Below are 51,969 nucleotides of genomic sequence, written 5' to 3'. Positions count from 1 at the left end.
GTTCTCAGCTCGGTCACCCGTGCGGCGCAGGCGGCGGCGCGGAGTATGTGGCCGACCTGCGATGCTTTCGCGATTGGGTGGAGGTAAGCTGCTGCCGCGGCGTCGCCGCAAGCGAGTGCCGCGAGCTGGGCCGACTCATCGGAGACACCTTTAGCGGCGCGGTGCGACGCGAAGGCGGCCGTGCGTTGCAGGTTCGAGCGTGGAGCTCCGTCGGCAAATGTGCGTGCCGCGTCGATCGCCTCGCGGGGCCGTGAGTCTTCAGGGGCGACGGCTTCAAAGTAGGGAAGTAGCTCCTGAGCGCAGTCGGAGGCGAACCTGACGACAACTCGCAGCTCGTCCGTTGTCAGATCAAAGTCTCCCGCTCCCATGTCTCCATTGTCGCGCGCATTTGCGGGTTACTCGTCGTTGGCCCAGTTACCTACGAACGCATTCATCGTGTAGCCCGTATAGCTCACCTGGGTGCGCTGGAACGTGCGTGTGTAGAGCTCGGCAGCCTCGTCCGCCGCTTTCCTGTTGTCGAACACTCCGATGACGGGGTGGTCGAGCTCTCCTTCGAGCGTCAGTATCCATACTTCGTTCTCAGACGATTGGGACGAGGTCATCGTTCTTCCTTTCAGTGTCAGTCGATGCGCTGCCAGCCAGGGATCATCGCGCCTGCAGGGATCGGGCACGCGACCTTTGCGGCCTCCCTCGTGGGTGCTTCAGCTGTGGTCTCACCAGGCTCTCTCACAGCAGTTGGTACAGACATTCGTAAGGCGTACCGTCGTCGTAGACGTCCCATGCTTTCACCCATGCTTCGACGGGTCGACCGTGAGCGTTGTCGCTGATCCATCTCAACAGCTCATGAATATTTGCAACGTCAACGAGCTCGTGCTCGGCTTCAAGGTTCGTCCACGGTGCGGGATGTTCGGGACCGGCGGTGAAGGTGACTCGATAAATCGGGTTCGGATCAGAAGTCTCAATGAACTCGTGTCGTTCCACGTATCGAACTTTCATGTGGTCCTCCCTTTCCAGGTTGTCCATAAACACCTTGCGATTTGACGGTCGAAGTCTCTCGGGAAGTAGCCCACCTTGCTCGATCGCCTGCTTGGACGACGAGCCGTCGTTCTGTGACCGCCTTGAAGAGGCCGCGATCTCAGATTGCGTGCACTAACCGATGCGCTGCCAGCCCAGGATCATCGCGCCTGCAGGGATCAGGCACGCGATCTTCGCAGCCTCCCACGTGGATGCTTCAGCTCCCTCAATGAGCTCGCTCGCGAAGTTGTCAGACTTTCGGAGGTGACGTTGGTCCTGAGCGATGGTGGCGGCGTTGGGGTAGATGAGAGCTGCAGCACGCATACGCTCAGGATAGATGCCTGCCTATAGATCAGCGCACCCTGGCACGGTGTGAAGCGGGCCAGGGTGCTCTGAAGCATGATGATCGCTGTTCTCAGTACGTCGGCCCCGCCGACTGCGCCTGCTGCTGGTGCTGCGATGCCTGCGCGGGGGCGCGGAGCGCATCGTGAGTGGACTGTTCGCGGGCGCGGTGATTCACCCAGTCGGCCATGAATTCGATGAGCGCTTCAACTTCGTCCACATCGTATGTGCGCGTCCCTCGCAGCTCCCACCGGGCATCACGATGAGCTCGGGTATAGCGATCGATCTTCCACGAATTCGGTACCCGGTCCGGGTCTGAGGAATCAGTGCCGACGTACTGCTCAGTGAGGGCAAGACACTGATCCCCCGCGGTGTTCTCGATCACATAGTGGCCGGCGCCGAATGTGTCGGGATCATCTTCGTGCATTGAGACGGCGCTCTCGTGTCGCGCGGTGATGACGCGGAGCGATTGATCGAGCAGCATCATCGCGGCCTCCCGCGTTTGCCGCTGACTGCTGGTCTCGAAGCCGAGTTCGACGTCCTGGTGCTCGTCGACGCGGAGGATGTAGCCGGACTCGGTCTTCTGCACCCATCCGGTGAATACCGTGTCACCGAATTCATCGGTGAAATCGACCTTGCCGTAGTCGTCCGAGGCGGCGCCGGCGCCAGTCGACCAGGGCTTGGGTTCGAGCCGGTATCCGGAGTCAAAGGCGTTCACGTTTTCGGGCATCTGCATCTCCTTGCTGGAGGTACTCCCCCGGTGTCGATCCGCTACACGGGATCTCGGGGCTCACCACCTAGACGCAGTACTCAGCGCACTTCCCCATCACGATCCGCCTCGAGCTATTCAGCACAGCTCGCGACGTCCAACAGGCCAGTCGAGCAGCCACTCAGCCTGCTCACTTCGTGGGGGTGCAGCGCGCGGGTCGACAACCGGACCAGACGCTGGCCAGAAACGAAGTACCCCTACCCCTCGTCACCATCCAGATCGCGCCCAGGCTCTCACCACCCGGCCAGGACTTCCCACGGAAGAAAGCTGGAGTGACCGCGCAGGCGCTGAGCACCGACCGGATTCTCTACGACGTCGAACAGGCCCGTGGCGACGTCAGGCATTTGCGACCTCTTCGGCATCGACACTGAAACCATGCTGCGCTACTCAGCCATGACCCTCGAACCATCCCGTCCGGTCGAACCGCCGATCGCGGCGAGTCGCCGCTGACCGCGCACCCCGAGCGCACACCGCGATTGAACAGCGGATGAACACTCGCTCCAACACCTGCCCCGGCCTTGCGCGCCTGTTTCAATGAATGTCAATATAGAGACATGTCGATGCAAGTGGTGGAGTTGGTGATCGTCGGGTCTGGCCCTGCGGGGTACACGGCGGCGATCTACGCGGCACGGGCGGGGCTGGCCCCGGTCGTGGTGGCGGGGTCGGTGACCGCCGGTGGGGCGTTGATGACGACGACGGAGGTGGAGAACTTCCCCGGCTTCATCGATGGTGTGCAGGGGCCGGAGTTGATGGCGTCGATGCGGGCGCAGGCAGAACGGTTCGGCGCGCGCATCCTGATGGATGACGCGACCGGTCTGGACCTGACCGGCCCGGTGAAGACGATCACGACCGGCAGCGGTGATACCTACCGGGCGAAAGCGGTGGTCCTGACGATGGGGTCCGCCTACCGCAAGCTCGACCTTCCCGAGGAGGAGCGCTTGTCAGGGCACGGGGTCTCGTGGTGCGCGACGTGCGACGGGTTCTTCTTCCGCGACCAGGAGATCGCTGTGGTCGGCGGTGGGGATTCCGCGATGGAGGAGGCCCTGTTCCTGACGCGGTTCGCGTCGAAGGTCACACTCGTGCACCGTCGCGATGTGTTCCGAGCGTCGAAGATCATGGCCGAGCGGGTTCTGGCCGATCCGAAGATCGAGATCGCCTGGAACAGCGAGGTCGCCCGGATCCTCGGCGGCGAACGGGTGACCGGGCTGCGGCTACGCGATACGGTCACCGGTGCCGAACGGGCACTGGAGGCGACCGGGGTGTTCGTCGCGATCGGGCATGACCCGCGCTCCGAGCTCATCACCGGGCAGGTCGACACTGATCCGGACGGGTATGTGCGGGTCGCGCACCCGTCGACGGCCACGAACCTGCCGGGCGTGTTCGCAGCCGGTGATCTGGTCGATCACACGTACCGGCAGGCGATCACGGCCGCGGGCACCGGGTGCGCCGCAGCGCAGGACGCCCAGCACTATCTCTCTCATCTCGCCCCCGCCGCCCAGCCGGCGCCCGTTCTGGAGGTCTCCGCATGAACACTGTCACCCCTGTCACCGACGCGACGTTCCAGAGCGAGATGGTCGGGGCCGAGCTGCCGGTCGTGGTGGACATCTGGGCGGCCTGGTGCGGACCGTGCAAGGCGATCGCCCCGATCCTCGATCAACTCGCCGAGGAGTACGCGGGTCGGGTGAAAATCGTGAAGATCAACGCCGACCAGAATCCGGAGGCCGTGACCGCGGCCGGGGTCACCTCGATCCCAACGCTCGGGTTCTACCGGGCCGGGGAACGGTTGGACATGCTCATCGGCGCGCACCCGAAGCCCGTCTACGCCGCGAAGATCGAGGAGCTGCTCGCATGACACAAACGCACATTGCCCCTGTCACGGCGACCCCGAAGCGGCTGTCCACGCTGGACAAGTGGCTGCCTGCGTGGATCGGGCTCGCGATGATCGCGGGTCTGCTGCTGGGCCGCTTCGTTCCCGCGCTCTCCGACGCGCTGTCCGCGATGGAGGTCGGCGGGATCTCCGTGCCGATCGGACTGGGCCTGTTGGTGATGATGTACCCGGTGCTCGCGAAGGTCCGCTACGACAAAGTCGCGGCCGTCACTGGCGACAAGCGCCTGCTCGTCTCCTCGTTGCTGCTGAACTGGATCGCGGGCCCCGCGGTCATGTTCGCCCTCGCCTGGATCTTCCTGCCCGACCTCCCCGAGTACCGCACCGGCCTGATCATCGTCGGCTTGGCCCGGTGCATCGCGATGGTCGTGATCTGGAACGACCTCGCCTGCGGCGACCGCGAAGCGACCGCGGTGCTCGTCGCGGTCAACTCCGTGTTCCAGGTCGTGATGTTCTCCGTGCTGGGCTGGTTCTACCTCACCGTGCTGCCCGGCTGGCTGGGCCTCGACACGCAGGGGCTGGAGATCTCGGTGTGGCAGATCGCGCTCAACGTGCTCGTGTTCCTCGGCGTCCCGCTCATCGCCGGGTTCGCCTCCCGCTGGATCGGTGAGAAGCGCCGAGGCCGGGAATGGTACGAGGAGACGTTCCTGCCCCGGGTCGGGCCGTGGGCGCTGTACGGGCTGCTGTTCACGATCGTGCTGCTGTTCGCCCTCCAGGGCGACGCGATCACCCAGAACCCCCTCGACGTCGCCCGGATCGCGCTGCCGCTGCTGGCATACTTCGCCCTCATGTGGTTCGCCGGGCTCTTGCTCGGCAAGGCGCTCGGGCTCGGGTATGCGCGGTCGACGACGCTGGCGTTCACGGCGGCGGGCAACAACTTCGAGCTCGCTATCGCGGTCGCGATCGGCACCTTCGGCGCCGCGAGCGGGCAGGCGCTCGCAGGTGTCGTCGGCCCACTGATCGAGGTGCCCGTGCTCGTCGGTCTCGTCTACGTCTCCCTGTGGGCTGCGAAAGCCTGGTTCCACACCGACCCCTACACGTCGACCGCTGTGCCGACTGGATCGAGGACCTCATGACCGACACCCTGCTGCTGAATGATGCGGAGGCGTGCGCGCCGTCGGTGAAGCACGCGATCGGGACCGAAGCAGCCGCCGCGGTGGCGGGCGCGATGAAGGCGCTGGCCGACCCGCTGCGGCTGCGGATGCTCTCCGCGATCGCGTCCGACCCGCGCGGCGAGTCGTGCGTGTGCGACCTCGCCGAACTCGCCGACGTATCACAACCCACCGTCTCCCACCATCTCAAAGTCCTCAAAGACACCGGGCTGCTCACCGCCGCCAGGCGCGGCACCTGGGTCTGGTACCGCATCGTCCCCGCCCGCCGTGCCGCCGTCACCGCGTTGCTCGACGTCTTCGCCCCCGCCACCGTCCTCGGCACCCCCGATCACGAGGACGCCGGGCGGGCAGAGGCGCTGCGCGACATGGACGCCCGCGTCACCCGCCTCGCCGAGGAACTCGCGGACGAGCTCACTGGCCTGAACCGGGACCTGGTGATCGCGATCGTCCGCGAGTCCTACGCTGGCCTCGTCCGCTCCGCGAAAGTGACCCGGCACATGATCCCGCTCACCGAGCGGTTCGCGAGGCAGCGGCTGGCCGATCTCACCCGGGACCACGCGGCGGGAACACCGCAGGTGTTGTTCGTATGCGTGCAGAACGCCGGCCGCTCCCAGCTCGCCGCCGCCCTGGTCAACCAGTTCGCTGCCGGCACCGTGATCGCACGCTCGGCGGGGTCGTCCCCCGCGGCCGACGTGCACCCGCATGTGCGGTCTCTTCTGACCGAGATCGAGGGCGAGCCGGAGGCTGGGGCGGCGTTCCCGAAGCCGCTCACCGACGACGCTGTGCGTGCCGCCGACGTGGTGATCACGATGGGGTGCGGGGACGTGTGCCCGATCATCCCGGGCGTCCGCTACGAGGACTGGGCCGTGGGCGACCCTGCCCTCGCCTCCCCGGAGGGGGTCGCGGCGATCCGCGACGACATCGAAGCCCGCGTCCGCGCACTACTCACGACCCTCACCATCGGAACGAAAGAAGCGAACTGAACATGCCTGATCAGAAGCCCTCCGTGCTATTCGTCTGCGTCCACAACGCCGGCCGTTCCCAGATCGCCGCGGGCTACCTCCGCCATCTCGCAGGAGGTCGGGTCGAGGTGCGCTCGGCCGGGTCGATGCCCGCAGAGCAGATCAACCCGGTCGCCGTCGAGGCCATGGCAGAGGCGGGCATCGACATCACCGCTGAGCAGCCCAAGGTCCTCACCACGGAGGCCGTGCAGGACTCCGACGTGGTGATCACGATGGGCTGCGGCGACGCCTGCCCGTTCTTCCCCGGCAAACGGTACGAGGACTGGAAGCTCGACGACCCCGCCGGGCAAGGCATCGACGCTGTCCGCCCGATCCGCGACGACATCAAGCACCGCATTGAGACGCTGCTCGCTGAACTCCTCGACTGAACGGGGTGCCGAACGATTGAGGGGCAGGAACCAGTCGGTTCCTGCCCCTCGTGCTACCTACTGCTCAGTGAACTTGAGGGGGCCGCACCGAACTGGATGAGCTGCGGTATTTCGCGGGATATGCAATCGGGACGAACACCAGCTCAGAAGGCGAGAAAATTCCCTCGAGTTCTTCGACGAACTTCTGCCCTTCATCCTCCGAGGAGAAAACACCCAAAAGGTGGTCATCCCATTCCTCTGTCGACTACAGGATCCACACCCCTGGCTTCGATGTCTGATCGCCCATACTGCTGCCCTTTGCTTTTCAGGTTGGCTACTCCACTGCGCAGCACACGTGATGATTCAATCAGCCCACAAGGCCGGCGATTTTGTCGGGCCGAAACCCACTCCAGTTATCGTCATCGGTAACCACGACCGGGGCTTGCATGTAACCCAACTCCTTGACCTTCTGGAGTGCGGCCTCGTCAGTCGAGAGATCCACGACGTCGTAGACGATCCCACTACTGCCGAGAGCGCGATAGGTCGCGGTGCACTGCACGCAGCTGGGCTTCGTGTACACAGTGATGGTGTTCATGGTGTGCCTCCTGTGACCTAGATGCGGTACCCCGCGCTGTTCGTGATTTCCTCCCTCACGTTTTTTGCCGTGAAGGCACGTATGTGCCTGCGAAGGCGCGCAGCGTGGAGCGTGACCGGAGGGGCACCCCTGCGTGGCGCAGACACGCGAGGGTGTACCGTCAAGCAACGCCGCGAAGCGGGGGTGCGGCCGGTTGGGTGGAACGCGAAGTGGCCGTATGCTGCCGAAGGCTTCACTGCAAAAACGGGGCGTAGCCCGAGAAGAAAAGAGCTGGCCTCCGTGCCGGCTCCTCCAGGCGCACGACGTGCGCTCTAATCGATGAAGGGTGAACGTGAAGAGGTTGTTCAGCGTGCTGATCGCGATCGGCATGGTCGTGGCGGCCACCTACGTTGCTCTCGTGATTCACGCGGACACGACGTGCCACCTCCCTGAGAAGTTCTGCGTCGAGGAAGTTGCCTGGCTCGATTAGCTCATCGGTTTCGCACCGTCTTTTTTGCTCGGTTCTGCTTCGAGGTGACGGTAGAGCGTTGCGCGGCTGACGCCGAAGGTGTCTGCGACTTCTTGGACGGTGCGATCGCCGGCGTCCTACACCGCACGCGTGGGTTGATCCGAGTGTCCGTTGGCCTTGCCTTGACAGGGCATCAGGCCGGCCCATACGGTCGTATTGTACATTCGTATCGAGAAGAGGAAAACTATGAGCAAGCACGCGTGGGCACTCGTTGTCGGTATAGTCATGATCGTCGGGGGGCTGGTGATGTTCTTCGCTTTCCTTGAGGTCGAAACCCCGGTTATCGGCTTGCGACAAGTCGGCCTGGTACTCGCAGTGCTCGGCTTGATCGAGATCGTGGCGACCACGTGGTCGATGGTCGGGTCGCGACGAACACGAGACTGATGACAGTCCCCCACTTACTCGACGGCGTGCTGACTGTGCTCGCCGAACGAGGCGTCGGAGCCCTCAGCGTCCGTACGGTTGCCGCGGCGGCGCGTGTATCCCCAGCCCAAGTGCAGTATTACTACCGAACGAAAAGCGAATTGGTGCGGGCCGGTTTCGATTACGCGGGAGAGCAGTTTCTCGCGGACGTGGTCGCCGCGCAGCCCGTCACACTCATGGACTTCGTGCAGCAGTGGCTCCCCCTGGACGATCGACGCGAGCGCCGCGCTCGAGTCTGGCTCGCCTACGCCGCGATCTCAGCTGCCGACCCGGAGCTCGCCGCCGCCTCGGCTGAACTCGATGAAGAACTTCGGCGATGGTTCATCAGCCGTAACCTCTCAGACCATGCTGCATCGCAACTCTTCGCAATGATCGACGGAGTCACGGTGCAGTGCCTCATGCTGCCCCAATCAGAACGCCGTCCGCTCATTGAGCGCACACTTATACCCTTCATATCGGGTATCGAGTCGAACCCCTAACGCGCATCCCCGCTCTATTGGATTGCTACCAACGATGTGACCGCCCATTTTCATCGTTCGGGAATAAGGCACGATAACCCGAGTAGATCGGTTCGCGCGCAAGCAAGATGCCAAAGAGAGTACTTTCACTTTACGTATGATAAAGTGCTTTCATGTCCACGAATTATATCTCTACAGATGACGCGCGCACGCTGGTGGTCGCCAGCGAGAAGGCTGCACGAGATGCGCGGCGAGCAACGCTCTGGTTCCGAGTTTTCGTTTCCCTTCAGGCGGCATATACGCTGGCTTTCACGCTGTCGATCGATGTTGCTGGAGTGCCCTACTGGCAAGCGTTCGCTCCCCTCGTTGTGGCGACAATCTCGATATGGATGATCGCGTTCCGTTATCGCCAGTCAGTGCCCCGCAATGGGCTGCGCAACATGGGGATCGCGTTGGCCACCTGGTTCGCGCTGTACACCTTGATGCTCGACCCGGCGCTGCAACTCTTCGGGTTGTCTTCACCGTGGTGGTGGGTAGCGGCCGGCATGATTGCGATCACTCCAATGCTCGCGTGCCTTCTCCCGAGCTCACGACGATGAGCCACCCACGAAAAGACATCGACGCGCTCATTCACTCCCCCGTAAGGTTCTCGTTGCTCGCAGCACTGGCAAAGCTGGAAGACGCGGACTTTCGGTATCTCGCGAATCTTCTCGAGGTGAGCGATTCCACGCTCTCCCAGACCCTCACCACACTTGAGGCCGCGCACCTCGTGACGGTGCGCAAAGAACCATCCGGTAGGCGTACGAAAACCTGGGTTGCCATCACGGATGCTGGACGAGCAGCATTCGCCCAGCACTTAGCCACCCTGCAAGCCATCATCGAGGCCGGCGGTCAGCAACACGACGGTGGATCGCAAAGGAGTAAGCCATGACGATTCCGATCCTGCATGCGGACACGGGGGACCTTGAGGCCGCGTCAGAAACCCTCGCTGCCGCGTTCGAGGACTACGCCTGGACGAGATACGTGATCCCAACCACCGACTATGCTGCGCGTTTGCTCACGCTCCAGCGGTTGTACCTCGACTACGCCCATCAGCACGGCATTGTTGGAGTGACCGCTACTGGTGACGGGGTCATCGCGCTCATCCCTCCCACCGCCCCAGCACCCGAAGAGCACACGGTCGAGCAGATCATTGCCTTACACGGTGACCGCCTCGACCGACTCAGTCAGTCGGAGCCACCTGCGGGCGCCTGGCGACTCGAGACACTGGGCGTGAGGCCAGAGCAGCAAGGACAGGGACGAGCATCAGCACTACTCGCGTTCGGAGTCGACGCGGTCCGCGCCCGTGGCGGATCCACCATCGCCCTTGAAACCTCCGACCGGCGAAACGTCCGCCTTTACGAGAGGTACGGCTTCAGCATCACCGAGAGTGCAGAAAGTACCTCTCGTCCACCGGTCTGGAAGATGACCGCCTCACTTCAATAGGGACCCCACTGGGGGTCGCATTGAGTTCCCGCTCTGTGCACATTATCGCGCCAGCAATTCTCGATTGCCGTTCCCGTCAGACGCCCTTCTAAGCGTCGCATCAGACACCCCACACCTCACCAGATATAGCCCCCCCCCCCCGGACGCGGACCGGTAACCCTGACAGACTCCGCAAATGGGGAACTTTATACACGGCGGTCGGCTCTACGAGTTCGAGGATCGACTGCTCACACACCTGCAGTTCGTAATCGGGCAGAAGCTCAAGAAGAAGGAGAGCTTCTTTCTCAGTTGGCAGAAACCGCATGATCGCGGCGACGGCCGTATGTACGTCTGGCTGTCGCCACACGCGACCATGGCGTTTCATTTCTCCGAAAGCCGAGAGCCAGAAATGAGTAAGGCTTGGGTGCGCGCATTGAACGCGCTCGCGTACACGCCGCGCGGGCTCATCGCAATCGACGAGGACGAAGCCGAAAGGTACGTCAAGAACAATCCCGACATAGCCTGAGTACAAGAGAACCGCCCCTCCGGAAGTCTCGGAAGGGGCGGTTCTGTCGTTCTCAGTCAAAGGTATGGGGTACACGGAGATCCGGAACGACGCCGCCATTATGAAACGGCGGACATGATCCACAAAAGGGGTTGACCCCGACGAGAGCGTGCTTTAGCCAGCCCGCGAAGGTTCGGTAGACGGACACGAATCCCGCTACTCACACTGATCGTTCAAGAGGTAGACCAAGAACGAGGAACAAGACGACCGATTTAGAAAGCCAAGATTACTCCTGGAGATCATTTAATCATCGAGATCTGTGGTTTTGATGAGCAGTCTTCCCTCCGAGTGGCAATATTGAGATGAACTCAGGAGGAAGCCATTAATACCGTAGTGTCTGACGAATCTGTTGCTTCTCAAGGATCAGAGATGCTCACCGCCGCACATCTGCTCCTAAATTCGGAACGAATTGCGAATGAACGAGAAATCTTGGTTTCCACTTGTCTTGAGTTCCTGTCGGCCGGGCCCGCGACGGTGCAGAGTATCCACGAAGGGGTGAATGATGTCTGGCCCGGATCGAGCGTCTCACTCGAACGGGTCGTCGCAGCTCTGGGACAAGCGTATATAAGCGGACTTGCCGGCGAACAGACCAATGGGTCAAATGTGGAGTGGGGCCTTACCCGATTAGGGCTCGAGGAGATTAGCGCCACCAAGGATTGGCACACTGACGCAATGAGTCGCTTTACAGATGAAGTGCACTCCCGTGCAATGTCTGACGTCACCACCCCTTCGAGAGAACAGTCCGACCTCTGGGCGAAAACTCTTATCGATGTCCTCCTAAAGGGCATCACTGGGAGTGAAGAGACCTATGACGGCTCAGTTAAGCGTGCACCGAGTGGCACCATCAAGCCAACGCAGTTAAGAGTCACTCAGATGGTTGAAGCACTTGACTCTCTGGGCGCACCACCTGGAACTCGAGATTTCCTTAGCGGCTGCCTCCTCGCAGCCTTAGATGGGACCGATCCGTTTGGGAACGAGATTGTGAACTATGTAGCCACGAGCTGCGTTTTGCATTCCATCATTGCGGGACGGTCGAGAGCTGCCGCACGTTCTGCATTAGGGACTCTCGAGGGACAACGAATTGTGCTCGACACGCCCAATCTGGTCGCGTACTTAGGTCCTGAAGGTGACCATTCCCGCTGCTGTCGTGGGCATCGTGCTCTCCAGCATCGTGGTGAATCGACTCGGCAAGGACATCGCCGACGATCCCGAGATCCAGGCGAAGATCGCAGCGGGCGACATCGCGGCTCCCCATGCCAACGCTCAGGCGGTGCGCGCCGAGGTGACGGTGACCACCGCCGGCCGCAACGCGGCGACCATCTTCCTGCTGGGAGTCGCAGCGATCGTCGTCTTCGGCCTCTTCAAAGGACTTCGCCCGCTCGACGCGGCGGGTGATCCGATCGCGATGACACCGATCATCGAGATCGTCATGTTCGTCGCTGGCACGTTGATCCTGCTGATCTCACGCCCGAAGGTGTCGGAGATTCCGACGATGACGGTCTTCAAGGCGGGCATGGTGTCGGCGATCGCCCTGTTCGGTCTCGCGTGGCTGACGGACACATTCCTCGGAGCGCACACCGAGCTCATCGCCGGTGGGGTCGGCGGTCTCGTGACGGCCGTCCCCTGGATCTTCGCGCTCGGCGTCTTCCTCGTATGCGTCCTCACGACGAGCCAGTCGACGGCGACACGGACCATCGTGCCGATCGGCCTCGCAGCCGGCATTCCACTGGGGCTGCTCTCAGGCATGTGGGCAGGAGCATTCGCCGGCATCTATCTGCTCCCGACGAACGGCTCGCAGATCGCGGCTGCGAACTTCGATGCTTCCGGCAGCACGAAGCTCGGCTCAAAGCTGGTCGACCACTCGTTCTTCGTCCCGACACTCGTGCTCGCGGCCACGACGATCGCCGCGGGAGCCGCCTTCGGGGCGCTGTGGGGTGGGTAGCGGCGATTCAATGACCAGAGCGCGCTATTGCACGTCTCGGAACGCGTCCCAGGAGCGCTTGCACGCGTAGGCGAGGGCGTCGATGTGCTCCCGGTTCTCGGTGACCCACTCGGTTCCCGGCTCATGCAAGATCTCCGTCGCCACGGCGCCGAGTAAGAACTCCCGCAGAAACTCCGCCTGCACCGCTCCCAACTGCAAGCTCGCCTCCCCCGCATCCTGCGCGAGCAGACGGAACTTCGCACCGTCGGCACGGATCTCCTGGCTGCCGAGGTACGGCTGATTCAAGAGCACGGCAGCCGGGTCAGCACTCTCGAAGCCTTCGCGATGGGCAGCAGCGAGATCTCGCAGCGCCTCGGGCCGCATCGTAGGCGGATCTTCAGGATCGCGCTCCTCTCCGTCATGGTCGCCCCGATTCGAGAGGGCGACGATGGCCGGAAGGCGGTCCTGCTCGGCGCGCGGCACCGACACGGCGCCCTCCCGCGTCGTCGTCGTGTTCATCGTGTCGTGAAACGACAATCGGGTGAAGGATCCGCCGTGCGCGAGCCCGTGGGCCAGGAACAGGTCGGTGAGCTCGTCGCGGGTACGCTCGTAGACGCCGAGTCCCTGCTCAGCAGCCGAGTCGAACGCCTCGACCAGCCGCTGCACCTCGGCATCGGTCTCGGGAATCTGAAGAATCGGAAAGAACGAGAAGGTGACGGGTCGTATCGCGTCGACACCCGTGAGGTCGACCCGCTGCCACGGTCCCGCCTTGCGCACGCGCTCGATCGCCGTTGTGAGGTCCGCGCGGATGTCTGAGGGCTTCGGGCGATTCGGATCCCGCACGAGTCTCGGATGCGGGTTCACCACAGCGACGATTCGCGGATCGATCTCGGCCCATCGCCGCACCACCGCCGCCGTCGACACGTCGCTGAAGTCGTACTGGAGGCGACGCGTGAGCTCCGGTGAGAGGAACTCGGCGACCTCCTCGGGGATCGCCGCACCCGCATGCGGAGCGCTCACCAGCACATCGGCTTCGACGACCGCCTGTTCCAGGGTTCGGGTGTCGGGGTCGGCGTAGTGGGTGATCTGCTCCGACGTGTACACGGTGCCGGCCGGGATGAGATCGAGATCACTGGCGGTCATGTGCCCAGGGTATCCCCGCGGTTGTCAGCTGACTAGATGGGGCGTGCGAGATCGCGGTTAAGCTGGAGGCAGCGATCCACGCGGGCGAACACAGTCTCGCGATCCGACGCGCAGGCGGTCCGTGGATCGGGACGTAGAGGAGCAACACATGGCATTTGCAGACAAGGTTGCGATCGTTACGGGTGGCGGATCCGGCATTGGAGAGGCCACCGCGAAGGAGCTTGCCGCGCACGGCGTGAAGGTCGTCATCACGGACATCAAGCTCGACGCGGCTCAGCGCGTCGCCGACGAGATCACGGCCGCTGACGGGACCGCGGTGGCGATCCAGGGCGACACCGCGAACGCTGAAGACAGCCGCAAGGCGGTGGAGTTCACCGTCGAGACATACGGCAAGCTCAACTACGCATTCAACAACGCGGGCACCGGCGGACCCTCGGCACCGACCGGCGAACTCGACATCGAGGGGTGGGACACCGTGGTGGGGATCAACCTCAGCGGAGTCGCGTACGGTCTGCGCTACCAGATCCCGGCCATTCTGGAGGCAGGAGCGAGCGAGGGTGCGATCGTCAACATGGCGTCCATCCACGGCGCCGTCGCGGCACCCGGCAACTCCGCGTACACCGCTACGAAGCATGCGGTTGTCGGACTGACGAAGAACGCTGCAGCCGAGTACGGCCCGGCCGGCCTCCGCATCAACGCCGTCGGCCCCGGCTACATCGACACGCCGCTCCTCGCCGGAGCCCCGTCCGAGGTGAAGGACGGCCTCATCGCCAAGCACCCCCTCGGACGCCTTGGTCGCTCCGAGGAGATCGCGAAGGTCGTGCGGTTCCTGCTCTCAGACGACGCCTCGTTCGTCACCGGGGCCTACTACCTCATCGACGGCGGATACACGGCCGTCTAAGTTCGATGCGCGGTGCCCTCCGAGTCTTCGGAGGGCACCGCGATCATGAGCACCCGCCGACCGTAGCGGTCGAGGTCGAGCGACTCTTCGACGGCGACAAGTGCCCGCTGGAACGGTGTCGCGGGATCCCGCTCGGCGAATCCCATCGTTTGGTAGAACGGCGCGTTCCAAGGTACGTCGGCGTACGTGCGCAGCGACATCGTGGGGCAGCCCCGTTCGGCCGCCTCGCGCATCGCGGCGGTGACGAGCGCACGCCCGATGCCCTGCCTCGTGTGCGCAGGAGCGACTGAGAGCTGCTCCAGATGGCAGCCGTCCTCGGTCTCCAGCACGTGCACGAACCCGGCGACCGCTGCGTGCCCGGTTTCGGCCACCAGTATGTACCCCGGCTCGCGAATCCGGCTCTCCCCCGTTGGCGCCGGTTCCCAGCGCTCGGGTCGCAGCAGATCGATGAGGAGCTGATCCGCCGCGTTCTCGACCTTCTCGATCTCAGACAAATCCGGAGCATGCGCGAAGCGGATACTGAAGACCATGGGCCCAGCGTACGGCTTCTTCAGTCTGCGACGGTGATGCCGAGGTGCTGAGCGAATGCGCTCGTCAGGTCGACCGCCTGGGTGAAGGAGATGATGGTGCCGCGCATCGATTCGACACCGCTGACACTGCTGAGATCGAGTTCGCGGAGGTCGACATCGCGCAGTTGCGCGTGGTCGAGGCGGAGGGAGCGCACCGAGCATCCCGTGAACGCAATGCGCTCGGCCCGCGCTTCCGCCAGGTCGAGTTCCTCGATGACGCACTGCTCGAACTGCACGTCCCGCAACCTCGAGGCCCGCAGATTGACGAACGAGAGCTTGCTCTCCGAGATGTGCACGCTCTCGAGATCAGAGTCGTACATCTCGACCGCGCCGAACCGTGAGTTCGAAATGCGAACCTCACGCCACGCCGTGCGTCCGGCCCTCAGCACCGGCGCATTCGCGCGCTGGATTCGGGACTCGATGACGCGCGCTCCCAGCAACTGGGTCTCGTGAGCTTCGAGCCCGTCGAACTCGCACTCGGTGAACGCGACACCGGTGAGGTCGCGACCCGAGAGATCAGCGCGCTCGTAGCGGCTGGCCTCGTATGCACCCCGAGCGACGATGTGCTCCGCATCGGCGTCGACGAGATGACCCAGTACGAAGTCGGCGATTCGAGGTGAGGCGGTCTGGGAACGACGTGCGGGCCGCTCACCCGGCCCTCGACGCGCGCTCACTTGTTGCGCTCGGATTGGCGCACGTCGCGCGAACCGCCGACTTCTTCGGGGAGCTCGTCGATGGGAACGAGCACGATGTCTTGCACCTTCCAGTCGATGTCGATGCACCCGTCCCGCGCCTCCATCAGCTGGCGCAGCGAGGGCGACTCGTCCGGCTGGGGCACGATGAACGCTTCGACGTGGAACACATGCCCCTGATCGCGCACTCGGGATCCCACCTCGCTCGTCCACGGAAGACCACGCAGGTAGGCGTCGACTTTCTGGGCGACCGGATGCGGCTCGTCGTCGTCGAAGGTGGTCGCCCGCGTGTCCATCAAGTCGGTGATCGCGGCCCGCAGGTTCTTCATGCCGTCCCAGAGAATGCTGCCGGCGATGAAGAGCGCGGCCGCCGCGTCCGCCCACCATAGGCCGATCCCGATGCCGGCGACCCCCACGATGGACCCCGCAGCGGTCATCCAATCCGCCTTGTTCATGTCGGCGTCGGCGTAGAGCACTTTGTCGTGCAGCTCTCGGGCGAGCTTCATTTTCACGCGGCCGAAGTAGATCGGGAGCGGAATGGTGAGCGCCATCACGGCCATCATGAGCCATCCGAGCCAGATCGGCTGACCGAACAGCACGATCGTACCGATGGGAGGATGCTCCCCGCTGACCAGGCCGGTCAGCGAGTCGACGATGAGAAAGGCTCCCATCGCGAACAACGCGACGCCGGCAACCAGGTGCGCGACGCCGACGCTGCGGTGGAAACCGTAGGGATACTTCTCCGTCGGGCGCTTGTTCACGATGCGCACTGCGAGCAGAAACGCGATCGGTGGTGCCAGTGATAGAAGATCCTCGATCCAGGCCGCTTTCATCGCCTGCGAGCTCCCCATGACGAGGAACACGAGGGTGATCGCGACCGCGAGGAATGCGAGCGTGTACCACTCGAGGCGGATCGCACGACGAAGTGCGGCCTCCTGCGCCGGAGGAAGTTCGGTGCGCCCGAAGTGCGTCGTCACGGTGTCGCCCCCTCGGCCAGCAGGAACTCTTCGAGGGCCACGAGCAGCGCGTTCTCCCCCATGCGGACGGCCATCACGTGCTTCTCAGCGGTTCCGTCGCGCTCTTGCTCAGCATAGGGAACCGTGAGAGCCCCGAAATCGATCCACGGAGTCTCGTCGGTCAGTCCACCGATGACGATATCGAGTTCGCAGCGTTCGAGGGCCTTGAACAACTGCTCTTCGCCGTTCTCCGTCCATTCGATTTCGGCATCGATGCGCTCGGCGAACTTCTGCACGAGTTTCGGTTCGGTGCCGGCCGGGCTCGCATCGTCGAACGTCTCGACCCAGGGCGGACTGTCGGAGACGCCGACGCGGAGCGTTCCGTTGGTGGCGCGCTCGAGCGTCCCCTCCGGATCGGCGGGGAACGTGGATGAACAGCCCGTGAGGAGTGCCAGGCAGGCGACCGCTGCCAGGCTCAGAAATCTGCGCATACCCGACCATATTCAGATTCCTCCCGCGGTCTCAACTCGTTGCGCCGCGCGCCGGTTCGGTCTAGTCGATGTGTCCGATACGCCGAGGTCGACTGATCCGGGACACTGATGGACCCAGGTCGCACCTTTGCCCGACTAGGGCACTAAGATGCACTGTATGGATGTGACTGCAGAGTCCTTGGCGCGGGTGATCGGTGCGCGCGTCAAGCAGGAGCGAAACGGTCGGAGTTGGACGCTCGATCAACTCGCCGAGTTCGCCGGAGTGAGCCGTCGTATGCTCGTGAACGTCGAACAGGGTGCGGTGAACCCCAGTATCGGCACACTGCTGCGCTTGTCGGACGCGCTCGGCGTTGGCCTGCCAGACCTCGTCGAACCCCCGTCTCCGCGCACGGCGAGACACACGCGCAACGGCCAGGGCGCGGTGCTGTGGAACGGCGAATCCGGCGGCCGGGCGGTGCTCGTCGCCGGCACGGAGCCGCCGGACGTCATCGAACTCTGGGATTGGACGCTGGCGCCGCATGAGCGCCACGACAGCGAAGCCCACACGACGGGAACCCGCGAGTTGCTGCACGTGCAAGAAGGTGCACTCGCCGTCGAAGCGGATGGGATCACGTACGACCTGGCGACCGGGGATGCTCTGACCTTCCGAGGTGACGTGGTCCACGCCTACGTGAATTCGACGAGCGCTACCACCCGGTTCTCGCTCACGGTCTTCGAACCGGGTGTCGGATCCGCACACCGAGAGGAGTCCGCTCATGACTGAGACGATGAACGCCGCCGCATTCCTGGACGCGTGCGCCGTCGATCCCGACGTGCTTCTCCTGCGGCCGGACTACCGTGCGCTGCTGCTCGTGGTCGATGGCAGTGCCGCAGACGCGTTCGACCACAACGCTGATGCCGTCGACGCACTCGTGTCTGCGGCCGAGACGCGTGCGCGGGGTCTGCTCGCAGAACGCTCGGCAGATGAGCTGCCGCACGTCGCGTCCTGGAGAGACGCGTACCGCGCCTTCGGTGCGAAACCGCAGCGCACCAGAAACAGCCTCGAGGCACTCACACGCCGCGCCGAGCTCGCCCTGCCTCGCGTGAATGCACTCACCGACATCTCCAACGCGATCTCGGTCTTGCATCAGATTCCGCTCGGCGGAGAGGATCTCGACCGCTACCAGGGTCCGGCGAGGCTGATGCGCGCCGCGGGCACGGAAACCTTCGACACCGTCGTGAATGGCGAGACGATCCTCGAACACCCGGAGCCGGGCGAAGTCGTGTGGTGCGACACCGCTGGTGTGACCTGCCGTCGCTGGAACTGGCGACAGGGCCGACGCACGAGCCTCTCCAACGACACCCGCACGGCACTCTTCATCCTCGACGCCCTCGCGCCCGTCTCCGACGAGGCGCTGCATGCCGCCGGCGACGCCCTCGTCGAGGCCCTGTCGAGCGGTACGGGGAACGTACAGGTCTCGAAACGGCTGGTGGCTGCATGAATGCGCCCCGCACACCCAAGGGCATTCCGGCGTGGTCGATGGCCGTCGCAGCCATGCTGGCCGTGCAGCTGTCGAATGCTCTGTCCGTGCCGGTGATCGATCAGGTCGGCCCGGCCGGCACCGCGTGGCTCCGCATGTGTTTCGGTGCGGCATTCCTCTGGATGATCGCCCGCCCGGCGATCCGTTCGCTCCGCGCCCGCGATCTTCCCGCCCTCGTCGCCCTCGGTGTGGTGACCGGGTTCATGACTGCGTTCTTCCTCGCCGCCGTCGACCGCATTCCCCTCGGCACCGCCGTCGCCATCGAGTTCCTCGGACCGCTCACTGTCGCCGGCGTCATGAGCACGCAGCGCAAGGCCCTCGCCTGGCCACTCCTGGCGCTCATCGGCGTGGTGCTGCTGACTGAGCCCTGGCACGGAAGCATCGACCTCGCCGGTGTCGGTTTCGCCGCGGCAGCCGGAGCATGCTGGGCACTGTACAACGTGCTCACTCAGCACGTCGGGGACCGTTTCTCCGGAATCTCCGGGCTGTCGCTCACCATTCCGATCGCGGCACTCGCGATACTGCCGATCGGTCTCCCGCAGGTGGTCGGTGGCGAGTTCTCCTGGTGGGTGCTGGCAGCAGCGGCCGGGATCGCGCTCATCACACCGGTCATCGCATTCGGTCTCGAAATGCTCGCCCTCAAACGCATGACCCACACCGCATTCGGCACGCTGCTCTCCATCGAGCCCGCGTTCGGCATTCTCATCGGCCTCCTCGTGCTGGCGCAATCGCCGACGCCCATGCAGCTGGTCGGCATCGCGATCGTCATCATCGCGGGCGCCGCATCACAGCGGAACGGCCGACGAGACAACGCACCGGTTGCGACCCATCATTCCCCGACGACTGCTCAGGAGACACCATGACCGTCACGCCGAAATACAGTTCCACCTTCATCTTCGAGACGACCAACCTGACCGATGAATTCCACCGCATCGACAGCGAGATCGCCTCCCGGGCCCGCGAGATCCCCGGATTTCTCGGAGAGGAGACCTGGCACAACGAGGACACCGGACTGCACGCCGAGGTCTATTACTGGACGGACATGGATGCGCTCAAGCAGCTCATGGGCATGGACACGCACCGCCTCGCGAAGCAGCGCTACGGCGAGTGGCTCGGCGAGTACCGCGTCGTGATCTCCGAGGTGCAGTCGATCTACGGAAACCCCGCGCTCACCCTCGAGCATCAGCCCGAGTCGCAGCGCCACTGAGTCGCGGCCGTCGTCCCCCGCTGCACGCCGGTTCCGCACTCGCGCGCTGGCGCCAATGCGATCGACCTGCATACACTGGCTGTCCACCGTACTCGAGCGAAGGAGCTGGATCACATGACTACGAAGCCTCGGAAGACTCTGGCCGGTGTTGCGGCCACAATCGCACTCGCGGCCGGAGGCCTGTTCGCCGCCGCCACACCCGCACAGGCAGCGGGGTACTCGTACCTGTACCCGACGAACTTCACCTCGAAGGCGGCGTGCGACACGAAGCGCGTCACGATGAACTCCTCGTGGACCCGCGCGAGTCAGTGCTTCATCATGACGGATCGCGGAGTCATCGATTGGAAGTTCTCTGTCTCTGTGCGGGGCTACTGACCCCAGCCGCTACAGCGTTCAGAGCGTGTCAGTTCGACGGCGCCCGCGTAGGCACTCCACTTGTGTCAAGTGAGCTTTACCTGTAAAACTTACTTTACATCAGGTCACGCGCCCCGAAGGAGCCCCATGAGCGAGAGCACGTCCTCGACCACCCGCCGCACCGCATGGGGCAGAACGAGGTTCGGCTCACGTCGGCTGCCGGCGCTCGCAGTCGCCACCCCGATCGGGCTCGTCATGGCGGTCGCCGAAGCGCTTCTCTTCGCACGCTTCGTGGGCGGCCCTCTGCCCGCGCCGCTTCTCGCGACCATCTTCTCGGCGTGCGTGCTCGTACCGAACGTTCTGCTCGTGTGGGCGCTCATCATCGATCGCACCACCCTCTCGGGGGCGCTGGCGCGGCCAGAGGAGTCCGTGGAGTCGCAGTGGTACGACGAGGCGGCGCGCGGCGCATTCCACGACACCATTGCCATCACTGGACTCGCACTGACGTTCCTTGCGATCACCGGAACGCACATCGACGGTGTACTGGCACTCACCGGCGTGCTGATCCTCGCCTTCCTCAGCACGAGTATCCGCTACACCGTCGCCCGGAGTCGCGGACGCGCATGAAGAACCGGCTGTCAGCACTCCGCTCTGATCGCGGCTGGTCGCAGCACACCCTCGCCGAAGCCTTGGGGGTGTCGCGGCAGACCGTGATCTCGATCGAGAAGGGGCGCTTCGATCCGTCCCTTCCTCTCGCCTTTCGAATCGCAGAGACATTCGAGTGCGCGATTGAGGATGTCTTCTCCCCCGGCCCCGACACCTCGCACGACTGACGAACGCGTCGAGGCAGGCGAGGCACGTCTCAGTTCAGGGGTCCGCCCGGTTCGCAGAGCGGACCGCCTGAAAGAGCCTCTACTCGTTACTCGTTGCCGATCGCTTTGTCCGCCGACTCGCGAGCGCTCTCGATCTGGTCTTCGAACTTGCCTCCCGTGACCTTGTTCGCTGCATCAGCAACGCTTTCGAGCAACTTATCGCTCGCGTTCTCGGCCTGCTCGCTCTGCAGCGCCTCCGAAACGCGGCTGTCACCGAGGAATTCCTTTGCCTTCGCGGTGAGATCTTCGATGCCCATGAGTCCTCCTTCGTGAGCCCGCGGCAAGCGCCATGGGTGTTTTCCCATCATGCCCGCTCGGTTCGCTCACGTACAGACGCACAGCGGCTTCAATTCGGAGGACATGCTTTCCGCTCGCGATCCTTCTCCGTAGACTGCGGTTCATGGCGATCACACTGGCGAACATCGGGATCGCGGTGCGTGACATCGAGGAGGCGATCTCGTTCTTCACGGACCTCGGCCTGGTGCTCGCCGGTCGCGACACGATCAGCGGAGACTGGGCCGACACTGCGGTCGGCCTCGACGGGAACCGCGCACGCATCGCGGTCCTCGACGTGCCCGACGGCCACGGGCAACTCGAACTCTTCGAGTATCTGCACCCGCAGGCGATCGAGACAGAGCCGACGCTGCCGAATGAGGTCGGGATGCATCGCGTCGCCTTCGCCGTCGATGACATCGATGAAGCCTTGGACATCGCGGCGACGCATGACTGCTATCCGCTCAGAGGTGTCGCGAACTACGCCGATATCTACAAGTTGGCATACGTGCGGGGCCCGAGCGGCATCATCGTCATGCTCGCCCAGGAGCTCCATCGCGGCTCCGACACCCCCGCTGCATGAGCGCGCTACGACGAGCCGCGCCAGCACTTGGCTGGTGATGGCGGCCGGAAGCAAGAGCATCGCACCCGCGAAGTAGTCGCGCGGCCGCAACGGGTGTCCACTGCGACTGAGTTCGCGCCGCGCGAGCCTCGCGCCGGGCCACATCACCGTTAGGGCTGTGATGACGCCCGCCGCGCATATCGGCGCCACGAGGAGCCCCATGAATCCGACCGCAGCCCAGGATTGGCGTCGGCCCATGCGCAGGAACTCGATGCCGGCACGATCCGCGAGCCTGTCGCATTCGGCAGGAAAAGCGACGGCTTCTTCAATGTCGTGCACCACCCAAGCCACCAGGAGCGCCAATGGACCCGTGAAGTTCATGGATGTTCTCCAGCTGTCAGAGTGCGAACGCGACTCGGTCGACTGCGCAGGTGCGAACGGCGAATCGGTGCTGCAGCGATCGCAGAGTCCATTCTGCCCCCAGTGCTCGCGTCGCGAGGGCGCTGATCCAGCGCGGCGAGAGGTGGCCTCCGTCCGTGCCGGGAAACACCCATCCCGGCCCCGAGTCGAAGAGCTCGGACGACAGCTCCTCCGGCAACGGACGGTATCGAGCACCGTTTCCGACGCCACCGACGGCGAGCGCGCACCCGTCGGCATGCAGCAGCAGGTCGCGTTCGCGGTGGATGCGCGCGATCTCGTTGCGGCCCAGCCCCACTTCAGCAGCAAGACGGAGGATCATGCGGCTTCGCGCATCCGAATGACGCAGCGCGTGCAGGTACACGAGATCGCGTGTCGGCTCAGGAGGGGAGCTGCGGCCGCGCTCCTGAGGCATCCCCATGGCGACGTCGTCGAGCAGTTCCTCGTTTGCCGCCCAGCGCCAGAACAGCCGAAAGCTCGTCAGTCGCGCTCGACGGGATTCGGGACGCCAGATCTGCGCTGCGCACCACTGCGCGAGTCGCGTCTCGGTCACCACGAGCGGATCGGCCTCGATGCCGCGGGCCAGGCACTCGAGGTGTTGGCGCCGGGTCTCGATCGTCGATGTCCGGGACCCCTGCGTGCCAAGATGCGTCAGATACGGTTGCAGGAGGCGGTTCCATGTGTCGGGAACTGGCGAGGGTTTCGAAGACGCGGTGCTCACGCCGATCCATTTTCGACGCCTCCGCGGGTCGAGTCTCACGCACGGAACACGGCGAGTAGTCCCCCGCCGAGAATTCGGTACCGGAGGGATGCGGTTGCGCAGGCAAACGAACTTGCAACGCGTCCAGCTCCCCTCACCCGAGGAGCGTCTCGCCGATATATCCTCCTTCGCTGCACCCTGGAGGAATCGCGAACACGGCTGAACCTACTGGGGTGGTCCATTCGTTCAACAGGTCGAGTTCGTCGAGACGACGCTGAATGGGCACGAACTGCTTGGTCACGTCGGCTTGGAACGAGACGAAGAGCAACCCGCTGTCCGATATCTCGCCGCCGGATGGAGCATGATCGTAGTTGTAGGCGCGACGAAAGATCCGTTCATCCGCGTTCTCCGAGCGCGCTCGTCGGATGTGCGAGAACTCCGGGATCACGGGGAACCCGACGTTCGTCTTCGCGTCGAAATCGGGCTCATCGTGTTCGTGCACGCCCGTCAGTGGGGCTCCGTTCGCGAGCGTGCGACCCATCGATTGCTCTCGCCCGCTCCGATCGAGACGATCCCACTTGTCGAGATCCATGTGCGTGCGCCGTAGCACGAATCCGGTACCGCCCGCCAACCATCCGTCGGTCGCCCATACGAGACGGTCGAAGTCTTGATCTTCGGGCGAGGGGTTGGCGGTGCCGTCGACCTGGCCGAAGAGGTTCCGCATCGTGGTACCCGGCTTCTCGGCACCGAACGCTCGACGGAAGCCGACTTGCGTCCACCGCACTGACGCGAAGCTCCGCGCGTCTTTCAGGAGCATGCGCGTTGCGTGGGCGACGGTGAACGCATCGTCGGAAGCGATCTGCAGGAGGAGGTCCCCGTCACTCCAACCCGGTTCGAGACGGTCGATGGTGAATGCTGGCAGGGGGCGGAGCCACTCGGGAATCGCGGACGGTCCCGCTGCGCGTGCGACGAGCGCCGGCCCGAATCCGAAGGTGACCGTGAGCCGTGCCGGCACTGCACCGAGCTCCGGTTCGGAGTCAGCGAGAGCAGGCTCACCCTGGGTGAGCCTGGCCGCGTCCTCGGTGAGAATCTGCATCATCCGTCGCAGTGCATCCCGGTCGGTCCCGTCGTGCAGGTCGAGCGCCACGAAGGTGGCGTGCGCTTGAGGCGTCGTCGTGATCCCTGCTTGGTGAGCGCCATGGAAATCGACTGTGTGGCCTCCGTGGATCGACGCCGCAGTATCGCTCGCGACCCCGGGCGCGTGGCCGGGCTTCGCCCGGCTGAGCAGTGCGTCGGCGCCGACGGCGGCGGCCGCGCCGAGGCCGGCGACGGCTCCTCCGAAGAGAAGCCCCCGCCGGCTGACGCCCGTCCGCCCGGTGTCGGGGGTACGGTCCGAGGTCATTCCGAGTGTCCGCCCATCTCCATGTCCCCGCTCATCTCCATGTCGTGCTCGCCCGCATCGTCGCCCTCGTAGTTCTCGTTGGCGCCCGCGTAGTCCTTCGCCGGAACGGTGAACTCGTACGTCGACTCGTCGGAGAAGGTGAGCGTGAACGTGATCTCGTCTCCGGCCGCGATGGGGTCGGAGAGATCCATGAGCATCAGATGGTTGCCGCCGGGTTCGAGCGACAGGCTGTCACCCGCTTCGATGGTGAAGCCGTCGGTCTTCTCGCGCATGATCATCTCTCCGGCCTCGTTCTCGATGGTTTCGTGCAGTTCGAGAGCGCTCGAGGCTTCCGTGCTCGCCGAAACAATGGTGACGTCATCGGAGCCGGTGTTCTCCAGCTCGCCGAACGCGGCCGACATGCCGCTGTCGGCGGCTTTGACCCAGCCGTCCTCCATGACGACGGCCTCGCCGGCCTGAGGAGCCGAGGTCTCTGGAGCGTTGGATGCGGCGGTACTGCACCCCGTGAGCGCGACGAGCGCGACGGCAGTGAGTGCGAGAAGAGAGTTCTGAGTGGTGCGTGTATACATACGAGTGCCTTTCACAGTGCTTCATGTGTTTCTGCAGATTCGGATCGTCGCGAGGACGGATCCGACGGAGTGTTCTTGCCGCGTTTCCTGAGTGACCAGACGATGAAGACGAGCAGCGCGATTGCGGCTCCCGCCGCTCCGATTGCGATGGTCCGCCCGAAGTCCGATCGTTCGGATGCCTCGCTCGGAAGACTCGTCGAAGCCGACGCATCCGAGCCGGCTGGAAGCGCAGGTTCGCGCGCATCGAGCGAGTCAAGTTCTTCTGGCTGCGTCTGTTCCGCCGTCTTCGCATCGCCGACGGTGAACGGAACGATGCCGCTAATCGGGTGCCCGTCGGAAGACACCACTCGCCAGCGCGCTTCGTACGAGCCGTCGGGGAGCGAGCCGTCGATCGGCACGCTCACCATAGGCCCATCCAACGTCGGCGCACCGCCCGCCCAATCCTTGCCGCCCTGATCGACGACCAGAATGACGGCGCCGACGGTCAGAAGGTTGTCCGAGAACTCGAGCGCGACCTGCGCGGGGGACGAAGCGAGCACGGCTGCTTGGGCGGGCTCGCTGGAGAGCAATTGGTCGTGCGCGAACGCGGGGTTCGCACTCCCCAGCATCATCACCAGCGCTGCGAACGCCAGCGTCGTGAGGCGCGTGAGCATTCGGCGGGGTGAACGGGCCGGGGTGGTCGGCGGACGAGTGGACGGTGTAGGGGTCATGGCTGAGCCTCATCGGGTGATGGCAGGGGTCATCGAAGAAGGCGGCACCGTTCTCGACCGCACGATGGTGCGGTCTGAGACAGTAGCGCGTTCAGGAACGCGTGCACCGGTTCGTTCGAGGGCGAGCCGTCACAGCGGCGGGCGCGACGATTCCGGGTGCACGGTACTCCCCGATTCGCTGCGGCTGCGGTCTCCCAGCGCAGCGATGAGGCGCGCGAAGCACAGCGACGGAGCGTCGGCGGAGTGGATCAGCGGAACAGCACGGGAACGGGTGGGCCACGACGGGCGGTCACCGAGGGATACACGCCGAGCGGAAGCAGCGTCGACGCGATGTCCGGAACGACGGCGGGCGACGGAGCTGCGGAGATTCGGCTGCCGGTGGCGGGAGCAACGGGAAGCAGTCGCGACACGATCAGACGGGTGAGCACCGCCATCGACGCGAGCACCGACTCCGCGCAGTACAACGCTGCCACCGTGAGCGCTCCAGCGCACACGTGCGCGATCCACATGCTCGTGCCCGCGTGCGCCAGATGAGCGCTGGGCATCACGGGTGCAGCGGCGGAGCCCGTCAAGCCGTGGGCGTGATGCGGCAGTGCATTCGTCGTCGTCTCACTCGTCCGCGATGCGCCCAGCACGAACAGTGCGTGGAACAGGAATTGGCTCGCGGCGACTGAAAGCGAGAGACGAGGGAGGGAGAGCGTGCGCCCCGCGAGTGCGACGCAGACCAACGTAGAGAGCACGAGCGGCGCGAGGATTCCCATCGCGCCAGGCACGGCACCACCGCCGACGACGTGGGAGAGCAGGGCGACGAAGGTCGACACCGCCGCCGCTGCGACGCCGCGCGCGGCGATGCGGGAGCGAGTCGACGACATGCATCGATTCTCTCAGATCATCGAAGCGATGGTGCGCAGACGCCGCCGATGCCGGGCCAGTGCGACCGGCCCTCACTCCGGACCGCACCCCGCATCGAAACGGGTGCGGTAGTGGGCGTGAGCTTCTCTGATGAGCTCGTCGTCGAGGGTGGCGACCGCGTGAACGTCGCGGATCAACGGCTCGCAGTCAGGGCCTCGCCCTACGTGGGTTCCGCGCAGAATCCAGGCGTAGCGGTCGGGGTTCTTCTCGGCGCGGTGGCTGTACTGACAGAGCTGCCTCGACAGCCAGTCCTCCAGGGGCCGGGTCCACCACTGCTCGGCATCGAGCGGGTTCACTGAGAGGCCGGGGAGTTCGAGCCCGCTCTCGGTGTCGATGCTGCGCTGCGCTGCGTCATGCTCCGGTCCTTCCGAGTAGCGCACGTGCAGGCCCGGGTGCGAACGCACGAGGTCGGTGAGGCTCGCCAATGTGAGCAGGTGCATGTCGTTCATGCGCTCATTCATAGCTGCCGGAGAAGCGCCTCGCAATGGTCTCCTCGAGCGCCTTCCCCTGTGCGTGCTGCGCCTGCCGCGCAGACCGTTTCTCAGCACCTGCGATAGGGCCCGACGCGATGGCCTTTTTTTGAGTACAGTTGTACTCAAACAAAGAACAGCGCTACAGATGGAGGAGACGAATGATCCTGACCGCGATCGTGATCTGCGAGGTCGCTTTCTGGCTGGCGATCATCGCCGGCCTCTCGGCACGCTATCTTTTCCGCCGCCCGGGGCTCGGTGCGGCGTTGCTGATCGTCGCTCCTGTCATCGATGTGATCCTGCTCGCCCTGGTCACTTTCGACCTCCTCGGCGGGGGCACCGCCTCGTGGCAGCACGGGCTCGCAGCGATCTACATCGGCATCTCGGTCGCTTACGGCAAGCGCATGGTCGCCTGGGCCGACGCGCGATTCAAGCACCGGTTCGCCGGCGGCCCGCCCCCCGAGAAGCTGACCGGGCTGCGTTACACGCTCAAATGCTGGAGAGACGTGCTGACGACCGCCGCAGCCGTGACCGTCGCCGCCGTGATCCTCGGAGCGATCATCGCGCTCGTCGACGACCCTCGACGCACCGAGGCGCTCTCCGGGTATTTCAGCATCCTCGGCATCATCTTCGCGATCGATCTCGTGTGGGCGGTGAGCTACACGTTCTGGCCGAAAGCGCCCGCAACGCTGCCTCCGCACTACGCTGACACCCATGCCCCGCAGAATCGACACTGAGGCGCGTACCGCGGAGATCGCCGGAGCTGCACTGCGAATCCTCGAGCGCGACGGTCTCGCGAGCCTCTCAGTACGAGGAGTCGCCGCCGAGACCGGACTCGCACCCGCGTCGCTGCGCAGGATATTCCCGACGCAACAAGACCTCCGCGAGTACTGCTTCGAACTGATCGAGGAGCGCGCGACGGCCAGAATCGCTGCCCTCGACCTCTCGGGCCGTGAGCTTGCGGAGGCGCTGCTCGCGCAGCTCCTCCCCCTGGACGGAGTGCGCCGCCTCGAGTTCGTCGCGCAGGTGCAACTCGGCGTGCTCGCGCTCACCGACCAGGCGCTGCGTCCCGCGGCGCAACGGCTCAGCGCCGCGGTCGACCGCGCGTGCGTCGCCGCCATCGGGATCCTCGTCGATGCGCGCTTGTTCCACGCTCATCGCGACGCCGCGTTCGAAGCGCGGCGATTGCGGGCACTCCTCGACGGAGTCGCGATGCTCGGGCTCTGGGACGGAGATGCGGAAGCGCCGCAGCATGCCCTCGACACGGTCACGCATCATCTCGACGAGCTCGCCCTTCCACCGCCTCATCGAACCGGTGGAGCACTCGAGCGATCCCAGACGCGCGCGACGTCGGACGAGAAGCGGTAATCTTCTCTTCCGCGGCTCTTCGTGCACCAGATTTCCTGAGACACTTGACGAGCTTCCCCGCGACCACTCGAATGTCGCGGAATGAAAGGATCAGAAGCTCATGGGATTCATTCGATACGACGGCCTCACCACCCACTTCGAGGACCGACTGCTCGCGCACCTCCAGATCATCATCGTGCAGAAGCTGATGCGCGACGAGGCGTTCTTGATGTCGTGGAAGGACAGCATGAGCGTGGGCGACGGTCGCACGGCGATCTGGGTCTCGCCCCAGACGACGCTCACGTTCAAGTTCCTGGGGAGCCGTGTACCGGAGATCAATAAAGAGTGGTTGCAGCGACTCGGGGAATCGGCGAGTTCGACGACAGGGTTGATCGTGACGAAAGAGGACGGCACCCTGGCCGTCGCCGAAGCCACCGGAAACAGCTATCCCGGAAACCTCCGCGCAGAACCCGTGAAGTAGCCGGCTCGACCAAACCGGGGTACCACATTCAACGCCGCAAAGACAGCCCTGCCGTGAATTGTTTCCACTGGCAAACTGCTGATCATGGGGTATTTGAAACACGGGGAACGGGAATACGAGTTCGAGGATCGACTGCTGGCCCACCTGCAGTTCGTCATCGGGCAGAAACTGAAGAAGCAGGAGTGCTTCTTCCTCAGCTGGCACAAGCCGCACGACCAGGGCGATGGGCGCTTGTCGGTCTGGTTGTCGCCGTACGTCTCGATCGGTTTCCATTTCTCAGGGAGCCGCGAGCCGGAACTCAGCAAAGCGTGGGTGCGGGCGCTCAACTCGCTCGCGCATACACCGCGCGGTCTCATCGCGATCACGGAGGAAGAAGCGGAGAAGTTCGTCAAGAAGAATCCTGATCTGCTCTGACGCAGTCGCACATCACCGGAGCGTCGCTCCTCCTGATTCTCCTGGGAGGAGCGACGCTTCTGCATGCCGGCGCCGGCGCCGTGACCGGCTTCAACGCCGCGCCGCACGATCGAGCCTCCGGAGCCCGGCTCTCCCGCAAGCTAGAGGAATGAACCGAGCCCCGGACGCCCGCAGCTACGACCTCGACGCACTGCGCGAGCAGATGCTTCCCCATCGGGGCGGTGCCGTGACCGAGAGCATCCCCCAGCTCGCCGAAGCCGACCCCGGGCTCTGCGGCGTCGCCCTGGTCACCCTGGACGGCGACCTTCGCTCGAGCGCGCAGTCCGACGTGGTGTTCAGCATCCAGTCGGCGGTGAAACCGTTCGTGTTCGCGCTGGCGCTGCACGACACGAATCGCGCCGCCCTTGAGCGGGTGGGCATCGAGCCGACGGGTGAGGCCTTCGATGCGATCAAACTCGAGAGCGGCACCGGCCGGCCGCCGAATCCGATGGTGAACGCCGGCGCGCTCCTCACGAGCTCGATCGTCGACGGCGACGATGCCGCTGCCCGCGCCGAGCGCATTGCCGCGGGGCTCTCGGCCTTCGCGGGGCGGTCGCTGCGCGTCGACGAGGAGATCGCCGAGGCGGAGCAGCGACTCGGGGACCGCAATCTCGCCCTGGCGCATCTCATGCGCTCGGAGGGGACGCTGCGTGTCGAAGCGGACGATGCGATCACCGTGTACGCCCGCGCGTGCGCCACGCTCGTCGACGCAGAAGCCCTCGCGGTCATGGGAGCGACACTCGCGGCGGGAGGCGTCAATCCGTGCACCGGCGAACGCGTCATCTCCCGAGAGGTCGCGCGCGACGTCATCTCCGTCATGGCGACGTGCGGCGTGTACGACGGTTCCGGGCGCTGGATGCGCGAAGTGGGTGTTCCGGCGAAGTCGAGCGTCTCGGGCGCCATCGTGCTCTCGGCTCCCGGCGCCCTCGGCGCCGCAGTCTTCAGCCCACCGCTCGACGAACAAGGGACGAGCGTCCGCGGTCATCTGGCGAGTGCGCGACTGAGCGACGATCTCCGGCTGCACGCTTTCGACGTCTCGCCCTGAGCCCCCGCGTTTACGTCACGCTTCTCCCGATTGCAACCCCTTCGTGATCACGCCGCATCCGGTGTGGGCTGGGTGGCATCGTCGGTCGCAGCAGAGCCGAGCCGCGGCCCTCCGACCGGCGACGGAGAGGAAACGGACGATGTATTTTCACCGGCAGGAACTCCAGCACAAGGCCAGCCCGGACAAGCCGGACGCGGTGTACGCACGCAAGCTGCAGGAGGTGCTCGGCGGGCAGTACGGCGAGATCACGGTCGCTCTGCAGTATCAATTCCAGGCATGGAACATGCACATTCCGGGGAAGTACCGCGACCTGGTCTTCGGCATTGGCGCGGAGGAGATGGGACACGTCGAGATGCTCGCCGTGATGATCGCGCAGCTCCTCGAGAAGTCGCCGCTCGGCATCACGGATGAGGCGGTGCAGAGCGATCCGACCGTGGCCGCGATCATCGGCGGCACCGACGTGCAGCAAGGCATCGTCGCCGGTGCAGGCGCGCGCCCGGTCGACAGCAACGGGAATCCGTGGCAGGGCAGTTTCATCACGAGCAGCGGCAACCTGCTCGCCGATTTCCAGGCCAATGCGAACGCCGAGATGCAGGGGCGCGTGCAGGTCGCGCGGCTCTACCACATGACCGACGACCACGGAGTGCGCGATCTGCTCGGCTTCCTGCTCGCCCGCGACACCATGCACCAGAATCAGTGGCTCGCGGCAGCCGCGGAACTGCAGGAAGAGGGCGTCGAATCGCTTCCGGTTCCGAGCAACTTCCCGATCAGCAAGGAGGAGCGCGACGTGTCGTACCACTACATCAACTTCTCCGACGGAGCGGCCGCGAGCGAGGGCAGCTGGGCATCGGGACCGACTCCCGATGGACTCGGCGAGTTCAGCTACCACGAGGCCCCGGAGGCCGGAGTGCCGATGCCGCCGCCCACGCACCCGGACGCGCGCTTCTACGGCACGACCGACGTGCCGAACCTGGCCGAGAAGATCGCCGGCCGGGCTCAGGATGTCCTGAGGAAGGAGTAACTGCTCCGTCGTCGGGCTGAGCTTCAGGCGCGCTCGCGCGTCCTGCGGCTCAGCCCGACGAGCAGCGCGTCGACGCCGATGATGACCGCGGCGATGACAGCCATGTAACCGAGTACGGCGCCGTACCCACCGGGTTGAGCGGGATTCATGAATGGGTAGGGATACCAGCCGACGACGGCGCCGCGCAGCACCGTGTAGACCCCCCACGCAAGGGGGAATACGGCCGCGAGGCGCAGATGCCTCCAAGAGAGCCCCGCGCGCGCTGGCGCGAACCACCACAGCGCTGCAACGAGGAGCGGCCCGATGAGGTGCAGCACCTCGTTCGACCATCCGAGAGTCGACTCCTGGTCGAGCGACACGCCCCGCAACAAGGCGTTGTACACGATCCCCGTCGTCACCATGTAGGTGGACATCGCCGTGAACACCGCCCAGAACCAGAGCGGCGGACGTTTCCCGAGGGATATGACAACGGCCGACGCCGTCAGGACGATGACCGCGAGCACATTCGACAGGATCGTGAAGAAACTGAAGAAGTTCGTGAAGAAGAACAGCGGCTCATCGGGTTCGAAACTCAGACTGAACACCAGTTGTCCGATCACAGCGGCGGCGATCAGCACTGCCGCGGAGGCGGCGCATACGGCGAATCTGCGGCCCACCGATACGGCTGGGGCGCGAGCCGCGCTCTTCGTCGACGTCATCTTCGGCCCCCTCCATCGGCGTTCGCGGTCACCCCATCATGCCTTGACCTCAGGAGTTTCGTCGCTCCGACTCGCGTTCCGACGTGCGTTCCAGCGTGCGAGCAGGTGCAGTACGACGCCGACCCCGACGAGGGCGGCCCCGAAGAGCCAGACCGTTCCGCTCTGCTGCGTCATCAACATGATGCACGAGGCGATGCCGAGCACGGGCACGAAGGTCCACACGCGGAAATGCTGATGCTCGACGCGGTCGCGGCGCAGGACGAGCACCGACACGTTGGCGCTCAAGAACACGAAGAGCAGCAGCAGCACGACCGTCTCCGCAAGCGTGGCGAGGTCACCGACCAGCGTGAGCAGCGCCGCGACGAGGGTGGTCGCCATGATCGCCACCCACGGCGTCTTCCGCTTCGGCAGCACCCGCCCCAACTGGGCGGGGAGCAGCCCCTGCTCGGCCATCCCGAAGGCGAGTCGGCTCGTCATGATCATCGTCAGCAATGCACCATTCGCTACGGCGATCAGCGCGATCGCGCTGAACACCCACGACGGCACGTGCGAGCCGGAGGCTTCCACTACGTCGAGCAAGGGGCCGCTCGACTCGGCGAGCTCATCGGCGGGCAGGGCGATCGCGCTCGCGAGCCCGACGAGCACATAGACGATCCCGGCGACTGCGAGGGAGGCGAAGAGCGCCCTCGGGTAGGTGCGAGACGGGTTGCGCACTTCCTCGATCATGTTCGCCGAGGTCTCGAAACCCACGAAGGAGTAGAACGCGATGATGGCACCACCGAGCACCGCGGCCGCCGTGCCGACGCCCTCCGGCCCTTCGACCACTCGCGAGAGATCGCCTCCGCCGTTCCCGACGAGCAGGCCGACCACCACGATAACGATGACGAGGCCGCTGACCTCGATCGCCGTCATCACGAGGTTGGCGCCGAGGGATTCGCGAATGCCTCGAGCGTTGAGCAGGGCCACGACGACCAGGAACAGGATCGCGACGAGCGTCGTCGGCAGTTCCACGAACGTGTGCAGGTACTCCCCTGCGAAGGCGATGGACAGGCCGGCAGCGCTCGTGACGCCCGCCGCGAGCATGCAGAACCCGACGAGGAATGAGATGACGGGCTTCTGGAAGGCCCGCTCCGCGAAGACGGCAGCGCCTCCCGCTTTCGGATACTTCGTGACGAGTTCCGCGTACGAGCCCGCCGTGAGGAGCGCGAGCAGCAGAGCCAGCAGGAGCGGTGCCCACAGCATGCCGCCGACCTCTGCAGACAGCACCCCCATGAGTGCGTAGATGCCGGCTCCGAGCACATCTCCGAGGATGAAGGCGAAGAGGAGCAGGCCGGAGACCGAGCGGCGCAGCTTCGTATCGAGGGGCTGCGAGGCAGCCTCGGGTTCACGCGTCATCCCGCCAGCCTAGAGTCGCGCAGAAGTCACCCGCACGCCCCTTGACACCCGCGGTCCCTGTTCGTTAGCTCGTGTGCTCCGTCTCATCCCCGGTCGCATCCACGATCAGCACGGTGCCGAGCGCGTCGTTCTCCGTCGCGGCGAACACGGCGGAGGCGAGGTCGTCGCGTTGGGCCTCGCTGAGCTCGCCCTCGACGAGCACGCGAATGGTGTCCGTCGAGACGTTCTCGTACTCGTCGATCTGCTCGAGAAGGTCGGTCTCGTCCGCGCTGACGCCTTCGGGGTCGCCGTTCGAAAGGCGATCATCGATCTGCTCCTCGACTTCGTCCGCGAGTCCGTTCGGTGCGTCGTGCTGGTCGCGCACTTCCCCTGAGCCCTCGGTCGGGGAGACTCCACCGCACCCGGCGGTTCCGCCGAGGAGCGCGAGCGAGATGGCACCGGTGGCTACGAGCTTGAGCTTGTTCACTGACATGCGTCGAGCCTAGGAAACGCTTCCATTTCGGACGAGGGGGTTGCGCTCCTCACGAACCGGAGCCTCGGAGCTTCCGATGCATGCCGGTCGCGTCATCGGTGGTGAATCCGAGTGATTCGTACACGCCGACCGCGGCATCGCTCGCGAAGAGACCGACGAAGAGCTCGATGTCACCCTCCGGCTGCAGCAGTTCGATCAGACGTGAGACGAGATCGGTCGCGATCCCCGCTCCCTCGTGCTCCGGATCGACGACGACGTCTTGCACGTACGCGTACTGCAGTCCGTCGCCCACGGCTCGCGCCATGCCGATCACCGACCCGTGCTCGTCGACGCACACAACACCGGCCAGGGACGCGGCGAGCGAGGCACCGCGCACCTCGTCATCGAAGTGGGACTGCCATCCGACCGCTGCTGCGAGGGCAGCGTGTTCAGCAGCGGTGGGTACGCGATCGAGTATGCGATGGTCCATGAGACCACGATACGCGCGGCGAACGGCGCAGCGCAGGTCCGTGCGCTCTGATCCGTTAGCCTCGACCCATGGACGACCGATTGCAATCTGCTGCTCGCAGAACCGAGAGCACCACGACCTTTCGCGCACTGGCGCGGGGAGGGTACGTGGCGACCGGCATCGTGCACGGGCTGATCGGGGTCCTCGCAATCGCCCTCGTCGTGCGCCAGGGCCGCGCGGAAGCCGATCAGGTGGGAGCTCTCACATCCATCGCCGAGGCTCCGTTCGGTCTCGCGGGCCTCTGGGCGGTCGCACTGCTCCTCTTCGCCCTCGGCATCTTCCACATCGTCGACGGCTTCGCCCTCAGCCGCAGCTCTCGGAAGCAGCGCTGGGGGCGCCGGCTCGCCGAGTGGGGGCAGGGAATCGCGTTCTGCGTCATGGGTGGGATCGCGACGGCGATCGCCGTCGGCGCACGCCCCGATCCCGACCGCACCACTCGCGATGCGAGCCGCGGGCTGCTCACCCTTCCGGGCGGAACGGTCCTGCTCGTCCTGGTCGGCCTCGGGGTGGCCGGTGTTGGAATCGCCTGGATCTGGATGGGCGTGTCCCGGAGCTTCCGGAAGCAGATGGAGCTCCCGTCCGGCCGCGCCGGTCACGCGATCGCTGCCCTGGGCGCGGTGGGGTTCGTGTCGAAGGGCGGAGCCCTGCTCGTCGTCGCCGTGCTCCTGGCCGCCGCCGGCGTCCGGGGAGATTCGAGCTCGGCCGGAGCCCTCGACTCGGCCATCACCTCGCTCTACGACCTGCCGGGCGGGCCCGTCTGGATCGTGCTCATCGGTGCAGGGTTCCTGGCATACGGGGTGTTCTGCTTCTTCCGCGCGCGGTTCGCGAAGCTCTAACGACCCGGCGCCGAGCCGGTATCGGCGGAGTCCGTCGCAGGATCGAGCACCACCTTGATGCACCCGTCCTCCTTCTTCTGGAAGAGCTCGTACATCTCCGGGGCACTCGCGAGCGGAACCCGATGGGTGGTGAGATCGGCCGTGCCGAGCGGGTCGTCGTGCTGTTCGACGAGGGGCAGTAGATCATCGATCCACCGCTTCACGTTGCACTGGCCCATCTTGATCGTGATCTGCTTGTCGAACAGCGTCTTCATGGGCAGCGGGTCGGCGTTGCCGACGTAGACTCCGCTGATCGAGACGGTCCCGCCGCGGCGCACCAGATCGATCCCCTGCAGCAGGGCGGCTGCGCGATCGACGCCGGCGTGCTCCATCATCGGCTTCGCGAGCACGTCGGGCAGTGCACCGATGGCCGTGTGCGCTGCGTGCACGCCTGGGCTCCCGTGCGCCTCCATGCCGACGGCATCGATCACGGCGTCGGGCCCGCGCCCGTCGGAGAAGTCGACGGCGGCCTCGTCGACGTCACCGGGCTCGCATACGGCGATGCCGTGGCGTGCAGCCATCTCCCGGCGTTCCGGCACCGGGTCGACGGCGAGCACCCGCGCCCCGCGATGCGCGGCGAGACGCGCTGCGAACTGACCGACCGGGCCGAGTCCGAGCACCAGTGCCGTGTCTCCGCGCCCGACTCCTGCGTAGGCCACGCCCTGCGCAGCTGTCGGGAGGATGTCGCTGAGGAAGAGATAGCGCTCATCCGGGAGGGTCTCGCCGACGGGGATGGTGTTGTAGTCCGCGATGGGCACCCGAAGCAGCTCGGCCTGCCCGCCGGGCACCTGACCGTAGAGTTTCGTGTAGCCGAAGAGCGCCGCCCCCGAACCGTACTCGGTCACCTGCGTGCGCTCGCACTGCGACTGCAGGCCGCGCGTGCACATCCAGCATGCTCCGCACGAGATGTTGAACGGGATCACCACCCGTTGCCCCACCTGCAATGAGGTCACGCCCGGGCCCACCTCCTCGACGACGCCCATCGTCTCGTGACCCAGAATGTCACCGGCGTCGAGAAACGGCCCGAACAGTTCGTAGAGGTGGAGGTCCGAACCGCAGATCGCCGTCGAAGTCACTCGAACGATCGCGTCCCCTGGTTCCTGGATCACCGGATCGGGCACCTGCTCGACCGAGATCTTCCGCTTGCCCTGCCACGTCACTGCGCGCATCATGTGCTCCTCTGCTCATCGCTGTTGCTCTTGCTCTGGATCGGTGCTCGTGCGGTCCGCGTGCCCGACGCACCGAGACGGGCGAGACCCCGGATCAGTCCGTCGGGGCGAGGCGCCCGAGTACCGCTTCGAGGGCGGCCTCGACGGTTTTCTGCATCACCTCGATCGGATCGCCCGAGAACGAGAGGTGCTCGACGCTCGTCGGCGAGTCCCCTCCGGTGATCGCGAGCACGACCGTCCCCGCAGGCTTGCCCTCGTCGGGTTCCGGTCCCCCGACTCCGGTCACTGCGACCACGACATCGGCCAGCAGCAGACGTGCGGCGGATTCCGCCATCGCCACCGCCGTCGGTTCCGTCACCACCGGCCCCCTCGGAGCCCCCAGGAGGGAGTACTTCACCTCCGGATGGTATGCCGTGATCCCTCCGTGGAACCAGGTGCCGGAGTCGGGCGCCGCGGACAACGCCGCGCTCAGTTGACCCCCCGTCAACGACTCGGCGACTGCGACAGACCGACCTGCATCCGACGCACGCTCGGCGATGCGCTCGACGAGGTCGTCGACGCGGCCCTGAATAGCGGATTCAACCATCGAGTTTCGCTCCTTCCGCGCCGATGAGATCTACGGCGCAATTGCCGACGTTACGGTGGGAGAATCGTCGCCGCAGGGGCCTTGACGCCTCCGACGAGAGCACGCAACCCCCTGTCAACCGCGTCGTCGACGAGGCATTCTGAAGACACGAGCGATTCGAGGAGGACAGCAATGCCCGAACGACCCCAGTCTCAAGATGCATCGGCCGGAGCCGCGCACGCGGTGCCGGCCACTCCTGCAGTACCCGTCAACGGAGCGCGACCCTCGAAGGCGAGCGCCGCCGATGCCGGCCGCGCGGACGACGCGACCGCGCCGCTCCGCGTAGCGGTCGTCGGAGCCACGGGCAACGCGGGTACCGCTCTGCTGCGCGCACTCGCCGCTTCCCCGGACGTCGGGTCGGTGCTCGGCATCGCTCGGCGCATGCCCGATCTCACGGTGGATCCGTATGCGTCGTGCGAATGGTCTTCCATCGACATCGCTGCGGCCTCGTCAGAGGAGTCGGCTGTCGAAGCCCTCCGGGAGGCGTTCTCCGGAGTCGACACCGTCGTCCACCTGGCATGGCTCATCCAACCCATCGCCGAACGCGAACTCCTGCGCCGCGTCAACGTCGATGGGAGCCGCCGCGTGCTGCGCGCGGCGGCCGAGGCGGGGGTCGGCCACGTCGTGGTCGCGTCGTCGGTCGGCGTCTATGCCGCCGATCCGTCACGGTCCCTCCGCACCGAGGATTGGGAACGGGGCGGGATCGAGTCGTCGCAGTACAGCGTCGACAAGGCCGCGCAGGAGGAGGTGCTCGATGAGTTCGCCCGCGAGTTCCCTGCTCTCACCATCACGCGGATGCGACCGGCGCTCACCTTCCAGGGCGATGCTGCATCGTCCATTCAGAGGTACTTCCTCGGAAGCGCCGTCCCGGTGCAGGCACTCGGTCGGGCGAAACCGCCAGCCCTCCCATTGCCGAAGGGCTTGCGCGGCGTCCAGGCGATCCACGCCGATGACGCGGCGGACGCGTACCTCGCCGCGATCGTGCAGCGCGCTCCTGGGGCCTTCAACATCTGCGCCGACGACGTGCTCGGAGCGCAACAACTGGCCGACATCATCGACCACGGACGCTTCTTCGAGCTTCCGACAGCGGTGGTGCGCGGGTTCGTCACCGCTGCGCACCGCGCCGGAATCGTGTCGGTCGACGCGGGCTGGTTCGACCTCGCGCTGGGGGCGCCGCACATGGACAACGGTCGCGCCAAGAGCGAGCTCGGCTGGCAGCCGAAGCACTCGGCTGCGGATGCCCTGCGAGAGCTGCTCGAGGGCATGATCGACGGTCGAGGGACGGGATCGCTGCCGCTTCGAGCTCGGGATGTCGACGAGGCGCGTCTCTCGTCACTCGACGGACGCGTGGGAGCGGGCGCCGAGGCTGCCTCGACGTCCGACGAGCCGTCGGCGACCGCGGACGACCCCTCCGCAGGCGTCTCGAACGAGGCCGGCGACCTCGACTGGGAGTTGTTCGGCCTCTACCTCTCCGACCATCTGACCGGGGCGACCGCAGGGGCTGAGCGCATGGAGCGCATGTCTGCTGCGTACATCGACACTCCCGTCTACGCCGGGCTCTCAGAACTCGCCGAAGAGCTCCGGCTCGAGCGCGCCTTCCTCGCTCACCTCATCGACGACCTCGAGGTGCGGCGCCGTTTCTACCGTCAGGCCGCGTCGTGGGTGGGTGAGCGCGTCGGGAGGCTGAAGCTGAACGGACGCACGTTCACGCGCTCGCCGCTCTCCCTCATCTTGGAGCTCGAACTGCTGCGCAGTGCGGTGATCGGGAAGCTCGGCCTGTGGCAGGTGCTCAGCGAGCACGCCGCCGACCTCGACCTCGACGCCGCGGTGTTCGACGAGCTCGGGGAGCGCGCGCTGGCGCAAGCCGAAATGCTCGGTGCCGCGCACGCCTACGCCCGCAGTCGCGCGTTCCGGGAGGACCGGGATGTGTTCGGCGAGGACAGCGATGCGGACGCCGCAGTCCCGTCCGGCGCTACACCGCTCGGTGCCGACGCGGATGCCGTCGATGAGACGCCGGCCATTCCCGCCGATCCCGATGCCGCAGCGGAGGGTGGTTCCGAGGCGCCTGAGAGCGCATCGAGCGCGGCGCGGCGGTTGCGCGGGGAGCATGACGACGCTCTGGCCGACGAATGGGGCGAGGAGTCGTTCCCGGGAAGCGATCCGCCCTCCAACTACTGACGAGACCTGCTCTGGGTTCCCCGTCTCTCCCTGTCTCTCCCCGCGCGCGAGCGGTGAGAGGCAGGGACGCAGGCGATAGCTAACGAGCGGCGTCTTTCCGTGTGAACGTGAGGTGCGTGACCCCGCTCGGCGTGGTCTCCGAGACGGCATCGTACTCGCGCTCCCACCCCTCGAGGCCGCGCCAGAGATGCGCCCCTCGCCCGAGCAGGATCGGCACCTGGACCACGTGCAGGTGGTCGATGAGGCCGGCGGCGAGGAACTCGCGCACCGTCGTGGGGCCGCCGCCGATGCGCACGTCGAGGCCGCCGGCGGCCTGGCGTGCGGCTTCCAGAGCCTCGGCGGGCGAAGCGCTCATGAAGTGAAACGTGGTGTCTCCGCGGGTGACGGACGGCCGAGGCGTGTGCGTCAAGACGAAGACCGGTGAGTGGAAGGGCGGCTCATCGCCCCACCACCCCGTCCAGGCCGGGTCGTGCTGCCAGCCGGGCGGGCCGAATTTGCCGGCGCCCATGATCTCGGAGCCGATCCCGACGAACGATAACCTCGCATACCGATCATCGGGATCGCTCGCCCCCTGCACGTCCACGCGTTCCCGCTGCCCGGTCTGCGCCTGGAAGGTCTGCGTCGGAAAGAACCACTCCATCAGTCGCATCCCCGCATGGCCGAACGGCGCGTCCAGCGAAGGGTCCGCCCCCGCACCGAACCCGTCGAGCGAGACGGCGAGATTGTGCACGCGCGCCAGCTGCATGAGCGACTCCTTCCTCAGCGAGTGAGGCGGCCAGTCTACGCGCGGGCGGAAGCGGTGTCTGCGATCTCGCCCGCGCGAGCGGCGGATGCACCGCGGACCCGAGAGCGCATCCCGGCCTCGTCATCCAGCCAGTTCGAGCTCTTGTTCTTCAGCACGAAGATGTAAACGAGCAACGACACGGCGATCACCGCGGTCACGTACACGATGAACCAGGTCACGCGATCCGTCTCGCCGGCCGCCTGGTACAGCAGCGGCGCGGTCCCGCCGAATGCCGAGTTGGCGAGGGCGTACCCGAACCCGACGCCGAGCGCGCGAATGTGCGTCGGGAAGAGCTCCGCCTTCACCACGGCGTTGATTGAGGTGTACCCCGTCAGAATGATGAAGCCGACGACGAGGAGCGTGAACGCGATGATCGGGTTCTGCTGCTGCGGCAGCTGGGTGAGGAGCACCCAGGTGTAGAGCACTCCCCCGATCCCGAAGAAGACGAGCAGCGACTTGCGGCCGACGCGGTCCGAGATCCAGCCGCCGAGGGGCTGGAGCAGCATGAGGATCGTCAGGGCGATGAGATTGATGACGGTTCCGGCCAGCACGTCGCTCCCCGCGAACGCGCTCTTCACGATCGACGGGCCGGTCACGGAGTAGGTGTAGAACGCCACCGTACCGCCAGCGGTGACGAGGAAGCAGGTGAGCAGCGGACGCCACTGGTGCACGAGCAGTTCGCGCATGGAGCCGGATTCGCGGGACGCTCCCGAGCGCACCGCTTCGAGCGTCGCGGTCTCCAGGGTCTCGTCCATGGTGCGACGCAGCCAGATCACCACGAGCGCTCCCGCACCGCCGATCACGAAGGCGACGCGCCATCCCCATGAGGCGATCGCTGCTTCGGGCAGCGTGAGCACCATGATCATGAGCGTGAGCTGCGCGAGCACGTGCCCGCCGACGAGCGTGACGTAGTGGAAGGACGACAGGAACCCGCGGTGACCGGAGATGGCGGTTTCGGACATGTACGTCGCGCTCGTGCCGTATTCCCCGCCGGTCGCGAAGCCCTGCAGCAGACGTGCGAAGACGAGGATCACGACCGCGCCGACGCCGATCGATTCGGCTGTCGGCGCGAGCGCGATCAGGATCGAGCACGCAGCCATGAGCGAGACCGAGACGGTGAGCGACAGTCGGCGCCCGTGACGATCGGCGAAGCGGCCGAAGAACCACGAGCCGATCGGACGCATGAGGAAGGTGACGGCGAAGATCGCCCAGATGTAGATCGACGAGTTCTTCTCGTCCGCCGCGAAGAACTGCGACTCGAAGTACGTTGCGAATACCGAGTAGACGTAGACGTCGTACCACTCGACGAGGTTGCCTGCCGAGCCCTTGAGGGTGTTCGAGATCGACCTGCGCAGGGTCGGTGAGGTCGCTGTCGACGTTGACATTGACAGTCCAATCATCATGGGAGGAAACGGGGGAAGCTCAGTTCGAGCAGCAGACCCATTCTGCGAGCGGCGACACCTCCGCGAGCGAAACTCTTAACACTGCCTTAACACTCGCGGCTGGTATCGGCAGCGGCATACTGGATGGCATGCGCGTACTGGTGACCGAAGACGACCCCTCGGTCTCCGCTGCACTCGCCGGCGCCCTCACCCGAGCCGGGCACACGTGCGACCGGGTGGCGAGCGGTGCCGCGCTGCTGCAGCAGTACCGGAGCGCCGACATCGTGCTGCTCGATCTCGGCCTGGAAGACATGGACGGTCTCACCGCCCTCGAACAGCTGCGCGCGCTGAGCGAGATCCCCGTGATCGTCGTCACGGCTCGCGGAGATGAGCGCTCGACGGTGCAAGCGCTCAGGCTCGGCGCCGACGACTACCTCGTGAAGCCCGTGCGCCTGCACGAACTCCTCGCCAGGCTCGCCGCCGTTGCACGCCGCTACGCGGGACTCGCCGTCGATCGCATCGAGCTCGGCGACTGCATCATCGACGAGACGGAGCGGCAGGTGCTGCATGACGGCGCCACCATCGCGCTGACCCCGACGGAGTGCGCACTGCTCGCCATGCTGGCGCGACACGTCGGTGCGGTCGTCAGCCGTCAGCGATTGCTCGACGCCGTGTGGGGCGAAGCGTATTCGGCAACCTCTCGCGCCTTCGATGTGCACCTCGCGGGCCTCCGGCAGAAGGTGCCGATGCTTCGGATCACCACGATCCGAGGCCGCGGGTTCCGCCTCGAGAGGCCCTGATGCGATTTCGCGTGCTGCTCCCCCTGTTCCTCTTCGGAGTGCTGGCCGTCACGGCCATCCTCATCCCCGTCGGCGCCGCGATCGCGCAGTCGCGCACGCAGGAACTGCAGCTCCAACGCGGCGCTGCGCTGCAGCAGATCGTGCAGCGAGCGACCCCGGCGTTCGAATCGGGAGACGCGCGCGAGCTCGAGAGCTACCTCGATCGCTTCACCGAGACGTTCGGCGAAACCGCGATCGTGGTCGACGGCGCCGGCGAGCGCATCGCGGCTTCGGGCGACTTCGCGAGCGATCCGGAGACCTTCGCCGTCATCTCCAGCGCACTTCGCGGAGTGCCGCAGCGGGATCTCGCCACCGTCACGCCGTGGAGCTCCCGAACCGCGACGCTCGCCGCACCGGTGACACTCGACGGCCGCACGCCCGAAGGAGCGGTGGCGCTCCGCATCGATCAACAGGTCGCGCAGCGCGATGTCGGAGCGGGATGGGCGTCGATCGTGGCCATCGGAGCGGCACTCCTGTTCGCGGTGCTCCTCGCTTCGGTGTTCTGGACGCGATGGGTGCTGCGCCCGGTCTCCTCGCTGGACACCGCGGCGAACGCACTCGCAGAGAACCGCGAGTACGCCCTCGACGCCGATGCTGGACCGCCCGAACTGCGCCGACTCTCCCGCTCATTCGCGCGCATGGCGCGCAGCGTGGAGCTCGCGCTCGACCAGCAGCACGGTCTCGTCGCCGACGCATCGCATCAGTTGCGAAATCCACTCGCAGCCATCCGGTTGCGCATCGACGGCCTGCCGCGCGGCCTCGGCGACCCGGGCAGCGATGCCGAGGTGGCGGCGATCGAACGAGATCTGGATCGCCTGGAGCACACCGTCGCCCGCATGCTCGCGCTCGCGAACGCCGAGCATCGTGCGACGGCCGCCGGCAGCGGGCACGGAGGGGCGGCGAACGACGCATCGCCGCGGCCGAACGATGATGCGCTGGTGACGACGTCGGCTGCACGCCTCATCGCCCCGCACCGCGAGCGGCTCGCCGACGCCCGCATCTCCGTGATCGCCGACGATGACTCGCGCCCCGTCCGTTTCCGCCGGAGCGATCTCGAGGAAGTGGTCGAGCTCGTGACCGACAATGCCGCGAAGTACGCCGCCGGTTCGACGTTTCGCATCGAACTGCTGGGGCAGGGCGATGGGACGCGCACGGTGCTCGTCATGAGCGACTCCGGCCCCGGGCTCGCCTCTTCGGAGATCCCGCTCGTCGGCAGGCGATTCTGGCGCGCTGCCGTTCACGCGCAATTGCCTGGCAGCGGTCTCGGGCTCGCGATCGTCGAGCAGCTCGCGCGGGCGAACGACGCAGAGGTCGCCGTCGATCGTGCACCCGAGGGCGGTCTGCGCATCATGATCATCGCGGGTGCGGCGTGACCGGGCGTCGTGAGGCGGGTCTGAGCCGCCGGACCGTGCTCATCGGAGGCGCGGCCGCGTGGACTCTCGCGCTTGCCGGGTGCGCGCCCGCCCGGACTGAGCGGATCGCGCTGGCGTGCGGCGAGCCCGGCGGCGCCTACCTGCAATTCGGGGAGCTGCTCGGTGCCGCGCTGCAGGATCGCTCGGGGGTAGCGCTCGAGCTCCGCGTGACGCATGGCAGCGGGGAGAATCTCGAGATGCTCGCCCGCGGCGATGTCGATCTCGCACTCTCGCTCGCGGACTCGGCGAACGAGACCGCGGCATCGCACGACTTCACGGCCATCGGGCGGGTGTATCAGAATTACCTGCAGTGCCTCGTTCGCGACGCCGGCGATATCCGATCGTTCGCGGATCTCGCCGGACGACGGGTGTCGATCGGCGCCCCGGGTTCGGGGAGCACGCGCACCACACGACGGTTGCTCGAAGCGACCGGTCGGGCATCGGGCAGCGGTGCTCCGGCGGCGACGGAACTGGAGCTCTCCGCCGCGCTGACCGCTCTCGCGGCGGGCGACATCGACGCACTGTTCTGGTCGGGCGGGATTCCGACTCCGGAGATCACCGACGTCGCGGCGGTCACTCCGCTTCGGGTGATCGATCTCGGGGATGTGGTCGCCCCGCTCCGCGCGGCGCACCCGCAGGAGTACCTCGACGCCCGCATTCCTGCTGGCGTGTACGGCACGGAGGGGTCGACCGCGACCATCGGCATCTCGAACCTGCTGATGTGTCGCGCGGACCTCGCACGCGATGCAGCGCGTGCGCTCGTCGACGTGCTCGTGGATGATGCCAGGAGGCTCGTGCCCACCGGGTCGGTCGGGCTGCAGTATCTGGCCCTCGACACTCTCATCGACACGGGCGAGGTGCCCCTGCACCGCGATGCACGGGCTCGCTACCGCGAACGCTATCGGTGAGTCGGGTCTACCGGTCGTCGAGCGCTGTGCCTCTGCGATCGACGAGACCCCAGGCGGCGCCCGCGGCGATGACGAAGAAGACGGCGAACACGGAGAATGTCAGCCCCGAGCCGCCCGCGATGAGCAGCACTGGCACCAGCAGCGGAGCGACGATGGACGCGATCCGTCCCACGCCGGCGGCCCAGCCCGCGCCCGTCGCCCGCAGCGATGTGGGGTAGATCTCCGGCGTCACCGCGTACAGCGCGCCCCATGCGCCGAGGTTGAAGAACGAGAGCGCCATGCCTGATGCGATGATCGCCGCTTCGGCGTGCACGGTGCCGAACACGATCGCCGAAACGGCTGAGCCGACGAGGAAGACCGACAGTGTGAGCCGCCGACCCCAGACCTCGATGAGCCATGCGGCGACGGCGTAGCCGGGAAGCTGCGCGAGGGTGATGATCAGGGTGAAGCCGAACGAGCGCACGAGACTGAATCCCGCATCGACGAGGATGCTCGGAATCCAGATGAACGCGCCGTAGTAGGCGAAGTTGACGCAGAACCAGACGACCCAGATCGACAGCGTACGGCCGCGGAACTCCGCCGACCACAGCGCCGCGAGGCGGCCGCCGCTGGAGATCGCGATCGGCGCGGCGGCGGGCCCACCGGCATCGGGTGTCGCTGCGGGAGCCGGAGCAGGTGCCGGCTCGGACGCGGCGGTTCTGCCACCCCGGGAGGCCGCAGCGCTCTCGAACGATGCAACGATCGTCTCGGCCTGCTCCGTGCGCCCGCGGCCGGCGAGCCAGCGCGGGGATTCCGGAAGCCCCCAGCGCACGATGAGCGCGTACACCGCGGGAACGGCGCCGAGGGCGAACGCCCAGCGCCATCCGTCGTCGGAGGCGGGAACCACGAAGTAGCCGATGAGCGCGGCAGCCGTCCACCCCACGGCCCAGAACGCTTCGAGAATCACGATGATGCGACCGCGGATACGCGCCGGAGCGAACTCGCTCACGTACGTCGACGCCACCGGGAGCTCGGCCCCCAGGCCCAGTCCGACGAAGAACCGGAGCACCAGCAGCAATCCGATGCCGCCGACCAGGGCGCTCGCGCCGGTCGCGACGCCGTAGACGAGAAGGGTGACGGCGAACACCTGACGACGTCCGAAGCGGTCGGCGAGCAGGCCGCCGAGGCTGGCGCCGATCGCCATGCCGGCGAACCCGATCGATGCGATCAGCCCGCTCTGGCCCTTGTCGATGCCCCACTGCTGGGCCAGCGCGGCGATGATGAACGAGATGAGTCCGACGTCCATCGCATCGAGTGCCCACCCGATGCCCGATCCGCCGAGCACCTTGCCGTGCTTGCGTGTGAAGGGCAGCGCGTCGAGGCGCTGCGAGAGCGAGCGCCGCTCGGCCGTCGGAGTTCCATGCATGGACTCATCGTAGAGGCAGGGCGCTACAGGGCGCGACAGTGCGCACCGTTGCTGCGTGCATCGGAGCCACCGCCTGTCGTGCCGGGGCGGATCAATGGTCAGAACGGCTGCCGGTCAGGTGTATCGCGGTCGCTGCGCTCGATATTCCGAGGCGGGTCCTGCGAGCGCGGGGGAACCGGCTGGACTGTCCGGACCGACTGGACTGTCCGGACCGACTGGACTGTCCGGACCGGCTGGACCGGCGGGCCGGTCTGCGCGAACCTCACACGACTCGGCGGTCGGTCGACGTAGCGCCTGCCCGTGGGGCTGGTCCAGTGCAGTTCACCATCGTTCTTCTGGCGTACGGCCCATTCGGAGTGGTGCTTGAGCACGTGATGGCCACGGCACAGGTGCGCGAGGTTCGCCGTCGAGGTCGGGCCGCCGAAGGCCGCGTCGACGGTGTGGTCGAGATCGCACCGCGCGACCGGCACACGGCACCCCGGGAACCGGCAGTGCTGATCGCGTGCCCCGAGTCGGCGCTTCATCGCTTCGCTCGGACGGTAGCGATCGACTTGGAGCACCGAACCCGATTCCGCATCCACCGTCACCCGCTCCCACACCGGCGTCGCCGCTGCGAGGTTCCTGGCAGAGGCGAGCGGGATGGGCCCCGCTCCGACGAGCTCTGCCACAGGAGCAGCGCTCCGGCGGGAGGGGGCGAGTGCCGTGACGGGCACGATGACCTGCACCCGAGCCCGTATCGCTTCGCTGCTCGCACACGAGGTCACAGCGCTCGCGTCTGAGCCGAGGAGAAGTTCGGCGAATGCATCGGCCCGAATCTCATCGCGCGAGCGTCGCGCCGAAGATTCCGCTGCCGCCCGCTGGCCCCGCTCGGCGCCCCCGTCGCGCTCATGCAGTCCAGCCCGCTCGGCCGACCCGGCCCGCTCGGCCGACCCGGCCCGCTCGGCCGACTCAGCCCGCTCGCTGCGCTCGATTTCGCGGGCGATCCGCGTCAACCGGTCGTGTATCGCGTACGCCTCCGCGGTGGGCAGATACGCCAGCAGATCGGACATCCCGTCCTCGCGCTCCTGCACGACTACTCGACGCCTGCGCGCCTCCTCGTGGTGCCGCTCGTCGAGGGTGTCACCGGCGTACTGCTCGGCGATCCTGCGCGCGATCGGACGAAGCCGGTTCACCGACTCCCGACGCGCGTACTCGAGCACCTCCGCCTGATACGCCTCCCGCCTCGCGACGACTTCGGGAGCGGCCCCGACGCCGAGACGTCGCCCGGCTTCCGCGATCACGCGCGCGTGCGCGGCCGAGATCTCGCCAGCGGCGAGAATCTGATGCGTCATGCCGTAGTCGTTTCGCAGCGACCACGCCGCGCCCATCTGGGCTTCCGCTGCGCGCTCGCTCACGTTCAACGTGGTCGCGATCTCCGCCCGCACCGAGCGGTAGGCGAGCTCGTTCTCGCCGGCGGGCGCGGAGCCGGAACGCGCGGAGCCGGAACGCGCGGCGCCGGAACGCGCGGCGCCGGTCGCCATCTGCACCGCGACCGCCATGAGCTCGTACCTGAACGCGTCGAGGGCGCGCTGCCGATACTCCATCTGCTCGAGCAGGTTCACGACCTGTCCAAGCGACAGACTCGCATCAGCCACCGCATCAGCGGGCGCGTCTGGCACCTCCGCCGGGACGGTGCCGATCGTGAGGGAGAACATGACCCCAGAAAACCGGCAACCACCGACATTCACGCCCCCTTCGCGCACCCGTCGAGCGACGCCGCTCCCGGGCGCCGGCCTCAGCACTCGATGACGTTGACGGCGAGCCCGCCCATCGACGTTTCCTTGTACTTGTCACTCATGTCGCGCCCGGTCTCGCGCATCGTCGCGATGACCTGGTCGAGGCTGACGTGGTGGTCGCCGTCGCCCATGAGCGCCATCTTCGCCGCGTTGACGGCCTTCGATGCGGCGATCGCATTGCGCTCGATGCACGGAATCTGCACGAGCCCGCCGATCGGATCGCAGGTGAGACCGAGGTTGTGCTCCATCGCGATCTCAGCGGCGTTCTCCACCTGCTCTGGCGTTCCGCCGAGCACCTGGGCGAGGCCAGCCGCAGCCATCGACGAGGCAGAACCGACCTCGCCCTGGCACCCCACCTCGGCTCCCGAGATCGACGCCTGCTCCTTGTAGAGCACCCCGACCGCGCCGGCCGCGAGCAAGAAGTCGGCCACTGCGCCCTGGCGTTCCGCGTCGGACCAGGTCTGAGCCCCCGGCGCGTAGTGCATGGCGTAGAAGAGCACGGCCGGGATGATCCCCGCAGCCCCGTTCGTCGGGGCGGTGACGACGCGCCCGCCGGTCGCGTTCTCCTCGTTGACGGCGAGCGCGACGAGGTTGATCCACTCCTGCCAGTACACGGGGTCGCGATGCGGATCGCGTTCGGTGAGACGACGATGCCACTCCGGCGCACGGCGTCGCACTTCGAGTCCTCCCGGGAGCACTCCCGTGCGCTCGAGCGCAGAGTTCTTGCAGGCCTCCATCACGTCCCAGATGTGCGCGAGGCCCGCGTAGATCTCGGCTTCCGGCCGCTGCACCCGCTCATTCGCGAGCATCACCTCGGCGATGGTGAGGCCGGCCCGTTCCGCGTGCGCGAGCAGTTCGGCCGCCGTCGTGAAGGGGTACGGCTGCTGCGCCGATCGCTCCTCGAGGCGGTCGTGCAGCGATGCTTCGGCGCCTTCGCGCACGATGAATCCTCCGCCCACCGAGAAGTACGTCTCGTCGGCGATCGATGCGCCTGCGGCGTCGTCCGCGGCGAAGCGCATCCCGTTGGTGTGCCGTGGCAGCAGCGTCAGGGGGTGCAGCACGATGTCACCGACGGCGAAGCGCAGGATCGCCGGGGCTCCGCCCAGCCGCTCGCCCACCCGCAGCTCGCCAGTGCGCTCCAAGCGGTCGAGCGCGGCGTCCACCTGCTCGGGGAGCACCGTCTCCGGGTCGAACCCTTCGAGCCCGAGGAGCACCGCGGTGAACGTGCCGTGCCCGCGGCCGGTCGCCGCGAGCGAGCCGTAGAGGTCGACCCGCAGCGAGGCGATGCGGCCGAGTTCGCGGCTGCCGGTGTCGCTGCTCCGCGCGATGCGCTCGACGAACTCCTTCGCGGCGCGCATCGGCCCGACGGTGTGCGAACTCGACGGCCCGATGCCCACCGTGAAGAGGTCGAAGACGCTGACGGCCACGAGCGCGCTCCGTGTGCGCCTAGGCGCCGGAGACCTCGGCGTCGTTGTCGGCGGCGTACTGCTCGGCGTCGAGCAGCGGCCCTTCCTCCGTGACGGCGACCTTGAACAGCCACGCTGCGCCGTAGGGATCGGCGTTCAGCTGCGCCGGGTCGGCGACGAGGGCCTCGTTCACCTCGACGACCTCGCCGGCGACCGGCGAGAAGATCTCGGAGACCGACTTCGTCGATTCGACCTCGCCGACGACGGCTCCCACGGTGATCGAGGCGCCGACCTCGGGCAGCTCGACGTACACGATCTCGCCGAGCGCGTCGGCGGCGACCTCGGAGATGCCGACGACGGCCGGGCTGTCGCTCGTGACCCACTCGTGCTCTGCGGAGTACCGGAGTCCGGCCTTGACGTTGCTCATGATGCGAAGTTCCTATCTGTCGGGTGCGGGTGGAATCGGGATGATGCGGGATGCTGCTGCGGAATGCGCTCGCGCGCTACTGGCCACGGCGGTAGAACGGCAGGTCCACGACGGTGAACGGCTCGGCTTTGCCGCGCAGATCGACCTGCAGGCGCGTTCCGGCAGCGGCGTGCTCAGGTGCGACGTAGGCGAGGGCGACGGGGTACCCGAGCGTGGGGCTCGGCTGGCCGCTGGTCACGCGCCCGACCGCGTCGTCACCCGCGAGCACTGCGTACCCGGAGCGCGCCGCGCGGCGGCCGTCGCCGCGCAGACCGACGAGCTGCATCTCGGGGGTCTGCTCCCGGCGCGTCTCGAGCGCGGCGCGGCCGACGAACGCCTCGGGCTTGACGAACGAGACGACCGGGCCGAGACCCGCTTCGAAGGGCGTCACCTCGCGGCTGAGCTCGTTGCCGTAGAGCGGCATACCGGCTTCGAGGCGCAGCGAGTCGCGCGAGGCGAGACCCGCGGGGATCAGACCCTGCGGCTCCCCTGCGGCGAGCAGTGCGTTCCAGAGATCCGCCGCTTCAGCGTTGGGGAGGTAGAGCTCGAACCCGTCCTCCCCGGTGTACCCGGTGCGGGCCAGCAGCACGGGGTGACCGGCCACGACCGCCTGCTCGGCAGCGTAGTACTTCATGCCCGACGCGAGTTCGCGCTGTTGCTCCGGCACGAGCGCCTGCACGATCGCGGCGGCGTTCGGACCCTGCACTGCAATGAGGCTGAGTTCGTCCGACTGATCCTCGATCTCGACGTCGAAGCCGTCCGCCCGTTCGGCGAAGGCCGCCGCGACGGTGCCGGTGTTTCCGGCGTTCGGCACCACGAGGTACACGTCTTCTGCGAGCCGGTAACTGATGAGATCGTCGATGATCCCGCCGTCGGCATCGCAGATCAGCGAGTACTTCGCCCGTCCGACCTTGACGGCGCCGAGGTTGCCGACGAGGGCGGTGTTCAGGAAGACGGCGGCATCGGGGCCGGCGACGCGGATCTCCCCCATGTGGGAGAGGTCGAAGAGCCCGGCTGCGCTGCGCACGGCGCGGTGCTCGGCGAGTTCGGACCCGTACTTGAGCGGCATGTCCCAACCGCCGAAATCGGTGAATGCCGCGCCGAGCTCGGCGTGCTCGGCGTACAGGGCGGTCCGCTTCGGGGAGCTCATGGTCATCATCCTCAGTTCTCGAAGGCTTCGGGCGCGGGGCACGCGCAGATCAGGTTCCGGTCGCCGTAGGCGCCGTCGATGCGCCCGACCGGCGGGAAGTACTTGTCGATGCGGAGCGCCTCGACCGGGTAGGCGCCCTGCTCCCGGCCGTAGGCGCGGTCCCATGCACCGGAGATCAGCGCTTCCGCGGTGTGCGGCGCCAGACGGAGCGGCGATTCGGCGACGGCGATCCTGCCTGCGATGACCGCGTCGATCTCCGCACGGATCGTCACCATCGCCTCGATGAACCGGTCGATCTCGGCGAGGTCCTCGGACTCGGTCGGTTCCACCATGAGTGTGCCGGGGACGGGGAACGCCAGCGTCGGGGCGTGGAACCCGAAGTCGATCAGTCGCTTCGCGACGTCCTCCGCCGTCACTCCAGACTGAGCGGTGAGCGCGCGCAGGTCCAGGATGCACTCGTGCGCGACGAGCCCGGTCGCCCCGGTGAAGAGCACCGGGAAATGCTCGGTGAGCCTCGCGGCGATGTAGTTGGCGCTGAGCAGCGCCGTCTTCGTCGCGAGGGTGAGCCCCTCAGCGCCCATCATCGAGATGTAGGCGTAGGAGATGGGAAGCACGCCGGCCGAGCCGAAGAGCGTTGCGACCACGGGAACGCCGCCGCTCACCGAGTACGTGCCCGTCGGGTCGTTCGGCACGAACGGCAGCAAGTGCTCGGCCACCCCGATGGGCCCGACGCCGGGCCCGCCGCCGCCGTGCGGAATCGCGAAGGTCTTGTGCAGATTCAGGTGAGACACGTCGCCCCCGAATCGCCCCGGCTGGGCCAGGCCGACGAGCGCGTTCATGTTGGCGCCGTCGATGTAGACCTGGCCGCCCGCCTCGTGCACTTGGTCGCACACCTCGCGCACGTCGTCGTCGTACACGCCGTAGGTTGAGGGGTACGTGATCATGATGGCGGCGAGTTCGTCGCGGTGCGCGTCGATCTTCGCCGAGAGATCGGCGAGGTCGATGTGCCCCGTCTCGGTGTTCTGCACGA

Annotated in this window: 65 protein-coding genes and 1 pseudogene (2 of these 66 only partly in view); 33 read left to right on the top strand and 33 right to left on the bottom strand. The window is 66.3% G+C overall.

All coding sequences use genetic code 11. The features are described from left to right. From WFH23_RS11385 to WFH23_RS11365, 5 genes are all read right to left on the bottom strand, one after another. Nucleotides 1–368, bottom strand: partial view of a putative immunity protein gene (locus WFH23_RS11385; protein WP_336662591.1) — the 5' portion only. The gene continues 157 nt to the left of window position 1, outside the view; 368 of the gene's 525 nt are visible here — the first part of the coding sequence; its start codon is at nucleotides 366–368; the stop codon falls past the left edge of the window. A 27-nt stretch (nucleotides 369–395) separates the two neighbouring features. Beyond that, nucleotides 396–602: a hypothetical protein gene (locus WFH23_RS11380; protein ID WP_336662590.1), complete on the bottom strand. Its 207-nt coding sequence runs from the start codon at nucleotides 600–602 to the stop codon at nucleotides 396–398. 124 nt (nucleotides 603–726) lie between these two features. Continuing rightward, a complete protein-coding gene (locus WFH23_RS11375; RefSeq protein WP_336662589.1) occupies nucleotides 727–1,023 on the bottom strand; it encodes a hypothetical protein in 297 nt (98 codons plus the stop codon). 126 nt (nucleotides 1,024–1,149) lie between these two features. Then, nucleotides 1,150–1,338 (bottom strand): hypothetical protein, encoded by a 189-nt coding sequence (locus tag WFH23_RS11370; RefSeq protein WP_336662588.1) that lies wholly within the window; start codon nucleotides 1,336–1,338, stop codon nucleotides 1,150–1,152. Nucleotides 1,339–1,429: 91 nt separating this feature from the next. Beyond that, nucleotides 1,430–2,086 carry a hypothetical protein gene (locus WFH23_RS11365; RefSeq protein ID WP_336662587.1) on the bottom strand — a complete coding sequence of 219 codons (657 nt, stop codon included), beginning with the start codon at nucleotides 2,084–2,086 and terminating at the stop codon, nucleotides 1,430–1,432. 593 nt (nucleotides 2,087–2,679) lie between these two features. Between WFH23_RS11365 and trxB the strand changes: the two genes are divergently transcribed. Genes trxB through WFH23_RS11340 form a run of 5 tightly spaced genes read left to right on the top strand, consistent with a single transcriptional unit; the run spans nucleotide 2,680 to nucleotide 6,512 of the window. Next, nucleotides 2,680–3,654 (top strand): thioredoxin-disulfide reductase, encoded by a 975-nt coding sequence (trxB, locus tag WFH23_RS11360; RefSeq protein WP_336662586.1) that lies wholly within the window; start codon nucleotides 2,680–2,682, stop codon nucleotides 3,652–3,654. Next, complete coding sequence (gene trxA, locus WFH23_RS11355; RefSeq protein WP_336662585.1) at nucleotides 3,651–3,977, top strand: thioredoxin; 327 nt, start codon at nucleotides 3,651–3,653, stop codon at nucleotides 3,975–3,977. Before trxB ends, trxA begins: the two co-directional genes overlap by 4 nt. Beyond that, nucleotides 3,974–5,086: an ACR3 family arsenite efflux transporter gene (gene arsB / locus WFH23_RS11350; RefSeq protein ID WP_336662584.1), complete on the top strand. Its 1,113-nt coding sequence runs from the start codon at nucleotides 3,974–3,976 to the stop codon at nucleotides 5,084–5,086. Before trxA ends, arsB begins: the two co-directional genes overlap by 4 nt. Then, the gene (locus WFH23_RS11345; protein WP_336662583.1) at nucleotides 5,083–6,105 is read left to right on the top strand and encodes a metalloregulator ArsR/SmtB family transcription factor; all 1,023 of its coding nucleotides are present in this window, start codon (nucleotides 5,083–5,085) and stop codon (nucleotides 6,103–6,105) included. Before arsB ends, WFH23_RS11345 begins: the two co-directional genes overlap by 4 nt. Nucleotides 6,106–6,107: 2 nt before the next feature. Continuing rightward, nucleotides 6,108–6,512 (top strand): arsenate reductase ArsC, encoded by a 405-nt coding sequence (locus tag WFH23_RS11340; RefSeq protein ID WP_336662582.1) that lies wholly within the window; start codon nucleotides 6,108–6,110, stop codon nucleotides 6,510–6,512. Between the two features lie 346 nt (nucleotides 6,513–6,858). Here the strand turns inward: WFH23_RS11340 and nrdH are convergent, their stop codons facing one another. Next, nucleotides 6,859–7,086, bottom strand: a complete 228-nt coding sequence (gene nrdH, locus WFH23_RS11335; RefSeq protein WP_336662581.1) for a glutaredoxin-like protein NrdH — start codon at nucleotides 7,084–7,086, stop codon at nucleotides 6,859–6,861. A gap of 331 nt (nucleotides 7,087–7,417) precedes the next feature. On the opposite strand from nrdH, the gene WFH23_RS11330 reads away from it, so the two are divergent. Further along, nucleotides 7,418–7,555 carry a hypothetical protein gene (locus WFH23_RS11330; protein ID WP_336662580.1) on the top strand — a complete coding sequence of 46 codons (138 nt, stop codon included), beginning with the start codon at nucleotides 7,418–7,420 and terminating at the stop codon, nucleotides 7,553–7,555. Here WFH23_RS11330 and WFH23_RS11325 read toward each other — a convergent pair. Further along, nucleotides 7,552–7,659, bottom strand: a pseudogene (locus tag WFH23_RS11325) (helix-turn-helix domain-containing protein); the annotation flags it as partial. The gene WFH23_RS11330 and the pseudogene WFH23_RS11325 overlap by 4 nt on opposite strands. 121 nt (nucleotides 7,660–7,780) lie before the next feature. On the opposite strand from WFH23_RS11325, the gene WFH23_RS11320 reads away from it, so the two are divergent. The 7 genes from WFH23_RS11320 (at nucleotide 7,781) to WFH23_RS11290 (ending at nucleotide 12,446) form a co-directional block, all read left to right on the top strand. Further along, complete coding sequence (locus WFH23_RS11320) at nucleotides 7,781–7,978, top strand: hypothetical protein (protein WP_336662579.1); 198 nt, start codon at nucleotides 7,781–7,783, stop codon at nucleotides 7,976–7,978. Further along, nucleotides 7,978–8,496 carry a TetR/AcrR family transcriptional regulator gene (locus tag WFH23_RS11315; RefSeq protein ID WP_336662578.1) on the top strand — a complete coding sequence of 173 codons (519 nt, stop codon included), beginning with the start codon at nucleotides 7,978–7,980 and terminating at the stop codon, nucleotides 8,494–8,496. Before WFH23_RS11320 ends, WFH23_RS11315 begins: the two co-directional genes overlap by 1 nt. 152 nt (nucleotides 8,497–8,648) lie before the next feature. Further along, the gene (locus tag WFH23_RS11310; protein WP_336662577.1) at nucleotides 8,649–9,074 is read left to right on the top strand and encodes a hypothetical protein; all 426 of its coding nucleotides are present in this window, start codon (nucleotides 8,649–8,651) and stop codon (nucleotides 9,072–9,074) included. After that, nucleotides 9,047–9,406 carry a transcriptional regulator gene (locus WFH23_RS11305; protein WP_336662576.1) on the top strand — a complete coding sequence of 120 codons (360 nt, stop codon included), beginning with the start codon at nucleotides 9,047–9,049 and terminating at the stop codon, nucleotides 9,404–9,406. Before WFH23_RS11310 ends, WFH23_RS11305 begins: the two co-directional genes overlap by 28 nt. Further along, entirely contained in the window at nucleotides 9,403–9,960 is a 558-nt protein-coding gene (locus WFH23_RS11300) for a GNAT family N-acetyltransferase (protein ID WP_336662575.1), read from the top strand. The genes WFH23_RS11305 and WFH23_RS11300 overlap by 4 nt, the downstream gene beginning before the upstream one ends. Before the next feature lie 175 nt (nucleotides 9,961–10,135). Further along, the gene (locus tag WFH23_RS11295) at nucleotides 10,136–10,465 is read left to right on the top strand and encodes a DUF7882 family protein (protein ID WP_336662574.1); all 330 of its coding nucleotides are present in this window, start codon (nucleotides 10,136–10,138) and stop codon (nucleotides 10,463–10,465) included. A gap of 1,165 nt (nucleotides 10,466–11,630) precedes the next feature. Beyond that, a complete protein-coding gene (locus WFH23_RS11290) occupies nucleotides 11,631–12,446 on the top strand; it encodes an anaerobic C4-dicarboxylate transporter family protein (protein ID WP_336662573.1) in 816 nt (271 codons plus the stop codon). Between the two features lie 24 nt (nucleotides 12,447–12,470). Here WFH23_RS11290 and WFH23_RS11285 read toward each other — a convergent pair whose 3' ends face one another. Further along, nucleotides 12,471–13,568: an N-formylglutamate amidohydrolase gene (locus WFH23_RS11285; RefSeq protein WP_336662572.1), complete on the bottom strand. Its 1,098-nt coding sequence runs from the start codon at nucleotides 13,566–13,568 to the stop codon at nucleotides 12,471–12,473. A 148-nt stretch (nucleotides 13,569–13,716) separates the two neighbouring features. On the opposite strand from WFH23_RS11285, the gene WFH23_RS11280 reads away from it, so the two are divergent. Continuing rightward, entirely contained in the window at nucleotides 13,717–14,469 is a 753-nt protein-coding gene (locus WFH23_RS11280) for an SDR family NAD(P)-dependent oxidoreductase (RefSeq protein WP_336662571.1), read from the top strand. Here the strand turns inward: WFH23_RS11280 and WFH23_RS11275 are convergent. From WFH23_RS11275 to WFH23_RS11260, 4 genes are read right to left on the bottom strand one after another with little or no spacing between them, the layout of a single operon-like run. After that, a complete protein-coding gene (locus WFH23_RS11275) occupies nucleotides 14,466–14,999 on the bottom strand; it encodes a GNAT family N-acetyltransferase (RefSeq protein WP_336662570.1) in 534 nt (177 codons plus the stop codon). The two genes, WFH23_RS11280 and WFH23_RS11275, sit on opposite strands and share 4 nt — an antisense overlap. Nucleotides 15,000–15,019: 20 nt before the next feature. After that, on the bottom strand, nucleotides 15,020–15,712 hold the full coding sequence (locus WFH23_RS11270; protein WP_336662569.1) for a pentapeptide repeat-containing protein: 693 nt from the start codon (nucleotides 15,710–15,712) through the stop codon (nucleotides 15,020–15,022). Beyond that, nucleotides 15,709–16,707 (bottom strand): cation diffusion facilitator family transporter, encoded by a 999-nt coding sequence (locus tag WFH23_RS11265; RefSeq protein WP_336662568.1) that lies wholly within the window; start codon nucleotides 16,705–16,707, stop codon nucleotides 15,709–15,711. The genes WFH23_RS11270 and WFH23_RS11265 overlap by 4 nt, the downstream gene beginning before the upstream one ends. Further along, entirely contained in the window at nucleotides 16,704–17,177 is a 474-nt protein-coding gene (locus WFH23_RS11260) for a transporter substrate-binding domain-containing protein (RefSeq protein ID WP_336662566.1), read from the bottom strand. Before WFH23_RS11260 ends, WFH23_RS11265 begins: the two co-directional genes overlap by 4 nt. Before the next feature lie 157 nt (nucleotides 17,178–17,334). Here WFH23_RS11260 and WFH23_RS11255 point away from each other — a divergent pair, with 157 nt between their 5' ends. The 7 genes from WFH23_RS11255 to WFH23_RS11225 all read left to right on the top strand — a co-directional run bounded on the left by WFH23_RS11255 (nucleotide 17,335) and on the right by WFH23_RS11225 (nucleotide 21,091). Beyond that, entirely contained in the window at nucleotides 17,335–17,940 is a 606-nt protein-coding gene (locus tag WFH23_RS11255; RefSeq protein ID WP_336662565.1) for a helix-turn-helix domain-containing protein, read from the top strand. After that, complete coding sequence (locus tag WFH23_RS11250) at nucleotides 17,933–18,658, top strand: B3/B4 domain-containing protein (RefSeq protein ID WP_336662564.1); 726 nt, start codon at nucleotides 17,933–17,935, stop codon at nucleotides 18,656–18,658. Before WFH23_RS11255 ends, WFH23_RS11250 begins: the two co-directional genes overlap by 8 nt. Beyond that, nucleotides 18,655–19,560 (top strand): EamA family transporter, encoded by a 906-nt coding sequence (locus WFH23_RS11245; RefSeq protein WP_336662563.1) that lies wholly within the window; start codon nucleotides 18,655–18,657, stop codon nucleotides 19,558–19,560. Before WFH23_RS11250 ends, WFH23_RS11245 begins: the two co-directional genes overlap by 4 nt. Next, complete coding sequence (locus WFH23_RS11240) at nucleotides 19,557–19,904, top strand: antibiotic biosynthesis monooxygenase family protein (RefSeq protein WP_336662562.1); 348 nt, start codon at nucleotides 19,557–19,559, stop codon at nucleotides 19,902–19,904. The genes WFH23_RS11245 and WFH23_RS11240 overlap by 4 nt, the downstream gene beginning before the upstream one ends. A gap of 114 nt (nucleotides 19,905–20,018) precedes the next feature. Then, nucleotides 20,019–20,279: a hypothetical protein gene (locus WFH23_RS11235; RefSeq protein WP_090150503.1), complete on the top strand. Its 261-nt coding sequence runs from the start codon at nucleotides 20,019–20,021 to the stop codon at nucleotides 20,277–20,279. A 126-nt stretch (nucleotides 20,280–20,405) separates the two neighbouring features. Continuing rightward, complete coding sequence (locus WFH23_RS11230) at nucleotides 20,406–20,885, top strand: hypothetical protein (protein WP_336662561.1); 480 nt, start codon at nucleotides 20,406–20,408, stop codon at nucleotides 20,883–20,885. Next, a complete protein-coding gene (locus WFH23_RS11225) occupies nucleotides 20,882–21,091 on the top strand; it encodes a helix-turn-helix transcriptional regulator (RefSeq protein WP_090150509.1) in 210 nt (69 codons plus the stop codon). Before WFH23_RS11230 ends, WFH23_RS11225 begins: the two co-directional genes overlap by 4 nt. Nucleotides 21,092–21,177: 86 nt before the next feature. Here the strand turns inward: WFH23_RS11225 and WFH23_RS11220 are convergent, their stop codons facing one another. Continuing rightward, nucleotides 21,178–21,387, bottom strand: coding sequence for an antitoxin (locus WFH23_RS11220; protein ID WP_090150513.1), 210 nt, complete (start codon nucleotides 21,385–21,387; stop codon nucleotides 21,178–21,180). 143 nt (nucleotides 21,388–21,530) lie between these two features. Here WFH23_RS11220 and WFH23_RS11215 point away from each other — a divergent pair, with 143 nt between their 5' ends. Beyond that, nucleotides 21,531–21,986 carry a VOC family protein gene (locus WFH23_RS11215; protein ID WP_336662560.1) on the top strand — a complete coding sequence of 152 codons (456 nt, stop codon included), beginning with the start codon at nucleotides 21,531–21,533 and terminating at the stop codon, nucleotides 21,984–21,986. A 376-nt stretch (nucleotides 21,987–22,362) separates the two neighbouring features. On the opposite strand, the gene WFH23_RS11210 is transcribed toward WFH23_RS11215, so the two are convergent. From WFH23_RS11210 to WFH23_RS11185, 6 genes are all read right to left on the bottom strand, one after another. Then, the gene (locus WFH23_RS11210; protein WP_336662559.1) at nucleotides 22,363–23,103 is read right to left on the bottom strand and encodes a hypothetical protein; all 741 of its coding nucleotides are present in this window, start codon (nucleotides 23,101–23,103) and stop codon (nucleotides 22,363–22,365) included. Nucleotides 23,104–23,236: 133 nt separating this feature from the next. Then, nucleotides 23,237–24,484: a Dyp-type peroxidase gene (locus tag WFH23_RS11205; protein WP_336662558.1), complete on the bottom strand. Its 1,248-nt coding sequence runs from the start codon at nucleotides 24,482–24,484 to the stop codon at nucleotides 23,237–23,239. Next, nucleotides 24,481–25,053 carry a copper chaperone PCu(A)C gene (locus tag WFH23_RS11200; RefSeq protein WP_336662557.1) on the bottom strand — a complete coding sequence of 191 codons (573 nt, stop codon included), beginning with the start codon at nucleotides 25,051–25,053 and terminating at the stop codon, nucleotides 24,481–24,483. Before WFH23_RS11200 ends, WFH23_RS11205 begins: the two co-directional genes overlap by 4 nt. 11 nt (nucleotides 25,054–25,064) lie before the next feature. Beyond that, on the bottom strand, nucleotides 25,065–25,763 hold the full coding sequence (locus WFH23_RS11195) for a copper resistance CopC family protein (protein ID WP_336662556.1): 699 nt from the start codon (nucleotides 25,761–25,763) through the stop codon (nucleotides 25,065–25,067). Nucleotides 25,764–26,011: 248 nt separating this feature from the next. Continuing rightward, nucleotides 26,012–26,635, bottom strand: coding sequence for a hypothetical protein (locus WFH23_RS11190; protein WP_336662555.1), 624 nt, complete (start codon nucleotides 26,633–26,635; stop codon nucleotides 26,012–26,014). 72 nt (nucleotides 26,636–26,707) lie between these two features. Further along, nucleotides 26,708–27,124, bottom strand: a complete 417-nt coding sequence (locus WFH23_RS11185; RefSeq protein WP_336662554.1) for a DUF6098 family protein — start codon at nucleotides 27,122–27,124, stop codon at nucleotides 26,708–26,710. A gap of 182 nt (nucleotides 27,125–27,306) precedes the next feature. Between WFH23_RS11185 and WFH23_RS11180 the strand changes: the two genes are divergently transcribed. From WFH23_RS11180 to WFH23_RS11155, 6 genes are all read left to right on the top strand, one after another. Continuing rightward, nucleotides 27,307–27,882, top strand: a complete 576-nt coding sequence (locus tag WFH23_RS11180) for a hypothetical protein (protein ID WP_336662553.1) — start codon at nucleotides 27,307–27,309, stop codon at nucleotides 27,880–27,882. Continuing rightward, complete coding sequence (locus tag WFH23_RS11175) at nucleotides 27,860–28,513, top strand: TetR/AcrR family transcriptional regulator (RefSeq protein WP_200331532.1); 654 nt, start codon at nucleotides 27,860–27,862, stop codon at nucleotides 28,511–28,513. Before WFH23_RS11180 ends, WFH23_RS11175 begins: the two co-directional genes overlap by 23 nt. 100 nt (nucleotides 28,514–28,613) lie before the next feature. Then, nucleotides 28,614–28,973 carry a DUF7882 family protein gene (locus tag WFH23_RS11170; protein ID WP_200331530.1) on the top strand — a complete coding sequence of 120 codons (360 nt, stop codon included), beginning with the start codon at nucleotides 28,614–28,616 and terminating at the stop codon, nucleotides 28,971–28,973. A gap of 84 nt (nucleotides 28,974–29,057) precedes the next feature. After that, the gene (locus tag WFH23_RS11165) at nucleotides 29,058–29,387 is read left to right on the top strand and encodes a DUF7882 family protein (RefSeq protein WP_090150553.1); all 330 of its coding nucleotides are present in this window, start codon (nucleotides 29,058–29,060) and stop codon (nucleotides 29,385–29,387) included. 148 nt (nucleotides 29,388–29,535) lie between these two features. Next, nucleotides 29,536–30,471, top strand: coding sequence for a glutaminase A (gene glsA / locus WFH23_RS11160; RefSeq protein ID WP_090150556.1), 936 nt, complete (start codon nucleotides 29,536–29,538; stop codon nucleotides 30,469–30,471). Nucleotides 30,472–30,610: 139 nt separating this feature from the next. Next, nucleotides 30,611–31,492 (top strand): manganese catalase family protein, encoded by an 882-nt coding sequence (locus tag WFH23_RS11155; RefSeq protein WP_336662552.1) that lies wholly within the window; start codon nucleotides 30,611–30,613, stop codon nucleotides 31,490–31,492. A 23-nt stretch (nucleotides 31,493–31,515) separates the two neighbouring features. Here the strand turns inward: WFH23_RS11155 and WFH23_RS11150 are convergent, their stop codons facing one another. The 4 genes from WFH23_RS11150 to WFH23_RS11135 form a co-directional block, all read right to left on the bottom strand. Continuing rightward, nucleotides 31,516–32,190, bottom strand: coding sequence for a Pr6Pr family membrane protein (locus tag WFH23_RS11150; RefSeq protein WP_336662551.1), 675 nt, complete (start codon nucleotides 32,188–32,190; stop codon nucleotides 31,516–31,518). 36 nt (nucleotides 32,191–32,226) lie between these two features. Then, nucleotides 32,227–33,585 (bottom strand): APC family permease, encoded by a 1,359-nt coding sequence (locus WFH23_RS11145; protein WP_090150565.1) that lies wholly within the window; start codon nucleotides 33,583–33,585, stop codon nucleotides 32,227–32,229. Between the two features lie 64 nt (nucleotides 33,586–33,649). Beyond that, nucleotides 33,650–34,057: a hypothetical protein gene (locus tag WFH23_RS11140; protein ID WP_090150568.1), complete on the bottom strand. Its 408-nt coding sequence runs from the start codon at nucleotides 34,055–34,057 to the stop codon at nucleotides 33,650–33,652. Nucleotides 34,058–34,106: 49 nt separating this feature from the next. Then, nucleotides 34,107–34,526: a GNAT family N-acetyltransferase gene (locus tag WFH23_RS11135; RefSeq protein ID WP_090150571.1), complete on the bottom strand. Its 420-nt coding sequence runs from the start codon at nucleotides 34,524–34,526 to the stop codon at nucleotides 34,107–34,109. 146 nt (nucleotides 34,527–34,672) lie between these two features. Between WFH23_RS11135 and WFH23_RS11130 the strand changes: the two genes are divergently transcribed. Beyond that, a complete protein-coding gene (locus WFH23_RS11130; RefSeq protein WP_336662550.1) occupies nucleotides 34,673–35,401 on the top strand; it encodes a DUF1206 domain-containing protein in 729 nt (242 codons plus the stop codon). On the opposite strand, the gene WFH23_RS11125 is transcribed toward WFH23_RS11130, so the two are convergent. Further along, complete coding sequence (locus WFH23_RS11125) at nucleotides 35,398–36,609, bottom strand: zinc-dependent alcohol dehydrogenase (RefSeq protein ID WP_336662603.1); 1,212 nt, start codon at nucleotides 36,607–36,609, stop codon at nucleotides 35,398–35,400. The genes WFH23_RS11130 and WFH23_RS11125 overlap by 4 nt on opposite strands. Nucleotides 36,610–36,703: 94 nt before the next feature. Further along, on the bottom strand, nucleotides 36,704–37,195 hold the full coding sequence (locus WFH23_RS11120; protein WP_336662549.1) for a CinA family protein: 492 nt from the start codon (nucleotides 37,193–37,195) through the stop codon (nucleotides 36,704–36,706). Nucleotides 37,196–37,366: 171 nt separating this feature from the next. Between WFH23_RS11120 and WFH23_RS11115 the strand changes: the two genes are divergently transcribed. After that, entirely contained in the window at nucleotides 37,367–39,412 is a 2,046-nt protein-coding gene (locus WFH23_RS11115) for an NAD-dependent epimerase/dehydratase family protein (RefSeq protein ID WP_336662548.1), read from the top strand. Between the two features lie 79 nt (nucleotides 39,413–39,491). Here the strand turns inward: WFH23_RS11115 and WFH23_RS11110 are convergent, their stop codons facing one another. Further along, nucleotides 39,492–40,157 carry a dihydrofolate reductase family protein gene (locus WFH23_RS11110; RefSeq protein WP_200331520.1) on the bottom strand — a complete coding sequence of 222 codons (666 nt, stop codon included), beginning with the start codon at nucleotides 40,155–40,157 and terminating at the stop codon, nucleotides 39,492–39,494. 35 nt (nucleotides 40,158–40,192) lie between these two features. Beyond that, nucleotides 40,193–41,581, bottom strand: coding sequence for an MFS transporter (locus WFH23_RS11105; protein ID WP_090150585.1), 1,389 nt, complete (start codon nucleotides 41,579–41,581; stop codon nucleotides 40,193–40,195). 146 nt (nucleotides 41,582–41,727) lie between these two features. Between WFH23_RS11105 and WFH23_RS11100 the strand changes: the two genes are divergently transcribed. The 3 genes from WFH23_RS11100 to WFH23_RS11090 are packed head-to-tail and all read left to right on the top strand — an operon-like array spanning nucleotide 41,728 to nucleotide 44,737. Then, complete coding sequence (locus tag WFH23_RS11100) at nucleotides 41,728–42,378, top strand: response regulator transcription factor (RefSeq protein WP_211648737.1); 651 nt, start codon at nucleotides 41,728–41,730, stop codon at nucleotides 42,376–42,378. Further along, nucleotides 42,378–43,790 (top strand): sensor histidine kinase, encoded by a 1,413-nt coding sequence (locus WFH23_RS11095; RefSeq protein ID WP_336662547.1) that lies wholly within the window; start codon nucleotides 42,378–42,380, stop codon nucleotides 43,788–43,790. Before WFH23_RS11100 ends, WFH23_RS11095 begins: the two co-directional genes overlap by 1 nt. Beyond that, nucleotides 43,787–44,737 (top strand): TAXI family TRAP transporter solute-binding subunit, encoded by a 951-nt coding sequence (locus WFH23_RS11090; protein WP_336662546.1) that lies wholly within the window; start codon nucleotides 43,787–43,789, stop codon nucleotides 44,735–44,737. The genes WFH23_RS11095 and WFH23_RS11090 overlap by 4 nt, the downstream gene beginning before the upstream one ends. A 7-nt stretch (nucleotides 44,738–44,744) precedes the next feature. Here the strand turns inward: WFH23_RS11090 and WFH23_RS11085 are convergent, their stop codons facing one another. The 6 genes from WFH23_RS11085 to gcvP form a co-directional block, all read right to left on the bottom strand. After that, nucleotides 44,745–46,142: an MFS transporter gene (locus WFH23_RS11085; RefSeq protein ID WP_200331512.1), complete on the bottom strand. Its 1,398-nt coding sequence runs from the start codon at nucleotides 46,140–46,142 to the stop codon at nucleotides 44,745–44,747. A gap of 98 nt (nucleotides 46,143–46,240) precedes the next feature. Continuing rightward, the gene (locus WFH23_RS11080) at nucleotides 46,241–47,836 is read right to left on the bottom strand and encodes an HNH endonuclease signature motif containing protein (protein WP_336662545.1); all 1,596 of its coding nucleotides are present in this window, start codon (nucleotides 47,834–47,836) and stop codon (nucleotides 46,241–46,243) included. An 80-nt stretch (nucleotides 47,837–47,916) separates the two neighbouring features. Next, complete coding sequence (locus WFH23_RS11075; RefSeq protein WP_336662544.1) at nucleotides 47,917–49,344, bottom strand: L-serine ammonia-lyase; 1,428 nt, start codon at nucleotides 49,342–49,344, stop codon at nucleotides 47,917–47,919. 19 nt (nucleotides 49,345–49,363) lie between these two features. Then, nucleotides 49,364–49,750 carry a glycine cleavage system protein GcvH gene (gcvH, locus tag WFH23_RS11070; RefSeq protein ID WP_090150606.1) on the bottom strand — a complete coding sequence of 129 codons (387 nt, stop codon included), beginning with the start codon at nucleotides 49,748–49,750 and terminating at the stop codon, nucleotides 49,364–49,366. A gap of 76 nt (nucleotides 49,751–49,826) precedes the next feature. Further along, nucleotides 49,827–50,939, bottom strand: coding sequence for a glycine cleavage system aminomethyltransferase GcvT (gene gcvT / locus WFH23_RS11065; RefSeq protein ID WP_336662543.1), 1,113 nt, complete (start codon nucleotides 50,937–50,939; stop codon nucleotides 49,827–49,829). Between the two features lie 11 nt (nucleotides 50,940–50,950). Next, nucleotides 50,951–51,969, bottom strand: the end of a protein-coding gene (gcvP, locus tag WFH23_RS11060; RefSeq protein WP_336662542.1) for an aminomethyl-transferring glycine dehydrogenase. Its footprint extends 1,837 nt past the window's final position; 1,019 of the gene's 2,856 nt are visible here — the last part of the coding sequence; its start codon lies off the right edge, out of view; it ends in the stop codon at nucleotides 50,951–50,953.

Origin of the sequence: Leucobacter sp. USHLN154 (assembly GCF_037145595.1) — a bacterium.
Taxonomy (GTDB): domain Bacteria; phylum Actinomycetota; class Actinomycetes; order Actinomycetales; family Microbacteriaceae; genus Leucobacter; species Leucobacter alluvii.
Note: the sequence above shows the minus strand (reverse complement) of the source record. Positions and strands in the feature narration are given on the sequence as shown.

What these genes read in the sequence shown, in the direction of transcription:
- WFH23_RS11380 (WP_336662590.1), bottom strand. Translation starts at nt 602, where the DNA reads ATGACCTCGTCCCAATCGTCTGAGAACGAAGTATGGATACTGACGCTC.
- WFH23_RS11375 (WP_336662589.1), bottom strand. Translation starts at nt 1,023, where the DNA reads ATGGACAACCTGGAAAGGGAGGACCACATGAAAGTTCGATACGTGGAA.
- WFH23_RS11370 (WP_336662588.1), bottom strand. Translation starts at nt 1,338, where the DNA reads ATGCGTGCTGCAGCTCTCATCTACCCCAACGCCGCCACCATCGCTCAG.
- WFH23_RS11365 (WP_336662587.1), bottom strand. Translation starts at nt 2,086, where the DNA reads ATGCCCGAAAACGTGAACGCCTTTGACTCCGGATACCGGCTCGAACCC.
- trxB (WP_336662586.1), top strand. Translation starts at nt 2,680, where the DNA reads ATGTCGATGCAAGTGGTGGAGTTGGTGATCGTCGGGTCTGGCCCTGCG.
- trxA (WP_336662585.1), top strand. Translation starts at nt 3,651, where the DNA reads ATGAACACTGTCACCCCTGTCACCGACGCGACGTTCCAGAGCGAGATG.
- arsB (WP_336662584.1), top strand. Translation starts at nt 3,974, where the DNA reads ATGACACAAACGCACATTGCCCCTGTCACGGCGACCCCGAAGCGGCTG.
- WFH23_RS11345 (WP_336662583.1), top strand. Translation starts at nt 5,083, where the DNA reads ATGACCGACACCCTGCTGCTGAATGATGCGGAGGCGTGCGCGCCGTCG.
- WFH23_RS11340 (WP_336662582.1), top strand. Translation starts at nt 6,108, where the DNA reads ATGCCTGATCAGAAGCCCTCCGTGCTATTCGTCTGCGTCCACAACGCC.
- nrdH (WP_336662581.1), bottom strand. Translation starts at nt 7,086, where the DNA reads ATGAACACCATCACTGTGTACACGAAGCCCAGCTGCGTGCAGTGCACC.
- WFH23_RS11320 (WP_336662579.1), top strand. Translation starts at nt 7,781, where the DNA reads ATGAGCAAGCACGCGTGGGCACTCGTTGTCGGTATAGTCATGATCGTC.
- WFH23_RS11315 (WP_336662578.1), top strand. Translation starts at nt 7,978, where the DNA reads ATGACAGTCCCCCACTTACTCGACGGCGTGCTGACTGTGCTCGCCGAA.
- WFH23_RS11310 (WP_336662577.1), top strand. Translation starts at nt 8,649, where the DNA reads ATGTCCACGAATTATATCTCTACAGATGACGCGCGCACGCTGGTGGTC.
- WFH23_RS11300 (WP_336662575.1), top strand. Translation starts at nt 9,403, where the DNA reads ATGACGATTCCGATCCTGCATGCGGACACGGGGGACCTTGAGGCCGCG.
- WFH23_RS11295 (WP_336662574.1), top strand. Translation starts at nt 10,136, where the DNA reads ATGGGGAACTTTATACACGGCGGTCGGCTCTACGAGTTCGAGGATCGA.
- WFH23_RS11285 (WP_336662572.1), bottom strand. Translation starts at nt 13,568, where the DNA reads ATGACCGCCAGTGATCTCGATCTCATCCCGGCCGGCACCGTGTACACG.
- WFH23_RS11280 (WP_336662571.1), top strand. Translation starts at nt 13,717, where the DNA reads ATGGCATTTGCAGACAAGGTTGCGATCGTTACGGGTGGCGGATCCGGC.
- WFH23_RS11275 (WP_336662570.1), bottom strand. Translation starts at nt 14,999, where the DNA reads ATGGTCTTCAGTATCCGCTTCGCGCATGCTCCGGATTTGTCTGAGATC.
- WFH23_RS11260 (WP_336662566.1), bottom strand. Translation starts at nt 17,177, where the DNA reads ATGCGCAGATTTCTGAGCCTGGCAGCGGTCGCCTGCCTGGCACTCCTC.
- WFH23_RS11255 (WP_336662565.1), top strand. Translation starts at nt 17,335, where the DNA reads ATGGATGTGACTGCAGAGTCCTTGGCGCGGGTGATCGGTGCGCGCGTC.
- WFH23_RS11250 (WP_336662564.1), top strand. Translation starts at nt 17,933, where the DNA reads ATGACTGAGACGATGAACGCCGCCGCATTCCTGGACGCGTGCGCCGTC.
- WFH23_RS11245 (WP_336662563.1), top strand. Translation starts at nt 18,655, where the DNA reads ATGAATGCGCCCCGCACACCCAAGGGCATTCCGGCGTGGTCGATGGCC.
- WFH23_RS11240 (WP_336662562.1), top strand. Translation starts at nt 19,557, where the DNA reads ATGACCGTCACGCCGAAATACAGTTCCACCTTCATCTTCGAGACGACC.
- WFH23_RS11235 (WP_090150503.1), top strand. Translation starts at nt 20,019, where the DNA reads ATGACTACGAAGCCTCGGAAGACTCTGGCCGGTGTTGCGGCCACAATC.
- WFH23_RS11230 (WP_336662561.1), top strand. Translation starts at nt 20,406, where the DNA reads ATGAGCGAGAGCACGTCCTCGACCACCCGCCGCACCGCATGGGGCAGA.
- WFH23_RS11225 (WP_090150509.1), top strand. Translation starts at nt 20,882, where the DNA reads ATGAAGAACCGGCTGTCAGCACTCCGCTCTGATCGCGGCTGGTCGCAG.
- WFH23_RS11220 (WP_090150513.1), bottom strand. Translation starts at nt 21,387, where the DNA reads ATGGGCATCGAAGATCTCACCGCGAAGGCAAAGGAATTCCTCGGTGAC.
- WFH23_RS11215 (WP_336662560.1), top strand. Translation starts at nt 21,531, where the DNA reads ATGGCGATCACACTGGCGAACATCGGGATCGCGGTGCGTGACATCGAG.
- WFH23_RS11205 (WP_336662558.1), bottom strand. Translation starts at nt 24,484, where the DNA reads ATGACCTCGGACCGTACCCCCGACACCGGGCGGACGGGCGTCAGCCGG.
- WFH23_RS11200 (WP_336662557.1), bottom strand. Translation starts at nt 25,053, where the DNA reads ATGTATACACGCACCACTCAGAACTCTCTTCTCGCACTCACTGCCGTC.
- WFH23_RS11195 (WP_336662556.1), bottom strand. Translation starts at nt 25,763, where the DNA reads ATGACCCCTACACCGTCCACTCGTCCGCCGACCACCCCGGCCCGTTCA.
- WFH23_RS11190 (WP_336662555.1), bottom strand. Translation starts at nt 26,635, where the DNA reads ATGTCGTCGACTCGCTCCCGCATCGCCGCGCGCGGCGTCGCAGCGGCG.
- WFH23_RS11185 (WP_336662554.1), bottom strand. Translation starts at nt 27,124, where the DNA reads ATGAACGACATGCACCTGCTCACATTGGCGAGCCTCACCGACCTCGTG.
- WFH23_RS11180 (WP_336662553.1), top strand. Translation starts at nt 27,307, where the DNA reads ATGATCCTGACCGCGATCGTGATCTGCGAGGTCGCTTTCTGGCTGGCG.
- WFH23_RS11175 (WP_200331532.1), top strand. Translation starts at nt 27,860, where the DNA reads ATGCCCCGCAGAATCGACACTGAGGCGCGTACCGCGGAGATCGCCGGA.
- WFH23_RS11170 (WP_200331530.1), top strand. Translation starts at nt 28,614, where the DNA reads ATGGGATTCATTCGATACGACGGCCTCACCACCCACTTCGAGGACCGA.
- WFH23_RS11165 (WP_090150553.1), top strand. Translation starts at nt 29,058, where the DNA reads ATGGGGTATTTGAAACACGGGGAACGGGAATACGAGTTCGAGGATCGA.
- glsA (WP_090150556.1), top strand. Translation starts at nt 29,536, where the DNA reads ATGAACCGAGCCCCGGACGCCCGCAGCTACGACCTCGACGCACTGCGC.
- WFH23_RS11155 (WP_336662552.1), top strand. Translation starts at nt 30,611, where the DNA reads ATGTATTTTCACCGGCAGGAACTCCAGCACAAGGCCAGCCCGGACAAG.
- WFH23_RS11150 (WP_336662551.1), bottom strand. Translation starts at nt 32,190, where the DNA reads ATGACGTCGACGAAGAGCGCGGCTCGCGCCCCAGCCGTATCGGTGGGC.
- WFH23_RS11145 (WP_090150565.1), bottom strand. Translation starts at nt 33,585, where the DNA reads ATGACGCGTGAACCCGAGGCTGCCTCGCAGCCCCTCGATACGAAGCTG.
- WFH23_RS11140 (WP_090150568.1), bottom strand. Translation starts at nt 34,057, where the DNA reads ATGTCAGTGAACAAGCTCAAGCTCGTAGCCACCGGTGCCATCTCGCTC.
- WFH23_RS11135 (WP_090150571.1), bottom strand. Translation starts at nt 34,526, where the DNA reads ATGGACCATCGCATACTCGATCGCGTACCCACCGCTGCTGAACACGCT.
- WFH23_RS11125 (WP_336662603.1), bottom strand. Translation starts at nt 36,609, where the DNA reads ATGCGCGCAGTGACGTGGCAGGGCAAGCGGAAGATCTCGGTCGAGCAG.
- WFH23_RS11120 (WP_336662549.1), bottom strand. Translation starts at nt 37,195, where the DNA reads ATGGTTGAATCCGCTATTCAGGGCCGCGTCGACGACCTCGTCGAGCGC.
- WFH23_RS11115 (WP_336662548.1), top strand. Translation starts at nt 37,367, where the DNA reads ATGCCCGAACGACCCCAGTCTCAAGATGCATCGGCCGGAGCCGCGCAC.
- WFH23_RS11110 (WP_200331520.1), bottom strand. Translation starts at nt 40,157, where the DNA reads ATGCAGCTGGCGCGCGTGCACAATCTCGCCGTCTCGCTCGACGGGTTC.
- WFH23_RS11105 (WP_090150585.1), bottom strand. Translation starts at nt 41,581, where the DNA reads ATGTCAACGTCGACAGCGACCTCACCGACCCTGCGCAGGTCGATCTCG.
- WFH23_RS11100 (WP_211648737.1), top strand. Translation starts at nt 41,728, where the DNA reads ATGCGCGTACTGGTGACCGAAGACGACCCCTCGGTCTCCGCTGCACTC.
- WFH23_RS11095 (WP_336662547.1), top strand. Translation starts at nt 42,378, where the DNA reads ATGCGATTTCGCGTGCTGCTCCCCCTGTTCCTCTTCGGAGTGCTGGCC.
- WFH23_RS11085 (WP_200331512.1), bottom strand. Translation starts at nt 46,142, where the DNA reads ATGCATGGAACTCCGACGGCCGAGCGGCGCTCGCTCTCGCAGCGCCTC.
- WFH23_RS11080 (WP_336662545.1), bottom strand. Translation starts at nt 47,836, where the DNA reads ATGTTCTCCCTCACGATCGGCACCGTCCCGGCGGAGGTGCCAGACGCG.
- gcvH (WP_090150606.1), bottom strand. Translation starts at nt 49,750, where the DNA reads ATGAGCAACGTCAAGGCCGGACTCCGGTACTCCGCAGAGCACGAGTGG.
- gcvT (WP_336662543.1), bottom strand. Translation starts at nt 50,939, where the DNA reads ATGAGCTCCCCGAAGCGGACCGCCCTGTACGCCGAGCACGCCGAGCTC.